This is a genomic window from Thermococcus henrietii, from assembly GCF_900198835.1.
Lineage (GTDB): Archaea > Methanobacteriota_B > Thermococci > Thermococcales > Thermococcaceae > Thermococcus > Thermococcus henrietii.
On record NZ_LT900021.1, the window covers coordinates 605155 to 659456 of the forward strand.

Here is a 54302-nt window from a genome sequence, read left to right on the forward strand (position 1 = left end):
TCCCTCCTCGTGTAAGCGGGCTTGTCAACGTCCCTATCAATCTTCGCTGGTCTAAGTCCCATAATCTCACCTCCAAATGAGCGTAACCGGTCTGAACTTAAGCCGTTTGAGCCCCTTATAAAAGTTTTGGACTTTCACCCATCTTTCACCCTCGTTCCCTCGATTATCAGTCCGAGCGAAAAGGGCAGGAAGGTCAGGAGCGCGATGTTCAGGGTCAGTCCAAAGTGGACCTCCCCGAGCGAGTAAGCCAAGCCGAAGAGCATTCCGCCGATGAAGGTCGAGAGGTTTTGAACCGCGTTCACACCGCCTATCGCGAGCGAGGAGCGGTGGTAGGAAGCTAAAACCTTCCGCGAAATCGGCCTGAAGCTCTGGAACGCGAAGAGGGCCAGAAAAATCCCAAGGAAAACTGTCGGCGCGGTCTTTATCGAAGCTAAAATCGGCGAGATTCCCGCGAGAAGGGCGGTGAGCTTCACCATCTTGGCTTCGCTCCTTACATCGGCGAGCCACGAGACGAAGTAGCTGAGCAACGCCGAGAGGAACCCGGTCCAGCCGAGCAGAACGGCGGTTCTCTCCTTGCTCAGTCCCAAAGCCTCCGAGACGTAGACGTAGGTTATCTCGCCCGAGGTGAAGGCCACTATAACCGCCATCAGCGAGGCAATCGTTAGAACCCTCTTCGGGTTCAGGCTCGGTCTCTCGCCGTCCGGCGTTTTCTTCTTCCTCGGCGTTATCAGGTCGAAGAGGAGGTAATAGCTGAGGAGCATTATAAGGCCGGTCAGGACGAAGAACGCTGAGGAAATCCACATCTGACCGGCCAAACCGAGCCCAACCGTGTAGGCGTAGACGTAGTTGCCAAGGAGAGACGCTGTACTCCCGAAGAAGAAGTAAACCGCGGTAACGCGCGCCCTTATCTCCTTCGGCGTCGTTACAGCTAAAACGAACTGGGCCATCGGCCAGCTTATCCCGTTAAGGAAGCCGTTGAGGAGCTTTATTCCAACGACCTGAAGCCAGCTCAACGTGAGTGGGTAGAGCTGGACGGCTACCGCGTTCCCCATCATCGCTATCGCTCCGAGGTAGACGAGTTTCTTGCCCCGCTCAAGGACGAGACCGCCGAGGACGGACGAGAAGGCCCTCGCAAGCACAAAGGACATCGAGACGAGGGAAACCGCGAACATGCTCGCCCTTAGAATGTCTCGCGTGTAGAAGGCTATGGCGGGGGTTGCGAGGCGAAATGCAATCGTTCCCGTGAAGGCCGAGGCGATGAGGAGCAGAATCCCGGCGAGTCTTCTGCGCTCCATCAGACCACCTTCTGAACGTTACGCACTTGACTTAAAAGGATTTGGCCCCCGAAAGTTTTTCGAAAGCCGAACCGATGGGTGCGTTTAGTTTCAGATTTTTCCGCCAATGGCCGAGCGAAGACTTTTTACCGTCTTCCATCAACACGCTTCGAGGTGATTGGAATGGAGCTCCGTTTCGACATGGAGTATGAGGACGCTTACAGGGAAGTCTACGAGATGGTGAAGCCGAAGTACAAGCTCTTTACCGCCGGACCGGTCGCCTGCTTCCCCGAGGTTCTCGCGATAATGAGCGTGCAGATGTTCAGCCACCGCTCGGCCGAGGCGAAGGCCGTTCACGTTGACACCCTCGAGAGGCTCAAGAAGTTCCTTGAGGCCGACAAGGGCGAGATAATTCTCTTCCCGAGCTCGGGAACCGGCTTCATGGAGTCGGCCGTCAGAAACACCGTCCCGCGCGGTGGGAAGGTCCTCGTCACAATCATCGGCGCCTTCGGAAAGCGCTTCGCGGACGTCGTCGAGGCCAACGGAAGGAAGGCGGTAATCCTCGAGAAGGAACCCGGCTACGCGATAAAGCCCGAGGAGCTGGACGACGCCCTCAGGAAGAACCCCGACGTCCACGCGGTCACAATAACCTACAACGAGACCTCGACCGGTGTTCTCAACCCGCTCCCCGAGCTGGCCAAAGTCGTCCACGAGCACGACAAGCTCCTCTTCGTTGACGCCGTCTCGGCAATGGGCGGAGCTGAAATAAAGTTCGACGAGTGGGGCATCGACCTCGTCTTCGCGAGCAGTCAGAAGGCCTTCGGCGTCCCGCCGGGACTCGCGGTTGCGGCTGTGAGCGAGCGCGTTTTTGAGATAGCCGAGAAGATGCCCGAGCGTGGCTGGTACTTCGACCTACCGCTCTACAAGAAGTTCAACGAGAAGAAGAAGGGAACGCCGTCAACCCCACCGCTCCCGCAGATATTCGGCCTCAACGTCGTTCTCAGGATAATCGAGAAGATGGGCGGAAAGAAGGAATGGCTCGACATGTACAGGAAGAGGAGCGAGATGATACGCGAGGGCGTCAAGGAGATGGGTCTCGGTATTTTGGCTGAGCCCGGCTACGAGAGCCCGACTATTACAGCGGTCGTCGTCCCCGAGGGAATGAAGGGAGTTGACGTTTACAACGCCATGCGCGAGAGGGGCTTTGAGCTCGCCAAGGGCTACGGAAGCGTGGCGGAGAAGACTTTCCGCATAGGCAACATGGGCTACATGACCTTCGATGACATCCGCGAGATGCTCGACAACCTCAGGGAGGTCATAGAAAAGCTTAAGGCCTGATTCTCCCTTCTTTTTAACCATGCGGAGGAGAACGGTTCTACTGGTTCTGTGGCTCGTCGGAAACGTCCTCGTCTTCTGGGCAGTTGCCTTAACCGCGAGCGGTTACTCCCTGGAAGGCTATCTCCCCTGGGAGAGCTCCAAGGTCTTCGCCTACTCCCCTGTTCTCCACTCCAAGCCCGGCGACGAGCCGACCGAGGTCCTCTACATGGTCGGGAGGAACGGTGAGCTGTACTACTACATCGTCTGGCGCGACGAGTACTTCAGCAACCCACTCCTCGACAGGCTCTACCGCGTCATGAGGGGTCTAATCTACGGCACCACTGAGGACATAGAGGTCTTCGAGATAAACCCTGAAAACGGCTCCTTCTACTTCCAGACCTACGACCACTCGCCCGTTCACGGGGAAATATTTCCGGACGGCTCGTGCCTGTGGCTCGAACGCGGGCTGAGCGTCCCCAACTGCACCGTCAACTGGACTCACGTGAAGCTCTACGTGGTCACGTGGAACCACATGCTCTCACTCCTCCCCGAGAACGGCACGGTTCGGGTCTCGCCCGAGATGAGACACATGACTCCAGAGGACTACGTGGCCCTCGGTATGGTGAAGCGGACGAAGTACAGCATCGCGGGCATAACCTTCGGCTCGCTAACGGCTTCCCTCGTCGTTACGGTTCTCCTGAACCTAATACTCTTCGCCCTCTGGAAGAGAAAGCTTCTCCTGAGGGGAGGAAGAAGAAACGTGAGAAACCGCTGGTAGCTAAACTATCGGTTCGAGCTCCCCGTTCTTAATCCTGTAAATCCTGTTTATCTTCTTCATCCCGGTTCTCCAGTCCCTGCTCAGCTCGACGAGAACGTCGAAGCGGTCGAAGGTCTTCTCGTCTATACCGAGCCAGTGCATGACTTCGGCCTTCAGGTCGTCGCTCATTGCCAGCGAGGTGACGATGAAGGCGTAGTCGTCGATTAACCTGTCCAGAATCCTCGGGACGCTGACGGTGTGGAGGGTGTCTATCACGACGTAGTCCGGGCTGAGCCTTCTGAGTTTCTCGATGACCTCGTCGGTTCTCTCCTCCGTCGAGCGCTGGTCGAAGGCGGTATCAATGACCTCGATGTTCGGCTTGAAGGGCTTGAACTCGCCGTAGGCAGTAACAACTGCCACCGTCCAGTCGTCTGGGACGTAGTGGAGTAGCGCTTCCACGAGCTTCGTCTTTCCGCTCCTGCTCGTTCCAACGATTAGTATGTCCTTCTTTCCGAGGACATCTTCCTTCAGGAGCTCCATCTGCTCTGGCCTTGCCGAGCCGTAGCGTATCAAATCCTCGGGCTTGAAGATGTAGACGCCCATTCGGTTCACCGTAAGTATTTCTCGCCGGGGGTTATAACGGTATCTTTTGATAGGCTAAAGCTTCCCTATCTCCCTCAGCCTCTCGAAGTCTCCCAAATCCCATACAAGCCAGCCTTCTTTCTTCAGCTCCTCTTTCCCCTCAACGTTCTTAGCCACCAGCCCGTAGCTCTTTCTCCAGCCCTCAAGCCCCACTAACTCTGCTTTCCTCTCCAAGTCCTTCAAAATTCCCCTTGCTTCCCTCTCACTCAAATCCTTCCACTTAACCTCAACAAATAGGGCCTTCCTCTCCCTCTCGTTCAAAGCGACCAAATCAATCTCCTCTCCCTTCCGCCACCACCTGCCGATTTTCGTAAACTTAAACGGCAACTTTCCAGCCCTGTTCAGCTCCATGAGGAACTGTCTGGCAATGTCCTCAAAGACCCACCCGAGGTAGCGGTTGAAGTTCCTCTCAAAGTGCTCCAGCGCTTCGTTAGGTATTCCAATCTCTATCCCCTCCTTGAACGGGTAAACGAACGTGTAGTAAAAGGCGAAGTAGTTGTCCCGTATGAAATACCGCGAGTTCCTTGCCCGTTTCTTCGGCTTTTCCGTAACGGGAGCTTCCCTGCCAACGATGCCAAGGTTCATGAGTATGCTGAGGTAGCGCGTCAGCTTCGAGCCGTCGAGCCCCGTCATGTTTCTCAGCTCGTTGAACGAGCGGTGGCCGTAGCTTATCGCCTCCAGAATCGTGTTGTAGGTGCTCAGGTCCCGGAGCTCGTATCGGAGCAGGTATTCCGCTTCATCGTAGAGGAAGCCCCTCCCGAAGAACTCCTCCCGCGCGTTCTCCTCGGGCGAGAGTGACGGGTCGAGGCGAAGCAGGTACTCGGGGATTCCATCCACCATGCCGTAGACCTTGACAAGGTCTTCGAGGCTGTAGTTCGGAAAGAACTCGCCGATATGGCAGAACTTCAGGGGCTCGACCTTGAGTGAGAGAGTTCTCCTCCCGTAGATTGGACTGCCGTAGGAAACGAGCTCCTCCATCATCGAAACGCTCGAACCGCAGAGGACGATGCTCCCGCTTCCCCTGAAGTCAAGGTGCTCCTGAAGGACGCCGAGGATTCTGGGGTGGTTTTTGACCAGAATCTGGAATTCGTCAAAGATTACCACGACGTCCTCCGGCAGTCTCTCGAAGAACTCATCAAATGAGCGTACTGGATGCCTCAGCAGTAATTCATCGCCTGTGAGTGAGAAAAGCTTTGCGTTGAGAGTTCTCAGGGTCTCACTAACTTCTTCCTCCTTGCAGAGGTGGTAGAGGGTGTTAAATCCCTTGGAAGCCTCGACGAGGAGTCTCGTCTTTCCAACCCTTCTCCTGCCGTAGACGATAATCAGCGCGCCCTTTTTGAAGGCTTTCCGTAGGGTCGTTAACTCCTCCTTCCTGTCAACGAACTTTTGTGTAATCATGATTATATAATCGCGATTATGCTACTTAAAAGTTTTCATTTTCCAATTATGGAAACTCTCCCAAGTCCCAGACGAGCCAGCCTTCTTTCGTCAGCTCCTCTTTTCCATTAACCTTCTTAGCAACCAGCCCATAGAACCTTTCCCAATCCTCAAGCCCCACAAACTCTGCCTTCCTCGCCAGGTCCTTCAAAACTCCCCTTGCTTCCCTCTCACTCAAATCCTTCCACTTCACCTCGACGAAAAGCGTCCGCTTTTCTCTCTCGTTCAAAGCAACTAAATCAATCTCCTCGCCCTTCCGCCACCAGCGGCCGATTTTTGTAAAGCGGAACGGCAGTTTTCCAGCCCTGTTCAGCTCGATGAGGAACTGCCTGGCAACATCCTCGAAGGTTCTCCCCACGTAGGTGTTGAAGGCGTCCCAGTCCATCTCAAAGGTTCCGAGCTCTATCTTCCCCCTGTTCGGCTTAACAAACCTGAACCAGAAGGCGAAGAAGTTGTCGTTGAGGTAGTAGCGCGCTTTTTTGCTCCTCTCCGGCTCGGTAACGGGAACCTCGCGCCTCACGAGTTCGAGGGAGATTAGGGTTCTCAGGTACTTCGGCATGTCCTTGGCCTCGATTCCCGCGAAGCTGGCAATCTCGCTGACCCTGTGCCTCCCGAGGGCAATCGCCTCAAGAATCAGGTAGTGGCGGTGGACGTCGCCGAGTTCCTCCCTCAAAATGAACTCTGGCTCCTCGTAGAGGATTGACGTCGTCGAAAAGGCCACCTTGAGGAGCTCCTCCTCGAAGTTTCTCCCCTCAAAGAGCCTGAAGTACATGGGAACGCCGCCGGTAACAGAGTATATCTTCACGACGGTCTCAATCGGTGAGTTTTTGAAGTACTCGCGGACGTGGAAGAAGTTGAGGGGCTTAAGCTTGAGCTGTGCCGTTCTCCTGCCGTAGAGGGGGTTGCCGTACTCCATAAGTCCCTCCATCAGGCCGATTATCGACCCGCTCAGAATGAGGAAGAACCCCTCGTCAAGGATTTCGTCTATGACGTGCTGGAAAACCGCTGGGGCGTTCTTATTGGTAAGCAAAAGGTACGAAAACTCGTCTATAACGACGACGAGCCTTTCGGGAGCCTTGAGCTTCAGGAGTTCAAAGGCCTCCCTGAAGTCCCTGACTTCAACCTTTGGCAGGTCAAGAACCTCGGCGGCTTCCCTGTAAAACCTCCTCGCGTTCGACTCCAGCCCGTCCCTGTCGGCTAAGAAGTAAACTGCATTTTTCCCTTCAATGAACCTTTTCACGAGCTCGGTCTTCCCAACGCGCCTGCGCCCGTAGAGAATCAAGACCTCCTTTTTTCCTGAGCGGTAGAGTGAGTCAAGGAACTTCAGCTCATCTTTTCGGTTGACAAACATTATCTTCACCAGGATAATCTTGGGCAGGATAATAATTTAAGCCTTTCTCCGTCTTTGGTGGTTAGTGGACAAATCTGTCAATAAATTCAAGAAAACTCGTCTAATTTCCAAAATATCTCAAAAATTCATGTCAAAATTTGACTTCCGTCCCAAAATTTCTGCACAAAGGCAATAAACCCGAAGGCACTCTGACGAAAATTGGGTGATTGATATGAACGCTCTCCAAATCGTAAGCAGGAAAATTGACCCTATTGCCGAGGTTCAGACGAGAACTATAGCATACCTCACGGGTGAGCTGTCCAGAAAGGGCTTCCGCTGGTTGCTCCCGATAGTGCTCAGCTCGATAACCGACCCCCTCTGGCCTGACCCAGCGGCGGAAGAGGCACTAAGGCCACCTGAGGTCGAGGTTTACGGTTCACGGCTCAGGCTGACGCACAGCATGATACTCCACAAGCAGATGGCCGTTGCGATGGGGATAGATAAGCTCTTCGTCCTCTCGCCCAACATAAGGCTCGAAGGTAAAGAGGCGGACGACGGAAGGCACGCCTACGAGTTCACCCAGCTCGACATGGAGATTGCCCATGCGAGCATGGACGACGTTATGGGGCTGATAGAAGAGCTCATCGTCGGTCTGTTCCGCGAGTTGAGACCAGTCGTCTGGGAGTCCTTCGAGAGGGAGCTTCCAAAGCCCAAGAGGCCCTTCAAGCGCTTTACCATTGAAGAAATCCGTGAGGAGTTTGGAAGCGAGGAGGAAGCCAGCAGAGCCCTTGAGGAGCCCTTCTGGATAACTGGAATCCCGAGGGAGTTCTACGACAGGGAGGTTGACGGAACCTGGAGGAACTACGACCTCTATCTCCCGGAAGGCTACGGCGAGGTCTCGAGCGGTGGGGAGAGGGAGTGGGAGTACGAGAAGATACTGGCCAAGATACGCTCGGCCGGTCTGAGCGAAGAGGCCTTCAGGCCCTACCTTGAGGTGGCAAAAGCCGGTCTGCTGAGGCCAAGCGCCGGGGCAGGGATAGGAATCGAGAGGTTAATCCGCTACATCGTCGGGGCGGAGCACATAGCAGAGGTCCAGCCCTTCCCGAGGATTCCGGGCGTTCCGGCTGTTATTTGATGCCCCGACTTCATCTCTTCTCAATTTCTGCGGTACTCAGGTACTTGGCCGCCTCCCGATACAGCTCATTAACGAACTCGTAGGTTACGTTGGCTCGATTCAGCTCGTTTTTCTTTAGGACGCCGAGTTCCTCAGTGAGCTGTTCCAGAACCTCGGAGAGGGCTGGCTCGGACAGTCTGCTAACGGCCTTCAGTTCACTCCACCTCTTCGGGCCCTCTGAGAGGGACTTTAGGAGCTTTATAGTCTTGTAAGGCTCAGTTCTCGTTGAAACGTAATTCATTAGCTCCTTCTTTGCCTTTAGGACCGCTTCATCTCTTACAAGGCGCTTTGCACGCTCGTGAGGTTCTCCCCTGCATCTCTTGTAGCCGTAGAGGGTGAGCCAGCCGGGAAGCGTGCCGAGTGTCATTATCGCGTCGGCAATCTCAGAGTGCCCGTATTCTATCCCGCATTTCTCAAAGCCCTTTAACAGGTACTCCTCCGCAGTTTTAACGGGCCATGGGCTAAGAACCAGCTGCTCTGGGGGTCTGCCGAACATCGCCTCTTTCTTCCCTGCTGTAAACAGGGCCTTAAGAACCCCTGAGTATGAACCCGTAAAGATTATCCTCAAATCGGGCCTTTCGTTGTAGATTTCCCACAAACTCCTTAGGAGAATGTCTTTTCTGTTCCTCACTTCCTGTATCTCATCGAGGATAATAACGGTGTCTGGGGGCAGTGAGTTCACAGCCGACACGAAGTTCCTAACGGCACTCCTTCCCCGCTCAAAGTCCACGTTGAATTGAATTCCGGTCTTCAGTATGCCTCCAGGGTCAGAAATATAAACGCCCAAACTAATACTTTTCAGCCTCCTTTGGGATTTCATGGCCTTAAACGCGGTTTCTATGCTATCCACCACCTTGCGAGAAAATTCTCCAAAGCTACCGCAACTTGCAACGTTTATGTAAATGCCCATTGAGTTTTTATCTTGTACATACCTCCTGACCGCAGACTTGGCGAGGCTCGTTTTACCCACCATTCTCGGGCCAAGAACCGCGACCCACACACCATCGTGGAGATAGGAGAGAAGTTTTTCAAGCTCTTTGTTCCTACCGAACAGGTTATCGTCCCTTGGTTTGGGCGTGAAAAATATCTCTCTACCTCTTCCCACACAACCCACCTAAGTACTTAGGTGGGTTCTGCACTTAAAAGGGTTTCGAACATGACAATCCTTTAAATCCTGTTCATTGAATCTTAGACGGCGATGCCCATGATGCGGAACCTCTTTCCGGCCCTTGAGAAGTTCAAAGCCTACCTCAACACCGCGAGCACCGGATTGATGCCCTCGACGGCCCTTCTTGAAGCGACAAAGCTCCTGAGCGACGTGATAGAGTTCAACGGGGAGGTGAACTCCGTTGACTACATGGACGAGCTTGTCTTAAAGCCCCTCCAGAGGGAAGCTGGAAGACTAATGAAGGTCAGGCCCGAGAACGTCGGCCTCTCGATTCAGACCACAGAGGGGCTGAGGAGAATCCTGCTGGCCCTCGAGCCGAAGAGGGGGCAGAACTTGGTTTCCCTCGACACTGAGTTCCCCACGATTCCAGCGCTTCTCAAGAGCTATGCCAAGCGCTTCGGCCTCAAGCTCCGCGTTGTTGAGAACAGGAACGGCATCCACAGCCTTGAAGATATTGAGAAGGCCATAGACGACAACACCTTCGCGGTCGTCCTCAGCTCGGTGAACTGGGTCATCGGCGAGCGGATTGATTTGAGCGAACTCTCAAAAATCGCCCACGAGCACGGCGCGTGGCTGATAGTTGATGCAGTCCAGCACCTCGGCTCGCTGAGGCTCTTTCCTGAGAAGGAAGGCGTGGATGCCCTCTCCGCCGGCTCGGAGAAGTGGCTCATCAGCCCTGACACCGGAGCTGGGCTAATCTACGCCTCAGACGAACTCCTTGAGGAGGCCAAGCCGATAGCGGGGTTGCTCAACAACGAACCGCCAACAGGGGACTGGGGCAGCTGGTGGGGACTGCCGGAGAAGGACCCCTGGGGTGAGCTGAGGTCCGCGAAAGGAATCAGAACGCTCGACTTCGGCGGAGGACCTCCGTACCTAATCGCCTCGGCACTTCTCGCGTCGCTCCGGCTGATTAACGGGCTGGGCATCGAGAGGATAGAGCGCCACAACACCAAGCTCGCAAAGATTGTCGCCGATGAGGTTAGGGCCCTTGGCCTCGACGTCTTCTCGACGGACTCGCCGATAGTGACGATAAAGACCGGGCTGGACTACAGCGCGGAGGAGGCGCTCTACCAGAGGCTCGTTGCCGAGGGAATCTCAATCAGCCACCGCGGCGTTCTCGGCCACTACGGGATAAGGGTTTCCCCTCATCTCTACAACGAGAGGGAAGACGTTGAGCTGTTCCTCGAGATGCTCTCTCGGGCCATTGAGATGCGATGAAACTCCGGCCCCTTAGGCGTTTTAACGTTTCCTTTTGTTCATCCTTTCATTTCTGGAGCCAGTTTACGCCGGTCTGGGGATTGCACTTTCCTGTCAAAAGCATTAACGTTTGTTTTTCAATTTAAACACGTACCAGCCATGAGAGTTTCAGGGTCCATTGAAGCTCCCTTTGGAGTGCAGAAAAGTATTTTACCTTCTTCATTACAGAATTCATAGGGGGTTGTGATGAGGGTCACCGTATCGGAACTGATGAACCTTATTGCACCCGGTGAAACCGTGTTGGTTGAGTACACGACCTCTTACGTACCTGAGTTTGCCTTAAAGTTGCTGGCGGATTATACTAAGGGGGAGGGAATGCCCTTTGTGATAGACGACAACTTTGACAGCCTTTACACGATTCTTGAGCACTGCAACATACTCGGTCTCGACGTTGACCTCGACCACGCGGTTGTTTTTAAAACCGGGGGAAGGAGGTTGGTTGGAGGAACCGTTAGGAAGGTTGATTTCCATCCGGACCCGAGGGTTCTACTGAGGAACTACGAGAAGGTCTTCACGAACGAGTTCGGAACTCTTGAAAAGCCTGCAGTAAACCTGACACTCGGAGTTGAGAATCTCCTCTATTTTGTTAGGGACGTTCGAGACTTCTACCGCTTCCTTCTCGGCCTTCAGCGCTACGTGGGTGATAGGCGGAGGAAAGCCATTTACCTCGTTCACAGGGGGCTCGTTGGAGCACTGCCCCCTTACATAATGCCGGAGATGAGGCGCCTTGCCACGAGCGTTTGGGTGTTGCAGAGCTATTCCACCGGCGTGCTCGTCTCGATAGTTAAGAGCCCCTCCTTTGAACTCATTGGCAGGGAGTTCACGATTGACGTTGGGGGTGTCTTCGGTGGAGGGACCTAACCTGGGGAAGGTAACGCTTGAGAGCCTCATCGTTACGATGGATAAGGTCCGGTTCGGGGACATAACACTGATTGAGAACTACTCATCGATTGGCGCCGAGTTGTCCCTGTATTTCGTCGTGAAGTACGCCCTTGGAAAAGGCCTACCAGTTCTCGTTGAGGACGTGTTTGACGCATTTCCAGGGTATATGAAGCACTTGGAGTTCATGGGTATCGACTTTCCAATCGATGTCGTTGGCGTTGTGAAAATAGGGGGTGCGGAAGAGTACGGACATGTTGTCGAGAAGGTGCAGTTTGAGGCCGACCCGGCGCTCTACCTTGGCAAGAAGGAGAGGGCCATCGCAAGGGCCATGGGTGATGACAGGTACGTTCATGTGGTCGTCGGTTTTGAACGTCTATTTGGGTTCTTAAAGGACGTCAAAGACGTTCATGTTGTGGCAAATCACCTGCGCGAGCTCCTCGGCAACGAGTCGAGAATGGTATTCCATATAATAGACGGAAACGTTATCGAGAGCTTCCCAACGAACCCATTGCCCCTCCTTGAGACCGTGGCCACCTCGGTCGTAGCTATCCACGACCACGGTGACATGCTCCGCCTTCGTTTCAGGAAGTCCGTATTCACTTTCCTCGAAGGGAGGAATGAGGTCCTTCTACAACCCGCCGACATAGCGACATGGTTATAAAGTCAGGAAAAAAGCTCTAGCGGCGAGTAGCCTTCCATCACCCTCTCCATTTTCAGCTTCATTCCGAGGGCGTTGGTGACCGTTCCACTCTTCTCGGCCCACCTGCCTGCAGGAATAACGAGGGTCTCGCCGGGTAACTCAACGGGTTCGTTCGAAACGACCACGTAGCGTTCTGCCTTCGGTATTCCGGTCACTCCTGCCCTTACCAGCCCCTCCGCGTTCGCTCCCTTCCTGAGTACCAGCGTCGGGACGTTCAAGGCTTCGCCGTCCTCAGTTACGGCCAGTTCGTAGTTCTCCTCAACGATTTCCTTGCCCTTCAGCAGTATCTTGAGGAGCGGGAACTTCTCCGGGTCTGCCCTGAGCAGGACGCGTTTGGCTTTCTTGACGTCGTCGAGGGTCGCCGTCGATGGGCTTCCGCTCACGGTCGAGCCTATCGGAACGCCCTTACGCTCGGCGAAGGCCTTGAGGGCTTCTATCTCCTCGTTGGTCAGGTCGGGCGTTAGAACAAGGGCGTAGTTTCCGCTCTCGATGAACTTCTTCGCCTCTTCCCAGCTTACCGGCTTTCCGTTGAGGAGCGGTCCGCTGAGGGTCTTTTCCCAGGGCCTCTCGAAGCGACAGACGTCGCAGAGGTATCCGTTCCACGAGTCCTCGACGCTCGAAGCCCTCACGAGAAGCCTGGCGTAGGTTTCGATGGCCATCTCGCAGGCGAGGGAACAGCCGTTGCAGACGGTTTTGATTTTCTCGGTCTTCCACGGGCCGGGCTTTGTGAGCGGTGGCCTCTCCACTATCGCGCCGACGGGACAGACGTTGGCCAGCTCTCCAAGGAACTTCCCCTCAACGTCGGCTATGGTGTCGCCGAGCGGTGGCCCAATCCTCGTGTCGTAGCCCCTGAATAGGTAGTCTATCACGCCCTCTCCGGCAATCTCGTGGGTGAAGCGGACGCACAGACCGCAGAGGACGCACTTGTTGGGGTCGAGCGTAATCTTCGGGTGGCTCTCGTCAATCTCAAAGCGCTTTTCGCCCCTTCCGAGTTCGGGCTTCACGCTATACAGCGTCGCGTACTCCCTCAGCTTGCAGTCGAAAACCGCCAGACAGCCACAGCTCATGCACCGTGAAGCTTCGCTCCTTGCCTCACTTTCGCTCAGCGTCTTCTCGACCTCCTCAAAGTCCTTCGCCCTCTCCTTCGGGTCGAGGAGCTTCGGCCTGACCCTCGGCCTCCTCGGCGTCTCGCGGTAGTCCTCCTCCGTAACGTCCCTCCAGTGGTTGTATGGTCTTAGGTCGAGCAGGAGTTCGTACAGCTCTCTATCCTCGGTCAGCTCCCTGATGTGCTTCTCGGGGTTTGCGAGGACTTCTCTGGCCTTCTCAAGCCTGCCCCTGAGGTAGAGGTCTATCATCAGTGCGCCCCTTCTCCCGGTTGCTATGCTCTCTATTACCGTTGACGGCCCGAGAACGAGGTCTCCGCCCGCGAAGACGCCGGGCACGTTAGTCTGAAGTGTAATCTCGTCAACAACCGCCCTTCCGCGCCTCGCCTCTATTCCAAGACCCTTCAGGAACTCCTCGTCGCAGTACTGACCTATCGCCAGAATCACGTTGTCGGCCTTAACCCTGAACTCGGAACCCTCAATGGGCACAGGTTTCCTCCTTCCGCTTGAATCCGGCTCGCCGAGGCGCATCCTGACGAGCTCCACCTCCTCGACCCTGCCGTCGCCGATAATCCTCACCGGGTTGGCCAGGAAGAGGAACTCAACGCCTTCCTCGATTGCTTCTTCCACTTCGCGCTCATTGGCGGGCATCTCGGCCTTCGAACGGCGGTAGACGACGGTGACCTTCGCGCCGAGCCTCAGGGCGGTCCTTGCGACGTCCATCGCTGTGTTTCCACCGCCGACAACTATAACGCGCTCGCCAAGCTTCACTTCCTCGCCCGTGTTCACCTTCCTCAGGAACTCTATTCCATGCATAACTCCCTCAAGGTCCTCCCCCGGAATCCCCATCTTCCTGCTCTTCCACGCTCCAACTGCCAGGAAAACGGCATCGTACTTCTTGCGCAGTTCCTCCAGAGTAATGTCCCTGCCGAGGGCCGTGTTGGTTCTCACCTCGATGCCCGTGTTTATCACGGTCGCTATGTCCTTGTCTAAGACGTCCCTCGGAAGCCTGTATCCCGGAATGCCGTAGCGGGTCATTCCGCCGAGTTCGGGCATCGCCTCGAAGATGGTAACCTCGTGGCCCTTCAGCCTCAGGTAGTAGGCGCACGCCAGTCCTGCAGGCCCTCCTCCGACGACGGCAACGCGCTTCCCGGTTGACGGCGGTATCTCGGGCATCCACGGGCCGTTTTCGAGGTCGTAATCGGCAGCGAAGCGCTTCGCGAGCCTTATGCCGACCGGCTCATCGACGAGGTTCCTCCGGCAGGCCTCCTCACAGAAGGCCGGGCAGACCCTTCCGAGCACTGCTGGAAGGATGTACTTCTCCTTCATCAGCTTGACGGCCTCGTGGTACTTACCCATCGCTATCAGCGCGAGGTAGCCCTGTATGTCGGCGTGGGCGGGACAGGCGTCCTGGCACGGACCGATGCAATCTCCATAATGGCTCGAAAGGAGAAGCTCAAGGGCTGTTCTGCGCATCTCGATGACCCTATCGCTCAGGGTCTCGACTTTGAGGCCCTCCCTGGGCTTCAGCGTACAGGCGGTGGTTACTCCCCTCTCGGTCTCGACGAGGCAGAGCCTGCACGAGCCGTAGGGTTCGAGCTCTTCGGTATAGCAGAAGCCGGGAACGTGGCCAATCTCGCGCAGGAACTCTATGAGGGGCTTATCCGCCGGAGCGTCAACTTCCTTTCCGTTAACGATGAGCCTGACCATCTCACTCACCCCCGGTAACGATTTCTATAGCGTTGAACCGGCACACCTCGTAGCAGGTTCCGCACTTAATGCACTTCTCCTGGTCTATCTTGTGGGACTTGAGCTTCTCGCCGGTTATCGCGTTGGCCGGGCAGAAGATTGCGCAGGCGGTGCAGCCCGTGCACTTCTCTGGGATTATGACGTACCTTATGAGGGGCTTGCAGACTTTGGCCGGGCACTTCCCCTCGATGTGCGCTAAATATTCGTCCCTGAAGTAGCGGAGCGTCGTTAGGACGGGGTTCGGTGCCGTCTGCCCGAGACCGCAGAGGGAACCGGCCTTCACCTGGTGGGCGAGCTTCTCGAGCCTCTCAAGGTCCTCCTCGGTGGCCTTGCCCTCGGTGAACCGCTCGAGGATTTCGAACATTCTCTTCGTCCCAACCCTGCAGAAGGTGCACTTACCGCAGGACTCCTTCACCGTGAAGTCGAGGAAGAACTTGGCGACGTCCACCATGCAGGTGTCCTCGTCCATGACGACCATTCCACCGCTCCCCATTATCGCGCCGGTCGCGTTCACGCTCTCGTAGTCAACGGGCGTGTCGAAGAGGCTCTCCGGAATGCAACCTCCCGAGGGCCCACCGAGCTGAACTGCTTTAATCCTCTTCCCGGTCTTCGTTCCACCGCCTATCTCGTAGAGTATCTCCCTCAGCGTCGTTCCCATCGGCACCTCGACGTTTCCGCCGTGCTTTATCTTGCCCGACAGCGCGAAGACTTTAGTGCCTTTGCTCTTCTCGGTTCCGAGCGAGGCAAAGGCCTTCCAGCCGTGCCTTATTATCCACGGCACGTTCGCCCACGTTTCGACGTTGTTTATGTTGGTCGGCTTTCCGAAGAGGCCCTTCTGGGCCGGATACGGTGGCCTCGGCCTCGGCATCCCGCGTTTGCCCTCTATCGAGGCTATCAAAGCGGTTTCCTCACCGCAGACGAACGCTCCTGCACCTTCCTTAATCTCGATGTCGAAGGAGAAACCGCTTCCAAGGATGTTCTCACCGAGGAAGCCCCTCTCCTTAGCTTGCTTCAGCGCTATCTTCAGCCTCCTTATGGCCAGCGGATACTCGGCACGGACGTAGATGAAGCCCTTCGTAGCTCCAATCGCGTAAGCCCCTATTATCATGCCCTCTATAACGCGGTGGGGGTCGCCCTCAAGAACGTTCCTGTCCATGAATGCTCCGGGGTCGCCCTCGTCAGCGTTGCAGATTACGTACTTCTCGTCGCCCTTAGCTTCCCTCGTGAACTTCCACTTCAGGCCGGTCGGGAAGCCTGCTCCACCCCTTCCGCGAAGCCCGGATTTCATAATGATATCTATGATTTCCTCCGGCTCCATCCTGAGGGCCTTCTTAAGGGCTTCATAACCACCGACGGCGATGTACTCGTCTATGTTCTCCGGGTCTATGTAGCCGGAATTTTCGAGCACTATCTTCACCTGCTTGGCGAAGTAGCCGTCAATGTCCCACGTCTTTCTCTCGCCGTTCTCCCACCAGTCGCGCTTGACTATCCACTCCTCGATGGGCTTTCCGTTTACCACGTGCTCCTCTATAATCCTCGGGACCTTCTTCGGGTCGACGTGGCCGTAGGTGATAATCTCGTCCTCGGTGATTATGTCAACGAGGGGTTCGCGGTAGCACATGCCGACGCAACCAACTATCTTGAGCTTCACGTCGAGGTTTCTCCTCTCAAGCTCGGCCTTTATTGCCTCGTAGGTTTCCCTCGCGCCGGCAGCAATCCCGCAGGAGTTCATGCCGACCGCTATGGCCTTTATCTCAGACATCGAGCTTTCCCTCCTTGAGTTTCCTTATGAGCTTCCTAACCCTGTCCGGCGTGAGCTTGCCGAACACCTTGTCGTTTATCATGACCACCGGTGCCAAACTGCAACAGCCGAGGCAGGCCACCCTTTCGAGGGTTATCAGCCCGTCCTCCGTCGTCTGGCCCTCCCCTATGCCTAGCTCCTCAGTTATCGCCTGGGCAATGGTTACCGCCCCGTTCACGTGGCAGGCCGTTCCGTGGCAGATTTTGACGACGTACTTTCCGAGGGGCTCGAACCTGAACTGCGCGTAGAAGGTCGCGACGCCGTAGACCCTGCTCAAGGGAATTCCGAGGTAGTCGGCGATTCTCTCAAGGACTTCCCTTGGAAGGTAGCCGAAGCGCTCTTGGGTTCTCTGCAGAAGGGGGATTAGCGAGCTCGGCTCGGGGGGATACGAGGTCAGGTAATCGACTTCCGCCTCCATGAGCACCACCACTTATGGGCGATAGTTGGTTTGCTGTGCTTATAAATGTGCATTGAAGTACAAGTTTGTAACAAAAGGTTCCCAACCTTCGGTTTGAAAAATCCTTAAGGGAATCTTTACAAACTTAAAATTATAGCCCGATAGGGGCGTGGTCGAGTTGAGATATGTAAAGCTACCCTCCGGGAACTTTGAGGACTTCTTCAATTCACTGAAGGGGATAGGCCAAATCTACGGGCCGGTTAAAGAGGGGAAGACCCACCACTTCCGAAGGGTCGAGGAAGCCGGTCAGATGGACCTGAAATACACCAGAACGATGCTCCCGCCCAAGAAGTTCTTCGTCAGGCCGAGGGAGAGGCTCTTCAGCCTCGAGGACGGCTGGTGGCGGAAGGAAGGGGACGGAAAGCCCTTCGTGCTCTTCGGCGTCCACTCATGCGACGTTCACGCCCTCAAAATCCTCGACAGGGTTTACCTCTCCGAGCCGGTTGACCCCTACTACGCAGAAAGAAGGAAGAGCGCTTTCATCGTCGGCATAAGCTGTCTCCCCGACGAGCTGTGCTTCTGCAAGAGCCTCGGAACGCACTTCGCGATGGACGGTTTTGACTTATTCCTCCACGAGCTTCCCGATGGATGGCTCGTCAGGATAGGGAGCGTGAGGGGACACGAGGTGGTCTGGGAGAACGCGAGGCTCTTCGACGAGGTGAGCGACGAGGACATAGCCAACTTCAAGGCCTTCGAGGAAAAGCGTGCGGAAGCCTTCAAGAGGGAGCTTCGCTCGGAGGGTCTGGCAGACACGCTCGATTTGGCCTACAACAGCCCGGTCTGGAAGGAGTACGCCGAGAAGTGCCTCGCCTGCGGGAACTGCAACCTCGTCTGTCCGACGTGCCGTTGCTATGAAGTCTGCGACCGCTGGGTCGATGCCTACAGGGCCGTTCGCGAGAGGCGCTACGATTCCTGCTTCATGGAGAGCCACGGCCTCGTCGCGGGCGGTCACAACTTCAGGCCCACACGCTTGGACCGCTTCAGGCACCGCTACTACTGCAAGAGCTACTTCGACCCCTCGGCGGGTTTCAATTGCGTCGGCTGTGGCCGGTGCGACGAGTTCTGTCCGGCCGGTATAGAGCACGTTAAGGTTCTCGACGAGATAAGGGGGTCGCTGGAATGAATCCCTACGAGAGCCATCCGGCGAGAATCCTTGAGGTTAAGGACCTGACCCCGAGAGAGAAGCTCTTTACACTCCGCTTCCTCGACGAGAAGCTCAACGAGGAGTTCACCTTCAGGCCGGGACAGTTCGTCATAGTGGACGTTCCCGGCTTCGGCGAGTTCCCGATAAGCCTCTGCTCGTCCCCGACGAGGGGTCCAATCCAGCTCTGCATAAGGAAGGCCGGCAGGATGACGAAGTTCATACACGGAATGAAGGAAGGCTCGGTCGTTGGAATCCGCGGGCCGTACGGCAACGGCTTCCCGATGGAGGACATGGAGGGCTCGAACCTAATCCTCGTGGCCGGCGGTCTTGGAATGGCGCCCCTGCGCTCAGTTCTCTGGTACGCCCTCGACACCGGTAAGTACGAGCACGTCTGGCTCTTCTACGGCACGAAGGCCTATGAGGAGGTGCTCTTCCGCGACGAGGTTCTCCACCTCCTCAAGCACGGGAGTGCGATGAACTGCACCGTCAAGCTCGCCTACGAAATCGAGAGTCCCTCGTGCATCTACCTTGAGCAGGGCTTCTCCGACAGGGTCTGCAGGGGAGTGGTTACCGACCTCTTCAGGGGCGAGAACTTCGACGTCGAGAACTCCTACGCCCTAATCTGCGGCCCGCCGGTCATGTACCGCTTCGTCATAAGGGAGCTCCTCAACAGGAAGCTCTCACCGGGGAGAATCTACATGACCCTCGAGAGGCGCATGCGCTGTGGAGTCGGCAAGTGCGGCCACTGCGTCGTCGGAACGAGCGTCTCGATGAAGTACATCTGCCAGGACGGCCCGGTTTTCACCTACTGGGACGCCCTCTCGACGAGGGGGTTGATATGATGAAGCTCGGCGTGTTTGAGCTTACCGACTGCGGTGGTTGCGCCCTCAACTTCCTGTTCCTCTACGAGATGCTCTTAGACGTTCTTGAGTTCTACGAGATAGAGGAGTTCCACATGGCGACAAGTCTTGAAGGGAGGCACTTCGACGTCGGCCTCGTCACGGGAACGGTCTCAAGCCACCGCGACCTTGAAGTCCTCAGGGAAGCGAGGAACCGCTCCGACTACCTCATAGCCCTCGGAACCTGCGCCACCCACGGCTGCCTTCAGGCGAGCGTCGAGCTTCCGCTTAAGGAGAAGCTGAAGGCCGTTTACGGCGACGAGGGGAATCCGATGAGGGCGCTCGACCCCAAGCCCGTCGTCGAGTACGTTACCGTCGACCTCGCCATACCCGGCTGTCCCTACGACAAGAACGAGCTCTTCCAGGCGCTTATTGACATAGCGAAGGGCATCGAGCCTGTAAGACCTGATTATCCAGTCTGCCTCGAGTGCAAGCTGAACGAGTACGAGTGCGTTCTTGTCAAGAAGGGCCTCCCCTGCCTCGGCCCGATAACGCTCGGAGGCTGTAACGCTGCCTGCCCGCGCTCCGGACTCGGCTGTATCGGCTGTCGCGGGCCCCTGCCAGGTGAGGTGAACCCGGCTGGGGAGTTCGAGGTCCTCAAGGGTCTCGGCTACGACGAGGAGTACATCATGAGGAAGTTCAAGACCTTCGCGAGGTGGGGGCAATGATAATCGAGACGAGGGAGTTCACCCGCGTCGAGGGGAACGGGAAGGCCGAGATAGTCATCGAGGGGAACGAGGTCAAGGACGTCAGGGTCAAAATCGTCGAGGGGCCGAGGTTCTTTGAGCTTCTCACCCTCGGAAGGGACTTCTGGGATGTTCCCGACCTTGAAGCGAGGATATGCGCCATCTGCTACCTCTCTCACAGCGTCGCTTCCGTTCTGGCTATAGAGAGAGCCCTCGGCGTCGAGGTTCCGGAGAAGACGAGGCTCCTAAGGGAGCTCGGTCTCATAGGGGAACTCATCGAGAGCCACGCCCTGCATCTGTATCTCCTCGTCGCTCCCGACATCTTCGGCTATCCCGACGCGATAAGGCTCGCGACGAAGCACGGCGAGCTCGTCAAGGAGGGCATAGCTCTCAAGGCCTTCGGGAACAGGATTAGGGACCTCATCGGCGGGAGGGAAATCCACGGCATAAACGTTAAACCCGGCGGCTTCGGAAGGTGGCCGGGGCGGGAAGAGCTTGAGGCGATAGAGCGGGAGGCGAAGGCCCTCCTAACGGTGGCGAAGCGCGCGGTGAGGCTCTTCTCGGGGATCGGGGAGTACGGCGGAAGGGCCGAATTCTTCGTCGCCACCGACGGCTACCTCACCGGCGACTCGCTCATCTCGAACGTCGAGCGGAACTTCCAGTACTTCGAGCGCATCGAGGAGCGCCCCCTCGTCTACAGCTTCGCGAAGCAGAGCCTCTACAGCGGAAAGCCCTTCCTCGTCGGCTCTCTGGCGAGGCTCCTGCTCAAGGCTGAGTCGCTGACCCCTACAGCCAAGAGACTCTTCGAGGAGAACCGGGAGAGGCTTGAAGCCGGATGGGTGAGCTACAACAACCTCGCCCAGGCGATAGAGCTGGTTTACGCCCTCGAAAGGGCGGGGGAAATAGCGAAAACCCTTCTCGACAAAGGCTTTGAGCCCGAGAACGTTCCGGTCGAGGCCGGGGACGGCGAGGGGATAGGCTACGTGGAGGCCCCGAGGGGAGTCCTCGTGCACCACTACAGAATAGCCGGCGGAAAAATCGAGTACTCCAACATAATAACGCCCACGGCCTTCAACCACGCGGTGATGGAGGGCGCCCTCCTGTGGGAAGCGAGAGACCTCTACGGGAACGCGCCGGAGGATGAGCTCCTCAGAAGGCTTGAGGAAACCGTCCGGGCCTTCGACCCCTGCATCTCCTGCTCGGTGCACTTCGTCAGGGGATAAGCTTTTCTCCCCTCTTTCCCACTCTCTCCGGTGGGAGCATGGGGCCCTTCGACTTTCTGAAAAGACGGAAGGGTGAATCTGGAGAGTTCATAGCGTCGAGGAAACCGGTCGCGAAGTTCAGGGTGGGGCAGGTTCTCAACGTCCTCGGCAGGGAGACGCTGGTTGGAACCGTTGAGGGGATAATCTACCCCGGCTACAAGGTCAAGGGAAAAAACATCGCCCTAATCCGGGAAATCCAGAGGGAGCGAAAGAGGGTTGACTTCGCGGTTGACGGCGACAGGGTTGCACTGATTCTTGAGGGCAGGACAAACGCTAAAAAAGGCGACGTCCTCGAAATCTACCAGTCGTGAGGTGGGAGCAATGATAATCCTCGACAATCATTTCCACGTTGACCCCTTCAAGGGCCTCTTCCTCGAGGCGGTGAAGCAGTTCCACAGAGCGGGCGGGACGCACCTGATGGTCGTCTACAAGACGGCCCACGACTACGGCTTCCCGGGCCTCAAGGCGGAGGACTTCATAAAGGCCATGGACTTCCACATCGAGCTCGTCGAGAGGATAAACCGCGAGACGCCGGTTAAAGCCTTTGCCGTCGTCGGAGTCCACCCTGCGGAGTTCGTCTATCTGGTCGAGAAAAAGGGCCTTGAATACGCGAGAAACGAGGTCATGAAGGCCCTGGAGTACGCGCAAAAGCTGTGCCTTGAGGGCAAGGCCGTTGCGATAGGCGAGATAGGAAGGCCCCACTACGAGGTGAGCGAGGAAGTCTGGAACGCCAGCATAGAGCTGATGAAGTACGGCATGAGCCTCGCTAAAGAGGCGGACTGCGCGGTTCAGCTCCACACCGAGAGCTTCGACGAGGCCAAGTTCAGGGAGCTCGGCGAGTACGTGAAGGAAGTCGGCATAAAGCCCTACAAAGTAGTCAAGCACTTCTCGCCACCTCTGGTGAAAGTTGCTGAAGAGGTCGGCGTCTTTCCGAGCATAATAGCGAGTAGGAAGAACATAGAGGAGGCAATAAAGCAGGGCAACCGCTTCATGATGGAGACGGACTACATAGACGATAAGAGGAGACCCGGGGCAGTTCTCGGCCCGAAGACCGTTCCGAGGAGAACGAAGGCATTCCTCCAGAACGGCCTGTTTACGGAGGAGGACGTCTACAAAATCCACATCGAGAACCCGGAGAAGGTCTACGGGGTGGAGATGGGGGAGTAGAGCACCTTTCCCCCGCTCCTATCCCTTTCCATTCTGGGTTCTTTCTCCGGCCATCTCAAGTATCTCCTCAAGGATACGTTCAGAGATTCTAAAGCCGTGCTTTTTGAGTTCCTCAATGTACGGAAGAACTTCCTCGATGAGTCCCTTTCTTTTGGCGAGGAGAATCAACCCCAGGGTTCCAGTTACCCGCAACCCAAAGCCTCTAGCGACTTTTCTCGCGTCCTTGTCATCGAGAACGACCAAATCAATCCCATTTTCAAGGGCGAACGCTATCGTCTCCGCCTCTCCATGGTCAATCAGCTCAAGCAGGAACTTGACGACTCTCTGGTTTTCAACTGAAACCCTTTTCAGAAAACCCGCGTTTTCGATGTCAATTGCCTCCTCGTGCCCGGTTCCCTCAACGACCGTCTCATGATAGACGGCGTCAGTGACGTAAATCTCGTCAAAAAGTTCGTTTAATATGTTGAGTAACCCCAGCTTGGCGAGAAAGATGAGGGGAGACGAGTTGATTGCCGCTCTCATGACAGCTCCTCCAGAACCCTGAGGTCGTTCTCAAGCTCTTCCTCATCGTAGGGAATTCCCAGACCTTCTTTTGAGAGGAGTTCGATGAACTCCCACTTGCTCAGCCCCGCCAGCCTTCTCGCCTGCCCGAAGGACAGTATACCCTTCTCATACAGCCTGAGCGCAAGCTCTATCCTGACCCTCTCCTCAACCTCGTCATCGGGTATCTTCACCATTCCCGGAAGCTCAACGACTATTTTCTTTCCCATTCTCCCACCATTCCAGGTAAAACTCATGGCCCTATTTAACCCCTTCGTCAGACCTCCGCCCTCTTCACCACCCTCACAACCCCGGGCTCTCCGATTTCTCCCTCGACCTCGAAGGTTCTGCCCAAAAACCGCTCCACGACCCAGACGTTGGTGACGAGGTGGTTCGTGATTTCTGCAACGCCTATCTCTCCGCCCGCGAAGGCCAGGAACGGTATCAGCTGGTCACCGAGGAACTTATCAACTGCCTTCCTCGGCGTCAGTTGCTCAATCAGCTCTTCGGCGGCCTCCCTGCCGACCACCTCAGCCGGCTTTCCGCGCTTTCCGAGGGCGTCTCCAGCTAACCTAAGCGAGTCCGTCTCGGCCCAAACCACTATTCCACTTCCCGGCCCGAGGGAGCGCGAGATCTCCCTCTCAATCTCGACAGGGACGCTATAGAGGCTTCTCAGCTTCTCCTCCGCCGATTTTGCCTGTCTCTCCGCGACGTGGGCGGGTAGATTCGTCGCGTGGCTTATCCCCGCGAAGCGCTCTATCTTACGCCACTCGAGGGCAACGAGGGGCTTTCTCTCCTCCCACCGCTCGACCCTTCCGAGGACGAGCCCTCCACCCTTCGGGTAGTGGCCCCTCCTCTTGAGCTCAATCTCCGCTTTCAGGCCCATCTTTTCGAGCGCGAAGAGCGTAACGTTCCTCAGGTAGTCCACCGGCGGGCTCCAGGGCACGTCTGTTCCGCCGGTTACCTCGAAGCTTCCCCCCACGAAGGCCATCGCTGGCAATAACTCCTGGAGGACGAGCGCTATGCTCCCGGCCGTCTTTATTGGGACTTTGATGTGCTTAGGCTCTGCCCTCCCTGGGACGAACTCAAGAACCGTAGAGCCGACTTTTGCTCCTCTAACCCTCGCGTTGCTCAGCTCCTTCAAAGCGAGAATACCGTGCAGGTGCTGGGGCCTTAATCCGGGGTTTGGCCTGTTGGCCCTTATCCTGTGAATCCTCACAGGTTTTCCGGTGATTACCGACAGGGCAACGGCCGTTCTGAGTATCTGCCCTCCTCCCTCGCCGTATGAGCCATCTATCTCGACCCACTCCATTCTCCCACCATGGGGGAATTTCCCGCGAAGCCTAAAAACCTGACGAAAGGCTTTTAGGCGGGCCGAATAAGGTGGCATGGTGAGAGCATGGACGAGCTTGAGTTCTGCGTGAAGAGCCTTAGTTACCCCCTCGGAACCCTCCTCGAAACGCTGAAGAGGAAACCCGGTGAGAGGGTTGAGATTGACGGGGTGTATCTAACCCTCCCCGAGCTCCCCTTCGCGGTTAAGTGCTACCTGACCGCCAGGGCGCTCTTCGAGAGCCTCGACCTCGTTGACAGGAAGAGGCTCGGCGACGACATGGCGTACGTGGAGGAGTTCATCGCGAGGGTTTTATCTTCCCCGCTCGGGGAGAAAATCCGGCCGTACCTTGAGAAAACCAGCGAGATTTCCATAAGGGGCAGGCTCAACGTGAATTGGCTTGAGTTCGAGAGGCGGAGCGAGAGGCTGAGGCCCCTCCTGGAACAGATTCTGGCGGGAGAAGAGCCCCAGGAAGTTTCCAACCTCTCGGTCGACGAGTGCCTCCTCCTCAGCTACCTCGCCGGCGAGCGGAAGAAGCGCGAGAGGGTCAACGCCGTCCTTGGGAAGCTCAACCCTGCCTTCAGGGAAGCTGTTAAGGCCTACTTCAGGGCCCTGAAGAGTTGAGCTCGACCGCGATTTTCAGCGCTTCTTCCCTCTCAAACCCTTTCCTCACGAGCGCCTCGACGAGCTTCGCGAGTTTTTCAACGTTGCGCAGGTTCAGCCTGTTCTCGGGGAGGGAAATCAAACTTACCGGAACGTTGAAGCCGAGCCTCGCCGAGAGTTCGACCGCAAACTCCTCCCTGCTCAGCGGGGGAATCCTCACGAAGGCCGAAAAATCGAGGTTTCGATACCTGCCCGCGTCCTTCGTCTCGACGATTATCGGCCCGTTCCGCTCCCCGTTCAGGAGCTCCGCAACTGTCTCAACGCCCGGCTCCCGGAGGATTAGCGCGTTCGCTGGAACGAGCTCCGACAAATCAACCCCCCTCAGGTTTTCGACGAGCGTATCGACGCCGAGCGAGAGAACTTCCCGCCAGTCAAGGGTTTTTTCCTCTTTTTCCCGCCTTTCCGAGGTGACCCTTTCGTAGAGGACCTCGCTGACGAGGGTTATCTGGTAGACCTCCTCGATGTCCTCGAGGGTCAGGATTCCGTTGGAGAGTAACTTAAGGCCGAGCCTCGCGAGGGAAGAGCTGAGCTCCTCCTCGCTCCTCGTCGTTATGGCCTTCTTTCCGGAAACGTCCTCTAAGCCACGGCTCACGAGCCTGTAATCGGTGGGGAAGAGTCCCTTGGCGTTGAAGAACTCCTCCAGCGTTTCCTTAGCTTTTTCCTCGCTGACGGCGTAGACCTTCACGAACTCGACGTTTCCAGCCCTATCAACGCCGATGAAGACCACCGCGTCCCTCCTCTCGGCCGGCGTCAATATGTCCATCGGCTCACCTCATACGCTCATGGCCCCCAACAGCTCACCGGTCTCGATGTTGAAAATCTCCACAACCCTCTTCCTCGTGTCGAGCAGGGCGACGCTCCTGACGCCGGTTAAATAGCCACAGACCTCGCCGGGATTGACGAGTATCGTCCTGCCCACTTCCCTAATCTCGTAGCGGTGGGTGTGGCCCACTATAACCACGTCGTAGAGCTTGCTGTAGGCCAAAGCCTTAACGAGAACCTCGTTCGTCCCGTGAGTGACCGCTATCTTCATTCCGTCCGCCTTGACCTCGATGAGCTCGTCCTCTATCCCTAACGCCTTCCTCAATCCACTCCTCTCGCCGTCGTTGTTGCCGAAGACGCCCCTCAGCGGGGCCTTGAGCTTTCCGAGCTCCCGTGCGACGAAAGGGGCGATGTAATCACCCGCGTGGATTACGAGGTCAACGTTCCTCTCGTTGAGGAACTCGACTGCCTTCCTTATGGCCGGGAGGTTATCGTGGGTATCGCTCATTATTCCAATCAGCATTACGGCTCACCTTAAGGGGACTGCTCGTCCAAGTTTAAAGGGTTATCGAGGCCAAAAGCGTTCCCCTGCTCATCTGTGCTCATGAATGCATTCGAGTGGAAATCGAACTGGCATAACTCCGCGCAACACCGTTCTAAGCTGTTCCGACAAGGTTTATTAGCCGAAGACCTTAGGTCGTTCAAGGTGGTGGTATGTTCACCGGCAGGGCGCTCATCGCTGTGAAGGTGTTAAAGCCCTTCTCGGACTGGAATCAGGGCGACATAGTCCTAATCGAGGACTGGAAGGCGAGGGAACTCTGGGAAGCGGGAGTGGTTGAGATAGTGGACGAAACCGACAAGGTAATCGGTGAGATAGACAAGGCAATAGCCGGGGAGCGCGAGAGCGAGCCGTTAACGGCACTCCCGGCCGGGCTCTACGAGAGGGCCGAGTTCTACCTGTATTACCTTGAAAACTACGTCCGCCTCAACCCGAGCGAGAGCGTCGAGACCATAAACGTCAAGCTCACCAAGCTTGCCAACCTCAAGAAAAAACTCCGCGACTTGAAGATGATACGCTTCAACAAAATCCTCAAAGCGGTCATGCTGAGGCCCAACAGCCTCGAACTCCTCTCGCGCCTCTCGCCGGAGGAGAGACGGCTCTACCTCCAGATGTCCAAGATAAGGAACGAGTGGCTCGGTGATGCCTGATGGACAGGGAGGAGATGATTTCGCGCTTCGCAAAGTTCCTCCGCGAGTACGTTGACGACGACGGCAACGAGGTCTACATCAACCGCCTTAAGGACCTCCTTACGGTAACACCGAAGCGCTCCTTGGCTATAGACTGGGCGCATCTCAACTCCTTCGACCCCGAATTAGCGGAAGAGCTCCTCAACAACCCGGAAGAGGCGATAGCGAGCTGTGAGGACGCGATTCAGATTATCCTCCGCGAGCCTCCGCTCCTCGTTGAGAGGGATTTGAAGGTTCACGCGCGCTTTTACAACCTGCCCCACACGATACTCGTCAAGGAACTGGGGAGCGAGCACATAAACAGGCTTATTCAGGTCGAGGGAATCATCACGCGCGTCAGCGAGGTCAAACCCTTCGTCCAGAGAGCCGTTTTCGTCTGCAAGGACTGCGGAAACGAGATGATTCGCCTCCAGAGGCCCTATGAGAACCTCGTCAAGCCGGCCAAGTGCGACGCCTGTGGTTCAAGAAACGTCGAGCTCGACGTGGAAAAAAGTAGGTTCATCAACTTCCAGAGCTTCCGCCTTCAGGACAGGCCCGAGAGCCTCAAAGGTGGCCAGATGCCCCGCTTCGTTGATGCCATACTTCTCGATGACCTCGTCGACACCGCCCTGCCCGGTGACCGTGTTCTCGTGACCGGAATCCTGCGCGTTATCCTCGAGCAGAGGGACAAGAGGCCGATTTTCAAGAAGGTTCTGGAGGTCAACCACATCGAACAGCTCAGCAAGGAGATTGAGGAGCTTGAGATTTCGCCGGAAGACGAGCAGAAGATTCGCGAGCTGGCGAAGAGAAAGGACATCGTTGACGCGATAGTGGACTCGATAGCTCCGGCCATCTGGGGCCACAGGATAGTCAAGAAGGGAATCGCTTTGGCCCTCTTCGGCGGTGTGCAGAGGGTTTTGCCCGATGGAACGAAGTTAAGGGGAGAAAGCCACGTTCTGCTGGTTGGTGACCCGGGTGTGGCAAAGTGCGTTGATTACCACACGAAGGTTCTCTTAGCCGATGGAAGCCTGAAGGAGATTGGTGAGATAGTTGATGAGGCCATCGAAAAGGCAAAAGCCGAAGGGAAGCTCGGAAGGGTTGACGATGGCTTCTACGCGCCGATTGACCTCGAACTCTACGCCCTCGACGCGAAAACGCTGAAGGTCAGGAGAGTTAAGGCGAACATCGCCTGGAAGAGAACTGCTCCGGAAAAGATGTTCAGAATAAAGACAGCGAGCGGAAGGGAGATTCGCGTTACCCCAACCCACCCGTTCTTCACCTTCGAAAACGGCCAGTTCAGGACGAGGAAGGCAGAAGAGCTGAGGGTTGGGGACTTTATTGCCGTGCCGAGAGTCCTTCCAGTTGAAGGAACGCCCCTTGAGCTTTCAAAAGCCCCCATTGAAAAGCCGAAGACTGCAAAGGCAAGGCTGAGCCTTCCAGAAATTGCCAACGAAAAATTCTGGTATTTAATCGGATTGCTGGCAGGAGAAGGGTATGCCCAAAACCGGGGCGGTAGTGCAACTGTGTATTTCACTAACAACGATGAGCAACTGGTGCGGTTTGTTTACGAGTATCTCAAAGATCTGGGTCTCAACCCCACCATTCGCGAGAGCCATAAAGGCAAGAGCGCGCGGGAGGTCTACGTGAGTAGCGTTGAGTTCTACCGCCTGCTTGAGTGGTTGAGTCTCGCGACAAACTCAAGGGACAAGAAAGTTCCACCACAGCTTTTCGAAGCGCGCTTGGAGGATATCCGGGGCTTTCTGAGGGGATACTTCGATGCAGAAGCCACAGTAGATAGAGGGAGGGCTAAAATAACTGTTGTTTCGGCGTCAAAAGAGCTCCTCAACGGCGTTCAGCACCTCCTCCTTCGCTTTGGGGTAAAGTCACAGCTCCACGAAACAATGGCCCGCGCGACCAACGGCAAAATGAATGCCCCAAGAACGTACTATCGGCTTTTCATCACCGGAGAGGATGCCATTAAGTTCAGGGAAACGATTGGGTTTGGCCTACGTTCTAAAATGGATATCCTTGAGCGTGTAACCTCCAACGGAAAGACGAACACCAACGTTGACGTCGTTCCGGGCATTGGTTCACTACTGAGGAACCTCCGCACCAAGGCTGGATTGACTCAAGCTCAGATGGGCATACCACGCTCAACTTATCTTCACTATGAGAGGGAAGACCGTCTTCCAAGCAGGGAGAAGCTCAAGGTTATTGTTGATGTTCTCAAAGCTAAATTGCCTGAATCCCCCGAGGTTGGCCTTCTGGCGACTCTGGCTGACTCTGACATCTTCTGGGACAGGGTTGTCGAAATTGAAGAGTACAAACCCGAGCACGAGTGGGTCTACGACCTCCAGATTCCAGAGCACCACAACTTCATAGCCAACGATATCTTCGTCCACAACAGCCAGCTCCTCCGCTACGTGGCTAATTTGGCGCCGAGGGCTATTTATACGAGCGGTAAGAGCAGTTCGGCCGCAGGCCTCACGGCCGCCGCAGTCAGGGACGAGTTCACGGGCTCGTGGGTTCTGGAAGCTGGTGTCCTTGTGTTAGCGGACGGCGGGTTCGCCTGCCTGCACCCTGATTCACGGATTCTTGTAGATGGAAAATACCAGAGAATCGAAGACCTCTTCGAGCTTGAGAAGTCCTACAAGGCGCTCTCCGATGGCCAAATCGTGGACATTCAGGAGAAGGAGATGGAAGTTACAGCCCTCGACCTCGGAAGCATGAGGACGAAGACCTCTAAAGCCACGATAATCCGCAGGAAGCCCTGGAAGGGAGAGCTGTTAAAGCTCAAGTTCCGCTCGGGCAACGAGGTAACCCTAACTCCTGACCACCTCCTCATAGACGGCCAGACCCTTGAGTGGAAGGAGGCGGAAAGGTTTAAGGTTGGCGATATGGTGGTTGCCCCGCTGAAGCTTCCACCAGTGGGGAGAAGGGCGTATCTGCTCGATATTTTGCCCTCGGACTGGAAGGTCAAGCTAACCCCTGAAGAAAAGAACGAACTGAAGCGAGAAATCCTCAGGAGATTCAAGAGCCTCGCGGAGTTCAACAGGGAGTACGGCGTTTTAAAGGACTTCCTCTCTGGAAAGGGTTCTATCCGCGTCGGGAAGTTCAGGGAGATACTGCGTGAGCTGGGACTCTACGAGAAGTGGCGGGAGAGGCCTCTAACCTACGGCCCAAACTACCGCAGGGAGCGCCTCAAGGTGGCCTACATAACACCGGAGCTTGCGTACTTCCTCGGATTCCTCTACGGCGATGGGTGGATAAAGAGGAACGGCTCTAAGGTTCACGTTCGCATCGTGCAGTCAAAGGTTCACAAAGACCAGATTAGGGCAATCAGAAGGGCATTTGAGAGCTTCTACGATGGACCGTTGAGAGAGTACGAGAGAACCACGAGGAGCGAGCTTGCTGGCAATGAAATAGAGAGCGACGCGATAACGTTCCATGTTAGCTCGCCACTGCTCGCGTACCTGTACGAGTATCTCACCGAAGACAACCTGAAAAACGCATTCTCTCTGGACGATGAGGCGCTGAGAGCGTTTATCGCGGGCGCTCTCGATTCGGACGGCTGTGTCTCAGTCAAGAAGAGCAAGAGGGGAAGCGTGGTTCACATAGAGTTCCTGCTCTCAAACGATTTGGAAAGGGACAAAGCCTTTGCACTGCTCCTCAGGAGGTTTGACGTGTACGCCCGTGTGATTCCAGGGAAAGGCGTGAACAGGGTTAGGGTAACTGGAAGGGAGGACGTCATAAACCTCCTCAACGCGGTTAAGGATTACAGCGTTAAGGTCAAGGAGATACCCATCAAAAAGCATCTCGTCTCGGCGAGGAGCGACAAAGTGCCGGCAGAACACGTTAGGAGAATCGCAAAAGCTATTATCAAGAGCGTTCCTGCCAAAGTACTGCAGGAGAGAGGGCTCTGGAGTACCGTTTATTCTTACGCCAAGGGCAAGTATCAGCCCAGCAGGATTCAGCTCAGAAAACTCATTGAGAGGCTTAGCGATGTCCTGAGTCCAGAAATCAAGATTAAGCTCGAAGTTCTTGCCACAAGGGATTATCTCCTTGACGAAATAGTCTCCATCGAGCGCATCCCATACGAGGGCTACGTTTACGACCTCTACGTGCCCGGCGAGCACAACTTCCTGGCTGAGGGAATCATAGTTCACAACTGCATAGATGAGTTCGACAAGATGAGCGACAGGGACAGGAGCGCGATTCACGAAGCGCTGGAACAGCAGAGCTACCACCACGACTTTGAAATACTCCTCGCTGACGGCAGGAAGGTGAAGATAGGTGAGCTGGTGGATTCCCTCATCGAGGCCAACCGCGATAAGGTGATACTCGGCAGGGACACCGAGATACTGCCCGTTGATGACATAGAGCTCCTCGCGTACGACCTCGAGCGGAAGGAAATCGTGAAGGTTAAAGCGGATCGCGTGAGCAGGCACAAAGCACCTGACAGGTTCATACGGCTGAGGTTCTCGAACGGCAGGGAGATAACGGTAACCCCAGAGCACCCAATTATGGTGTGGGAGGACGACGAAATAAGGGAGAAGCCCGCTGAGAAAGTCAAGCCGAGGGACATCGTTCTTGGGGTTGCTCGCTATCCAATTGAACTTCCTCCCGTTGAGGGAGAAAAGTTTAGAGAACTCACAGACGCAGAGGCCAAAGCGGACTATCTCTACTCTCAGGGAAGGGTTGTGAGGGTGAAGCGCACTCGTGGAGGGTACGTTGTGGAAGAGATAGAGAAGGCTTTTCCCCGCTCACTAGTTAGACATTTAACCAAGGCTGGCAGAACCCTTGGCGTTGTTCAGCTCCCCGCGGAAAGGCGGAGGTTTGTCCTTCCGCTAATCAGGGAGAGCTTCATTAGGCCCTACCTGGAGAGGGTTCTGTCGAGGATTGAGGAGTTAAGAACTCTCTCCGAAAATGACCCATCAAAGGCCGTGGATTTGCTATCTCGCTCAAAAATATACTCTTACACGGGGGTTACGGCTGATAAATTGAAGAAACGCGCCGAACTTGGTGACCGCTGGGCAATTTCAGCTATAAAAACGTTAGCCGAGGGCACAATCAGGAAAGCCGAAAACGAACTTGAGAGTTTCCTCAGCTACTGGAACGGCAACATCAACTTCCTCAGGGTCACGAAGGTTGAAGAAATCCCCAACGACCGCTGGGAGTGGGTCTACGACGTAACCGTTGAGCCGTACCACCTCTTCGTCTCCCATGGTCTGGTTCTTCACAACACGATAAGCATCTCCAAGGCTGGCATTACAGCTACCCTCAACGCGAGGACGACCGTTATAGCCGCTGCCAACCCGAAGTTCGGTCGCTTTAACAGGCACAAGTCCCTCCCTGAACAGCTCGACCTCCCGCCGACCCTGCTGAGCCGTTTCGACTTAATCTTCCTCCTGCTCGACGAACCGGACGAGAAGGTCGACGCGAGCATCGCCGAGCACATCCTCAAGGTTCGCAGGGGGGAGGCAGAGGTTGTTACGCCAAAGATACCCTACGACCTCCTCAAGAAGTACATAGCCTACGCGAGGAAGAACGTCCACCCGGTTCTGAGCAGGGAAGCCATGGAGGAAATCAAGCGCTACTACGTCAAGATGAGGAAGGGCCTGAAGAGGGGCGACGAGGAAGGCGTCCAGCCGATTCCGATAACCGCGAGACAGCTTGAGGCCCTCATACGTCTCAGCGAGGCCCACGCGAGAATGAGGCTGAGCGAGACGGTGACGCGCGAAGATGCGAGAGCTGCCATAGAGCTCATCGAGGCGATGATGAGGACGATAGCCGTCGATGAAGAGGGCAACATAGACGTCTCAATCCTTGAGATAGGCAAGAGTTCCAAGAAGCTCAACAAGATAGAGAAGCTGGTCGATATAATCAAGAACCTCGAAGGGGAAGGCGATTATGGAGCGCCGGCAGAGAAGGTAATCGAGGCCGCAAAGCAGGCCGGGGTCGGCAGTAAGCGCGAGGTCGAGAAGCTCATCGAGGAGCTCAAGGCAGACGGCAGAATCTACGAGCCGAGGGCGGGCTTTTACAGGGTGCTCTAACAAAGGTTATAAAGCGAAGGGGAAACCTATGAGGGGGTGAGAAGATGAGCGAGAGCATTGACTTTTACGACTTCGAGAAGCTCCTCGATAAGGCTTACGAGGAGTTGCCCGAGAACGTGAAGTCCCACAAGTCCCGTTTCGAGGTCCCGCCGGCGGTCGTCACAATAGCCGGTAACAGGACGATAATCGAGAACTTCGTTGACATAGCGGAAGCGATGAACCGCGACCCGAACCATCTCCTGAAGTTCATCCTGCGCGAGGTTGCTACGGCAGGAACGCTCGAGGGCAGGCGCGTAATCCTGCAGGGACGCTTCACGCCGTACCTGATAGCCAACAAGATGAAGAAGTACCTCAAGGAGTACGTCATCTGTCCGGTCTGTGGAAGCCCCGATACCAAGATTATCAAGCGCGGACGCTTCCACTTCCTCAAGTGTGAAGCCTGTGGTGCCGAAACGCCAATCCAGCACCTCTGAGGTCTTCCTTCTTTTTTCCCAGCCATTGGACAAATTATCCACTCTTGGATGAATTTCGCTCCTCAAAAACCCTTTTAAACTTTACAAACTACAACCCCCAAGAAATCAAGGGGGTTACTCTCATGGGCATGGAGGAGAAGCTCAACGAGCTTTACGAGAGGAGGGAAAAGATTCTCGCCATGGGCGGGGAGAAGGCCGTCGAGAAACAGCACGCCAAGGGCAAACTCACCGCCCGCGAGAGGATTGAGAAGCTCCTCGACCCCGGAAGCTTCGTGGAAATCGGAATGTTCGTCAAGCACAGGGGAACTGAGTTCGGCCTCGACAAGAAGGAGCTTCCGGCGGACGGCGTCATCACCGGCTACGGAACCATCGACGGCAGGCTGGTCTTCGTCTACGCGCAGGATTTCACCGTTATGGGCGGTTCGCTCGGTGAGATGCACGCGATGAAGATAAAGCGTGTCATGGAGCTGGCCCTAGAAGCCGGCGCTCCGGTTATAGGCCTCAACGACTCCGGAGGAGCGAGGATTCAGGAGGGTGTCGATGCCCTCAAGGGCTACGGTGAGATTTTCAAGATGAACACGATTCTCAGCGGTGTCGTTCCTCAGATTACCGCGATAATGGGACCATGCGCCGGCGGAGCCGTTTACAGCCCGGCTATCGGTGACTTCATCCTCATGGTGGACAACCCCGCGAGCTTCATGTTCATCACCGGGCCTCAGGTCGTCAAGGCCGTTACCGGCGTTGAGGTCACACCGGTTCAGCTCGGTGGAGCGATGGTTCACGCGCAGAGGGCCGGTCAGGCCCACCTCATAGGCAAGAGCGACGAGGAGGTTCTGGCTTTAATAAGGCGTCTCGTGAGCTATCTACCGTCCAACAACATGGAGAAGCCACCCCGCGTCAAGACGAGCGATTTGCCCTTCAGGAAGAGCGAGAGGCTCTACGAGATTGTCCCGGACGACCCGAACAAGCCCTACGACGTCAGGGAGGTCATCTACGAGATAGTCGACCGCGATGAGAACGGCAACCCGGACTTCCTTGAAATCCTCCCCTACTTCGCCCCGAACGCCGTGGTTGGCTTCGGAAGGATGAACGGCCAGACCGTCGGTATAGTCGCCAACAACCCCAAGTACTTCGCCGGCGTCCTTGACATAGACAGCTCAGACAAGATAGCGAGGTTTGTGAGAACCTGCGACGCCTTCAACATTCCGATAGTCACGCTCGTGGACGTCCCCGGTTACCTGCCCGGTGTTGACCAGGAGAGCAGGGGAATAATCAGGCACGGCGCGAAGGTTCTCTACGCCTACGCCGAGGCGACGGTTCCTATGGTTACGGTGATTCTAAGAAAGGCCTACGGCGGAGCCTACCTCGCGATGGGAAGCAAGCACCTCGGAGCGGACTTCGTCTTCGCCTGGCCGACTGCCGAGATAGCGGTCATGGGTCCGGAGGGAGCGGCGAACATTATATTCAGGAAAGAAATCGCAGCGGCCGAGAACCCGGAGGAAGTTAGAGGGCAGAAGATAGCCGAGTACCGCGAGAAGTTCGCCAACCCGTACGTCGCGGCCGCGAGGGGTTACATCGACGACGTCATCGACCCAGCCGAGACGAGGGGCAAGGTGATTATGGCGCTTGAGGCCCTTGAGAGCAAGCGCGTCAAGCTCCCGCCGAAGAAGCACGGCAACATACCGCTGTGAGGTGAAAGCATGAGTCAGCTCACGGAAGGTGGATGGATTACCATCATAGGAATCACCGTTGTCTTTGCCATACTCACTATACTGGCCATTATCCTCTACGCCATAGGCGCCTTCGAGCGCGGTATGACCGGAAGGGCCAAGAAGGCCGAGGAAAAGGCCGTTGTGGAGACGGAGGAGGAGGTCGAGACCCCGGAAGAGGAAATTCCCCCGAGGGATTTGGCAATCATCACAGCCTCAATCCTCGCCTACCTCGCGAAGAAGGCCGAGGTTGCCAGGCCGTTGCCCTTTAAGAGGAAGGTTTCCGACGCGTGGCGCCTCTACGGTTTACAGAGCGGTATGAATGAGGTTGAGAACTTCAACTACGAGATGAGGAAGTGGTGAAGATGAAGGTTAAGGTCATCATCGATGGAAGGGAGTACGAGGTTGAGGTTGAAGAGCTCGCCGGCGGGAAGTTCAAGGTCAGCTTCGAGGGCAAGAGCTACGAGGTCAAGGCCGAAGGCCTTGGAATAGCGCTCCCGAGCGTCCCTGAAACTACCAGTGCTCCGGTTCCTGCTCCGGCCCCTGCTTCCCATTCAGTTCCTGCCCCTGCCCCTGCTCCTTCGTCGGCTCCCGCGAGTGCTTCGCCCAACACAGTCACTGCCCCAATGCCCGGGAAAATCCTGAGGGTCCTCGTGAGCGAGGGTCAGCAAGTCAAAACCGGCCAGGGTTTGGTTGTTCTTGAGGCTATGAAGATGGAGAATGAGATTCCCGCTCCGAAAGACGGTATTGTGAAGAAACTCTACGTGAAGGAAGGCGACACCGTCAACACCGGCGACCCACTGGTTGAGCTCGGGTGATGGAGCATGACGAGCTTCGTGGACTTCCTGAGCACAATGGGCCTGCTCCACCTCACGGTAGGGAACATCATCATGATTGCAGTGGGCCTGACGCTGGTCTACCTCGCGATACGCTACGAGATGGAACCGCTGTTGCTTTTGCCCATAGGTATCACGGCGGTTCTCGTTAACCTTCCCCTCAACGGAATCGCGAACTGTCCGACCGTTGGGCCCCTCTGCAGTCACCCTGGCCTGTTTGACATAATCTACCACTACCTCATCAAGACGGAGATAGTGCCGCTCCTCATATTCTTCGGTCTTGGGGCGATGACTGACTTCGGGCCGCTCATAGCCGACCCAAAGACCGCTCTCCTCGGCGCGGCGGCGCAGGTTGGCGTCTTCGTTGCCATGCTTACCGCTCTCGCGCTGGGATTCAACATCCATGAGGCCGCTTCAATAGGAATCATCGGCGGTGCGGACGGACCGACAACGATATACCTCACCACAAAGCTCGCGCCCCAGATACTCGCCGCGACCGCGGTAGCAGCCTACAGTTACATGAGCCTCGTTCCGTTGATTCAGCCGCCCATCATAAAGGCGCTAACAACGCCGGAGGAGAGGCGCATAAGGATGGAGCAGTTGAGACCCGTTTCAAAGCGCGAGAAAATCCTCTTCCCGATAGTCACAATGATAGTCATCGGCCTGCTCGTCCCCAGCGCGGCACCGCTGATAGGAATGCTCATGATGGGCAACCTCTTCCGCGAGAGCGGCGTCGTTCCAAGGCTTACAAAGGCGGCACAGGAGGAGCTCATGAACATCGTGACGATATTCCTCGGGCTCGGTGTCGGCTCAACCATGAGGGCCCAGAGCTTCCTCACGCCCCAGACTCTGGAGATACTGGGACTCGGCATCGTCGCCTTCGCCAGCGCAACCGCTGGAGGAGTGCTCTTCGGAAAGCTCATGAGCAAGCTCTCAGGCGGCAAGATAAACCCGATGATAGGCGCCGCGGGAGTTTCGGCGGTGCCTATGAGCGCGCGCGTCGTGCAGAGACTGGCCAGTGAGGAGGACCCGGGCAACTTCATCCTCATGCACGCCATGGGTCCGAACGTCGCCGGTGTTATTGGAACCGCCGTTGTCGCGGGTGTTTTCCTCGCGCTCCTCGGCTGACGTTCCGTCCATTTTCTTTTCTAAAACCTTAAATAGGGGGGCACCGTCTTAGGTTAAGCGGTGGTAGAACATGAGGGTAAAGACCCTGATGACAAAGGACCCAGTGGTAATTCAGTTGCCGGCGACAAGGGAGTACGCCCTCGAGCTCTTCAGGAAATACAACGTTCGCTCGTTTCCGGTCGTTAACAGGGAAGGCAAGCTCGTCGGGATAATCAGCATTAAGAACGTCCTCATAAACCCGGACGAGGACCAGCTGGCAATGCTCGTGAAGCGGGACGTTCCAATTGTCAAGGCCAACGACGACCTCAAGAAGGCAGTTAGGAGAATGCTCGAGACCGACTACCGGCGCGTCGTTGTCGTTGATGACGAGGAGAAGCCAATAGGAATCCTGACCGTTGGCGACATCGTTAGACGCTACCTGGCCAAGAACGAGAAGCTGAAGGACATAACGATTGAGCCATACTATCAGAAGTACGTCAGTGCGGTGTGGCGTGGGACTCCTCTCAAGGCGGCCTTGAAGGCTTTACTCCTGTGCAACGCGATGGCGATTCCGGTTATAGATGACGACGGAAACCTGATAGGAATGGTTGATGAGACCGACCTGCTCAAGGACAGTGAGGTAGTCAGGGTTATGAAGCAGACGGCCCTTTCGGCCTCAAGCGAGGAGGACTGGATTCTTGAGAGCAATCCGACGCTTCTCTTTGAGAAGGCCGAGCTCCAGCTTCCAAAGAAGCCCGTTGAGGATATAATGAACCCCAACGTCGTCGTGGCAACGCCTCACATGAGCGTCTACGAGGTCGCCCAGAAGATGGTTGAGTACCACATAGAACAGTTGCCAGTCATCAAAGGGGAAGGAGAGCTCGTCGGCATAGTTAGGGACATGGACATAATCAAGGTAATCCTCAACAAGTGATTTAAGCCCTTCCCCCTTTTCTATTCCGGTGATGGGATGGCGGTGAAGGTTCAGCTCTTTGGCTTCGGCAACGTTGGCAGAGCCGTTGCGCGGGTTCTGGTTCAGAAGGAGCGCTTCTTCCAGGAGAGATACGGTTTATCCTTCAGGGTCGTCAGCATCTCCGACACGAGCGGAACCGTGTGGCTTCCCGAGGGAATCGATTTGAGCGAGGCCCTTCTCGTCAAGGAGAACTTTGGAAAGCTCAGTAACTGGACGAACGACTACGAGGTCTACAACTTCTCGCCGGCCGAGGCGGTGAGGGAGATTGAGGCCGACGTGGTTATTGACGTGACCAACGATGGAAACGCCCACGAGTGGCACCTTGAGGCACTGAGGGACGGGAAGGCCGTCATTACGAGCAACAAGCCACCGCTGGCGTTCCACTACGCGGAGCTAATCAAAGAAGCTGAGCGGAGAGGCCTGCCGTACCTCTTCGAGGCGACGGTTATGGCGGGGACGCCAATCATCGGGCTCCTCCGCGAGAACCTGCTCGGCGACACGGTAAGGAGAATAAAGGCCGTCCTGAACGCGACGACGACGTTCATACTCTCCAGGATGGAGCAGGGAATTGACTTCGAGAAGGCAGTGAAGCAGGCGCAGGAGCTTGGTATAGCTGAGAGGGACCCGAGCGGAGACGTCCTCGGAATTGACGCCGGCTACAAGGCGACTATACTCCACTGCGTTGCCTTCGGGCCGATTACCTTCGACGAGATTGCCGTCAAGGGCATCGCGGAGGTTACGGTTGACGAGGTTAAGAGGGCCCTCGCAAAGGGAAAGAGGATTAGGCTCGTCGCGACAATCGAGGAGAAGAGCGTTAAGGTCGCCCCGGAAGATGTTTCAGGCCCGCTCGCGGTTTCAAGCAACGAGAACGTTGCCCTAATCGAGACCGACCTTCTGGGGGAGCTTCTCGTTAAGGGGGCCGGCGCCGGGCTGAAGGAGACGGCGAGCGGGGTCGTGAGCGACCTCGTGAAGGCATCGCTGAAACTCAGGGCAGGGTGATTTCCAGAGGCGTTCGTTTTTGACGTGGGTTTTCCACTCCATTCCCCTTTAGGGCAGTCTGTACTTCTTCCCTTCCACCTCAACAATCAGGACGGTTCCGAACCAAGCGGGATTGTGGTAGAACTTAACAGGGACTCCGCACACGGGGGTTTCAACGGGTTCTTCCACCCAAATCTCCCGAGAGGTGTACTTATCCTTCAGAATTATGACCTTCTTCAGGCCATCGTGGGCCGAAATCTCACAGACCCTTCCGTCCTTCTCTATCCTTAAAACCGGTGTTCCCCACACGGCTTGCCCTATAAGCGGTCCTATTACAAAGCTTCCTATGAGGGCATAGAAAGCAACGGAGGGAATTTCGAGGAAGAGAAGGAATACTAAGAGGACAAGCCCTACCACGACTCCAAGGACTGACGCCATGAGCTCCTTTCGCCGGGTCTTTTTAACGGTTACCATCGAAATCCCTACTAAAATTCAACCTTGGGAAGTTAAAAGCTTTGCCCAAACCTTTTTATTCCCTCCATCGAGGGTTCGCCAGGTGAAAGCATGGAGCACGTCATAGCGCTCCACCAGGTTTACGCCGAGCTGATATTCAGGGGCCTCAAAACGGTCGAGGTCAGGAAGAGGAAGGCCTTCGATGAGGGTGACCTGGTGTTCCTCTACATAGCGCGCGGTAATCCCTACGAGCTGAGGGACACGCTGAGGAGGCTCAACCTTCACGAGGAGCAGGCGCTGACTCAGAGGGGGACAATCGCTGGAGGCTTCGAGGTCGGCGAGGTGATAAAGGCCGACCTCGAGACCCTCTGGGAGATGGCGAAGGATACGAGCGGTTTAACCCTTGTCCACGGCGAGAACGGGAAGAACTGGCTGGCCAGCTACATCAAGGACTACGGCTACGTTTTCACAATCGAAAGGCCGTTTCTCTTCAAGGAACCGATGAGCAGGGAGGAGATGAAGGAGCGCTACGGAATCCACGTCGAGGGTATAATTCACCTCTCAAGGAAGACGAGGAAGCCCTGGGTAAGGGCCCTGATTGAGGATTTGCTCGCGAGGGACTACTTCTACCTCTGAGTGTTTTAGGCCCCCCTAACGCCCCTGCAAACGTTTTTAAGCCCTTTCTCCTTAGTCTCTGATTACCAAAGTGTGGGTGTGTTCTGCATGAAGTTTGGGATTAGGTACGCCTTGGCATTCCTTCTCGTGGGACTCGTTCTCGCGGGAAGCGGGTGTATGAGCTCTGGAACGGGCAGTTCGACTCCGTCCGCGACCGATACCTTCTCCGAGAAAAGTTCCGAGAAAACTCCGACCGAGACAACCAAAGACGTCAAGCTCAACGCCGACCTGCCCGTCACGCTCAAGTTCGACACGATGAGGGTCGTTGTATCGGACGTTGACGAGCCCCTCATCGAGGTCATAACGAGCGAAACCGGGAGCACCGACGCGGTCGTGGTCGTCCCGGAGGACTCATACGAGGTTCTCGAAACCGACGACGGCTACGTCGTTAAAATAGACTACTCAGACGGCTACTACGTCAACATTGACTACTCCTACAGCGACGATGAACCCCTCAAGACGTTCTATTACCTTGAAACCGACGATGACTATCTCGTCGTCAAATCGCGCGACTATTTTGGCGCGGTTGACGACACTGACCTGGGTGGCGACATCGAAAATGCAGTGGAGATGGCCAAGAGCGCGGGCAACCTTGGCGAGTACACCCTCATGGTGGCCGAGCCCAACGGTAAGCACATGACCTTCAATCCGGACAGCGATGACGTTGACATCCTCACGGGCAACATTTACATGGCCGATGAGGACGTCGCGAAGGTAGGCAAGCCCTACGTTTTCATTCAAATCGTTGACAACGGTGATTCGCTCGACGTGAGCGACGTCACCAAGGGCGTCGCCGGAGACATGGCCTTTGGAATGCCTTTTATACTTGAATACTCCAACTACGTGAACGGCGACGACGTCTTCAGCGTCATCGCGGTAAGCATGGACGACTATAAGAAACTCGCGAACGGGGAAGCTGAACTCAACTTCGACGGAAGAAACGTGGAGGTAAATGGAATCGAGGACAAGGTCTTCGTCCTCATTTCTCACTGAGCTCCTTCCCCTCTTTTTTGGTTTCTTCTGGGTTTTTACCGCCCTCCTTGGCCTCTTCTTGCCCCTCAAGCTCCTCCGGGTTAACTATCTGGTACGGTCCGAGGCTCAGCTTCTGGATTTCCTCCTCTGTTAAAAGCCTGCTCCTGACCTTCTCGCCTATGAGCGCACTGTTGCCGAGGGGGTCGGCTATCTTTACCGTCAGAGGTTTCTTCCCTTCCTTGACGTCCTCGATGTACTGGAGTATCTCGTCGGCCTTCTTTACCGCTTCTTCGTCGCCCTCCTGCTTCCTGAACTCCCTCGCCATTAGCAGGGTTTCACGAACCCTCTCAAGAACGCCCTCAACGTTCGTGATGAAGCCTTCAGATGCCGGCCCCGGTTCAATCTTGACGCCTATCTCCTCCAGCTCTATGGTTCCACTCTTGCTCCTGACGACGCGCGTGAAGAGGTCCTTCTCGTTCTCGACCTTAACCGTGTAGAGCTTCGGTGGTCTGTCCTCGAGTATCATGACGTCCGCGTTTCTATAACCACACTTCTCGCAGATTATCGTGCTCTCCATGACCTTGCCGAAGTAGGGAATCTCGTGAATGTGCTGAATGGCCTTGAGCGTTCCCTTTCCACCGCAGATGGGACAGTCACCGAGGCTTACGACCTGAACCTCACCGAGCTCGGGGTCAACCTTCACCCTTTCACTCCTCTTTTCCTCCTTACTCATGAGCATCACCGAGAAGAGAACCGAGGTGGTGTTTATAAAGACGAGGTTTGAAAAAGGAAAGCCTCACTTGACAATCTTTATGTCGTTCGGCAGGAGGATAAGCTTAACCTCGGTCTTGCATATCTTGGCCGCCTGCCCTCCGAGCGCTCCAACCATACCCTTGAGCTGCTCCGCGACCTTTTCTAGGACATCCGGTCTCTTTTCAAGCGGTGTCAGGTCAACTATAACGATGTTACCCTCGTGGAGCTCGTTGGAAATTCTCTCTAGGTCGGAGTAGCTGGTCACGGTTATCTTCTTCAAGTAGCGAACCTGGGGCTTAACGAGCTCCTTAGCAAGAACATCCTCCTCAATCGGTACGACATCGATGTCATGCCTGGGAGCGACTTCCTTCTTAACGCTCGCGGGAGGCTTCATTTTAGGCTTGCTTTCCTTCTTTTTGAGGCTGTCGAACAATCCCATGAGGGTTCCCCCCGGTTAATCGTAAAGCCGTTTAGTTTTATGCCTTTTCCTTTATAGCTCTTTCCCAAACTCCTTGGGGTTTTCCCCGCGGAGCTCGAAGAGCCCGAGAAGAGAGAGTGCAAAGGCAACTATCCCGGACACAATAACTAGGAGATTAGACGTCTTCCATCCCTTGTTGTTGGCTATGTACAGCCCCCAAACCAAGAGGGCTAGTCCCCACATGGCGGTGGTAAGGAGTAAATCTTTCTTTCTCTCTTCCCGTAGGAGAAGGTAAAGGGTCCTAACGGCGAAGCCCGCGAATATTATTGCGGCGATGATGTTCATCACGTCCATATTTATCACCGAAAAGATGGAAAGGGTCAGGCCTTCTCAACGGCCTCGAGGACGATTTTTCTAAGTTCCTCGGCCTTCTTGAAGGCCGTGTCGACGGCGTACATGACTTCCTCGAGCTTGAAGCTTCCTCCCTCGCCCTTTTGGGCGGCCGAGATGTGGCCGTTCTCGTCGGTGGTTATAGTAATCCTGCCGTCCATGACGCGCTCCTCGTCGAGGTTCGGGTCTACTACCATCGTGCTACCGATTTTCGCGAAGGTGACTGGTATCGGGACGCTCTTAACAGGCAGGGGCTCGTACTCGTCGAGTATCTTTACCTCCCCGCTCTCCTCATCGTACTCAATCTTCGGAATCTTGGTGCTCATGAGGGCCGCTATTGCACCTATTCCGCTCGCGTCGAGCAGGTTGCCGTCGTGGTCGAGGACGTGGACGTCGATGAAGATAACCCTGACGAGCTTGCCGGGAACGATGACGAGCTTCTCGAGCTCAACGGCCCCGCTCTCCCTTATCCCCCTGTCCACAACACGGGCGAGCTCGATGGCGTTCTCGTCCGGCGGACCGGGCTCGAAGGTCGGCGAGGCAAGGGGAACGAGCTCGACGTTGGTTGTCATGACGCCCTTCTCCGGCAAATCCGGGAACGGCTCGCCGAGGTCAACCTTTATTCCGACGAGGACCTGCGTGTTTCCAAGCCTGACCCAGGCCGAACCCTCTGCCTTCTCTATGACGTTGACCTTGACCTCGAGGTCGCGGTAGTCCTCGAAGCCCCTTCCGTCAATCCTCTTGCCCTCCCTGAGGAGGTTTATGATGTGGTCGCGCATTATGCTAGCCATGACTTCCATCTCACTCATTGCCCGCCACCTCCTGCGCTATGCGGAGGTATTTTTCTTTGAGCGCTTCCCTCTGCTTCTGGTAAACCGCCTTGGCTCCCTTTATCGCGAGTTTTACGGCCTCTATGAACTCCTCCCTCGTTAGGTAGCCGTCCATCTGAAGGAGCGTTATGTCGTTCTTGAGGGGCATTATGGCAACGGGAACGTCCGCCTCACCGTAGTTGTCCTCGTCCTTGTTGAGGTCGAGAACGATTTCGCCGTCAATCTTTCCGGCGGCGCACGCTGCCACGAGGTCCCTCATCGGTATTCCGGCGTCCGCGAGGGCGAGTGAAGCGGCCGTTATTCCGGCAACCCTCGTTCCTGCATCTGCCTGTAGGACCTCTATGAAGACGTCTATCGCCGTTCTCGGGAACATTTCAAGGATTAGGGCCGGTTCAAGCGCGCCCCTTATGACCTTGCTTATCTCGACGCTCCTCCTGTCCGGTCCGGGCTTTTTCCTTTCCTCGACGCTGAATGGTGCCATGTTGTAGCGGACGCGCAGAATTGCCCTGTCCGGCCTCTGGAGGTGCTTGGGGTGAATCTCCCTCGGGCCGTAGACAGCGGCCATTATCTTGTTCTTGCCCCACTCGACGTAGGCCGAGCCGTCGGCGTTTTTGAGGACGCCAACCTCCATTTTAATGGGCCTAAGCTCGTACTTCTTCCTGCCGTCAACCCTTCTACCGTTCTCGTCGATGAGCTTTAAACCCTCAGGCCTGCCCATCATCATTCTCACCTTCCTTCTCCTCAAGCTGGGGGATTTCCTCAATAACTCCCTGCTCCTTGAGTTCCCTGAGCCTCGAAAGCAGGTACTCCTTGACCCTGTCTGTCAGTCCCTGCGTGTGGCTCTCGCGGTCGACCTTGAGTATGGCCTCTATCGCGAGCTTCTCGAGCTCATCGTTCTTTCCGCTCACCCAGACCCAGCCGTTCTGGCCCACTATGATTCTCGTTCTGGTGAGCTTCTTAATCATGTTAATCATCGAACCGCCCTTGCCTATGAGCCTCGGCACCTTGGAAGGCGTTATCGTGACGAGCTGTCCGCCCCTGAGCGGGCCGCCCTTGAAGGGCATACCCTTCGTTGTGAGGTCAATCTGGTTTATCTCGTTGAAGGCCTTCACCTTGGCGTAGATTATGTCGCCTATGTCGTAAATCTTCCGCAGGTCGGTCTTGAGCAGGTCTATGCGCTCCTCAACCGCGTCCTGAACGCGTAAATTGGCCTGGTACGGTGCCCCTATGTCAACGGTCCAGTTGGAGAACTTGACGTCCACTATCTTTCCGAGGACGTTGTCCCCAACCTCTGGGATGTAGGGCCCTTCGAGCGGAATGACCCTTATGAGGTCCCCCCTTATCTCGACAAGTCCTATCACCGTTGAGTAAATCCTGTTGCCTTCCCTGAAGGTTCCCCTTCCGTTCTTAAACGGCCCCTGGGCGAGCAACGTCCCAGGGACGACCAGTTCCCTTGGTTTTACAAAAATCCGCCTCATAGTCCCTTCCTCTCTACAAGTTTAGTAAGAGCGGTGCCCTTCGTCAGGGCGTTAAGCTTCTCATAAAACTCCTCCTCGATTCCTCCGGGAATCTCGATGAGGAACATCCACGAGCCGTCACTGGCCCACTCCTCGCGTTTTATCGTTCCGAACTTTCTAACCTCGCCGTAGGCCTTCCCAACGTAGTCGCTCGGTATCTTCACCGCTATGACCTTGACCTCGAGCTTTATCGGGAGCAACGGTCTAATCGCCTTGATAACCTTCGGAACCTGTGCCTCCGCGTCCTTGAAGAGGTCAACGTGAACCCCTGCCTCTTCCATTGCCTTCAGGATTCTGTCTACCGGGTGCGGATAGCCGGTCCTCGGGTCAACCGCGTGCCTGTGGATTATCGTCGCTATGTAGCGCTTCTTCTCCTCGAGCATCTGCCTCCTCTGCTCCGCGGTGAGCTGAACCTCGCCCTTCTGGAGGATTATTTTAGCGACTTCGTAGGGGTCGCTGGTTCCGAAGATTTTCTCCATCTCGTGCTCGCTGGCCTTGTCGCCCTTGTGCGCGTCCTTGAAAACGTAGGGAGTGGCGAGGATTTCTTCTATGGGAACCTCCTTGCCCTCCTTGAAGTCCCTCGCGAGGTAGGGGTCAACGAGTATCTCGAAGGTCTCGCCGTGCGTCTTCAGACGGGCGATTACCGCTTTGTCAACGCTAATCGGCATCGCCCGCCACCTCAGTAGTTCTGGTCGAGTTCCGAATAGTCCTCGGCCTTCTCCTCAACCTCTTCCTCTTTAATCTCCTCAAGGACCTCGTTGAGGTACTTCTCAAGCTCCTCCCTCGGGAGCTTCTTCCAGCGCTTGTCCTCGGTGGTAATGTATGCAACCTCTATCGAGTCCGCGGTTGGCTCTTCAAGGGTCTTTGAGAGTGCCAGTATGGCGAGTTTTATTGCCCCGTCCCTGTCGAGGTTCTCGTCGTAGTGCTCCTCGAAGATGGCCATCGCCACGTTCCTTCCGCTTCCTATAGCGACGGCCTTCCACTCGAAGTAGGCACCGCTCGGGTCGGTCTCGTAGAGTTCCGGTTTTTCGTTAACGCCCGCCATGAGCAAAGCGGCACCGAAGGGCCTCACACCGCCGTACTGGGTGTGGGCCTGTTTGAGGTCGCAGATTTTCTTCACCAGAACGGTGAGCGGAACGGGTTCGCCGTAGGTGAGGCGGTAAATCTGGGCCTCCAGCCTGGCCCTGTCAACGAGAACCCTTGCGTCAGCGATGATACCGCTCGGAGCGGCCGCTATGTGGTCGTCAATCTGGAAAATCTTCTCGTAGCTCCTCGGCTCAATGAGCCTGCTCGTGATTCTCTTCTCAACGGCCAAAACGACTCCGTCCTTCCACTTAACTCCTACAGCCGTTGCGCCTCTTTTTACAGCTTCCCTCGCGTAGTTTACCTGAAACAGCCTTCCGTCCGGGCTGAAAACGGTTATCGCCCGGTCGTAGCCAGCCTGCGGTGGTACAAACGCCATTCTACATCACCCCTGTTTCTCACTCCTTTTCGATAGTTGCCGGGTTTTCTATTAAGCTTTTCTATCCTCCCCGGAAGGCTATAATCGCCATCTTTCTCGCGGTTCTCTTCGCCATCTCGAGCGGTATAAAGGCCAGCGCGAAGACGAGGGCTCCGACGTAGATGGACGCCGTCCCGATGGGCTTGAATATCAGCAACGCAAAGCCGAGCAGGAGCAACAGTAGCCCGGCAGAGAGGAATTTTTTGTGGAGTTTCTGGAGCGATTCAAGCGACTCCTCCATGCCACCACCGGGAGCTTTTTTAGGTGGGAGGATTTTAAGCCTTTGGTGTTGCCGATGGAGTGCCCCTTCTGCAGACCGCCGAGGGAACAACTCCTCTACGAGGATAGCCTAATAAGAATCCTGTTCGACGCTTATCCTGCCAGCAGGGGACACCTCCTCGTCGTTCCGAGGAGGCACGTCGAGCGCTGGGAAGATTTGACGGGAGAAGAGAAGCTCGCCCTGATACGGGGCATGGAGTTGGCGATGGAAGTCCTGAGGGAGACGTTGAAGCCAGACGCCTTCAACGTCGGCATGAACCTCGGAAAGGAAGCCGGGCAAACGGTCCCGCACCTGCACCTCCACGTAATCCCGCGCTGGGAGGGGGACAGCAGAAACCCGAGGGGAGGCGTCAGAAAGGCCGTCCTCGATTTGGAGGACGAGAACTTAAGTTTGAAGGAGCGGTGGGTGAAGAACCGTCTGAACGAGGAAGAGATGAAGGCCCTCCGCGAGGCCTTCAGTAAACGTGGCTCTCGCTCTCCCTGAGGAGTTCGAGGGTCTTCAGGAGTCTCTCAACTTCTTTCCTCGGGTAATGCTCCTCGACGTCGCTCTCCGGGTCGAGCCTCTCCAGCTCGGCCTTGAGCTTTTCCAGGTCCTTCAAATCCTCCTGAATCTCAATCGCCCGCTGGGCGAACTCGTAGCTCGTCATCGGGCTCTCAAAAACCCTCTGCTGGTTGACGACGAGGGCAATCCTAAGGTGGCCTATCGTTTCCTCCAAAAGCTCGAGAAGTTCCTTGACCTTCATGGTCTATCCTCGACCCGAGGGTATTTAAGGGGTTCGGAGAAACACTTAACGGTGCCGAAAATGGACGGTGCAACGTTTATGGAGCGCTACGGCTACGGAATCCTGCTGGCCGTGGCGGTGATAGTCATCGTCGTGGTTCTCGCATCGGTCTTCGCGCTGATTACCGGAGTGGTGGCGGAGTTCGGAACGGCCTTCGCGGTCATCGTTCTGGTTGGTGTCCTGCTCTACGTCCTGATGAGTCGCAGAAAGGCCGTTGACGTGAACGCCGAGGAGAGGCGCAAGATTTACGAACGGGGCGAAAAACCCCTCTGAGCTTTGAAATTTTTTCGGTTATCTTCCTCGAGGATTGAAGGCAGAGTTTTAACCTCCCGGCCCAACCCACTACGGTGGTGACATGGAGGCGGTTAAGGCTTACCCTTCTGATTCGGCCGATGTAAAAGGCGAAAGGCGAGAGAAGAAGCTTCTCATGGGAAACGAGGCGATAGCCTACGGCGCCCTCGAAAGCGGTGTCGTTTTCGCCACAGGCTACCCCGGGACGCCATCAACCGAAGTCATCGAGACGATAGCGAGGCTCAAGCCTGAAGTCTTCGCCGAGTGGGCGCCCAACGAGAAGGTCGCGCTGGAGGAGGCCGCGGGGGTGGCCTACACGGGCTTGAGGGCTCTCGTGACAATGAAGTGCGTCGGTTTGAACGTGGCAGCGGACCCGCTTATGAGCCTCGCCTATTCAGGCGTCGAAGGCGGTCTCGTAATCCTCGTGGCGGACGACCCGGGACCACATACAAGCCAGACGGAGCAGGACGACCGCTACTACGGCAAGCTCTCGCTTCTGCCGGTCCTTGAGCCTGCCGACCCGCAGGAGGCCCACGACCTGATTAAGTACGCCTACGAGCTGAGCGAGAAGTACAAGGTCCCGGTCATCTTCAGGACAACAACCAGGGTTAACCACACGACCGCCGATGTGGAGGTCGGGGAGTTCATCGAACTCGACAGGAAGCCCGTCTTCAAGAAGGACATCGAGCGCTATGTTAGAGCCAGCATGGAAGGCAACAGGAAGAGGCACAGGTGGCTCAACGAGACCCTGGCGAAGATAGAGGAAGAGTTCAACTCGATGCCCTTCAACTGGGTCGAGGGGAGCGGTAGAATTGGAATAATCGTCGAGGGCGCGCCCTACAACTACGTGAAGGAGGTTCTTCCGAAAATTGGGGAGGACCTCAAGGTCCTCAAGCTCTCAACGCCCCACCCGCTCCCGAGGAAGCTCGTCGTTGATTTCCTCAAAACCGTTGATTTCGCGATTGTAATCGAGGACGGCGCGCCGTTCCTCGAGGAGGAGGTCAAGATAGTCGCTTACGAGGCTGGCTTGAATGTTCCAATCTACGGCAAGAGAACCGGGCATCTGCCCCTTGAGGGCGAGCTCACACCGAGCCTCGTCAGAAACGCCCTCCTCAGGCTAATTGGTGAAAGCGAAGAAACCTACGAGAAGCCGGAGGAGGTAAAGCTCGCCGAAAGCCTCGCCCCGAAGAGACCGCCGGTAATGTGCCCCGGCTGTCCGCACAGGGGAAGCTACAGGGCCGCTTTAGATGCCCTCCGCGACCTCAAGCTCGGCCGCTACTCGGTCCCCATTCACGGCGACATAGGCTGTTACGCCCTATCGCTCCTCCCGCCGCTCGAGGCCATCTGGACCGAGTACGTCATGGGCGCGAGCATAAGCCTTGCCAACGGCCAGAGCGTGGCAATGAACAAGAAGATAATCGCGACAATCGGTGACTCGACGTTCTTCCACAACGGAATTCAGCCGCTGGTAGATGCCGTCTACAAGAACCTGAACGTTCTGGTGATGATACTCGACAACAGGACGACGGCGATGACCGGCCACCAGCCGCACCCGGGAACCGGCGGTAGCGAAACCGGCAGGAAGTTCAACGAGATTGACATCGAGGCTTTGGTTAAGGCGCTTGGCGTCAAGTACGTCAAAACCGTTGACCCCTACGACCTCAAGGCCACGAGGGAGGCCATAAAGGAGGCCATGCAGGTGGAAGGGCCAGCCGTCATAATAGCGAAGCGCGAGTGCGTCATTCCCGTCATAAGGCGCGGTGAGATAGGCGAGATACCGCTCGTCGTCGAGGACAAGTGCACCGGCTGCAAGGCGTGCATACTCCTGACCGGCTGTCCGGCGCTCGTCTACGACCCGGAGACCAACAAGGTGCGCATAGACAGCCTGCTCTGTACGGGCTGTGGCGTCTGCAACCAGACGTGCCCGTTCGACGCCATAAAGTTCCCGAGCGAGCTGGAGAAGGGGGCTTAGCCCCCTTACTCTCTCCAAACCTCCAGAACCATGAAGCGCCTGACGAGCGGATTCGGGTAGAGTTCCCAGCCGATTCCCTCTGTCTCCGCTTCAATTTCCCCGAAGAGACCGCCCTCGCGCGGGTCGAGGCTCTCACCGTAGATTTTTCCGGGCCTTATTTCGACTTTCATGTAGCGCGGGAGGCCGACGATGGCTTTCCCCTCCTTCCTCGCGTACTCGATGGCCCACTTTGCCGTGTACAGGCCGGCGTAGATTTCCGCTACTCTGACCGGGACGCTCGACTTGCCGATGGCGATTATCTCTATCCCCGTCTCCTCCCAGAACTTCTTGGCTAAGGGCTGGAGGTCCTTCGCGAGGTCTTTCCATACCTCCTTTCCGCGGTCGGTTATCGTTAAGGCGTCAATGGTCGGCTCGTCGAGCTTTCTCACCTCTATCCCGCCGATTGTCGAGTCAAGGTGAATGACGTCCGGTTTGACCTCCCTTGCAAGCTCAACCGCGAGGAACGCCTCGTCCCTGATGGCCTGCCTTCCGCTCATGTCGTAGTCGAAGGGGTTGGCGTACTTCACCCTGCTGAGCGTCGCGGTTCTGTAGGGCTTCTCAACCAGCACTGCAGCAGTTGCAATGAGTCCTATCGGCTCGTAGTCCTCGGTTAGTAGGGCCCCACCCGTGTCGGCTGAAACAATCCTCATGGCAACCACCGTTAACGACCAATTACCGATATACCCTCAGGTCCAAATACCTATGGTGAGACCGATGGATAGGACAGTTTATGAAGCTTTGGGGAAGTACGTTGACAGCTTATCAAACTCCCTGTACCTGGGCACGAGCCGGGGGACGGTTTACCTCGAGGACGAGCCTGTAACCCCGGAGGATGTAAGGCTCTCGCTCTTCTTCTCGGGAAAATCAATAGAGATAAGCTCCCTGTGGGGCAGGGAAAATCATGGGGCGCTCTATTTAAGGGGCTCTCCCAAGGTTCGCTTCCGCTCCGGAAGGATTGAGCTGCTCTTTCTCACGAGAAAGGGTCATGTCCTCGTCCGGCTCAGGGCAGGCAGGGGCTTTGCCAAGGTCCTCGCGAACACTGCCTCCCAGTGTAGCGGGGGCATTGGCTCGCTCTGGGTCAGAGGCTGAGTCTCGTCACCGCTCGGAACTCGGCAAACTCATCATCCCCTTCAGTTCTTTCAGCTCTTCCCTTAAAGCTCTTGCCGTTTCTTCGCTTCCCGTGAGGGAGGAATACTTTCTCAGGGCCTCCTCGAGCTCTGGCCATTTTCCGAGGAAACCGCTGAGCCTCTCGGCCGGAACGAGCATGCCAGTTTCCCTGTAAACCACCAGCGCGCCGAGCGTTTTCAGAGCGTCGAGAAGGGCCTCGAAGGCCTCGCCGTACCTGCCCTCGTCCATCAGTCTCTCGCCTTTCTCAAGGCATGAGCTGAACCTCTCAACCAGCGCCTCCTCCATACGACCACCGGCGGGTTTTTATAGTCGGGGCTAATAAACCCTTGGGATGAAGGCCGAGGAACTCGTCTGGGGCGCGGTCGTAGCAATAATCCTCTACGTAACCTGGAGGGTAGTCAATCCACTCGTAACTCCCATATTCTTTGGCTTTGTCTTGGCCTACGCCTCATATCCACTTCAGCGCAGGCTCTCTGTAAAGCTCGGAAAGAAGCGCTCCGCCCTCGTGATAAGCCTTTCAATGCTCGTCTTCGGTGGGGCACTGACGCTGGAACTCCTCCTCGTCTCGGTTCAGGTCCTCATGTCATTCTACGAGGGCATCGTGAACGTCTTCAACTGGCTCCTGACCCTTCCTCTTCCTCTGGATGTCCTCAACTTCCTCCAGCACTTTCAGGACCAGGCCGTCCCCAAGATAGCCGATTACCTCTCACGGCAGGCGTTCTCCCTGCCTTCCTACCTCCTCCAGCTCTTCGTGTTCTTTTTCACCTACTACTACGCCCTCGCCTACGGGGAGGAAATCCGGGCCCAGATATACGCTCTCCTGCCGGATAAGAACCGCGAACTCGGCGAGGAAATCTTACGGAGCGTGAACAAAACCCTCTCTGCCCTCGTTAGAGCATGGCTCCTCCTCAACGTGGCCAAGGGAATCCTGATGACAATCGGCTTCATAGTCTTCCGCGTCTCAGACCTCTACACGGCCATAGTCGCCGGTTTCCTGACGTTCGCCTTTTCCTTCGTCCCCCTCTTCGAGGGCTGGATGATTTGGCTCGCGGCGGCGATATACTTTGCGGTCAAAGGCGCTTATCTACACGCCCTTGGAATAGCGCTCTACGGCTTCTTCCTCGTCTCCCCGATGCCCGACTACACGATAAGGCCCATGCTTGTGGCGAGAGACGCGAAGCTCGACGAGACCCTCGTGTTCATCGGAATGATTGGCGGAACCTGGGCGATGGGGCTGAAGGGTCTCATAATAGGGCCAATCGTTTTAAACCTGCTCCTCGTCCTCCTGAAAGAGTGGAAAAGGTTCACAGAATCTTCACGCCGACTCTCTCAAGCTCCTCAAGAGCTTTCTTCTCGTCCTCCGGGTTGATGCCCTTGACCGCGTCGCTCAGAAGGTAGACCTCGAAGCCGTGCTTCACGGCGTCCAAAGCCGTCGCCCTGACGCAGTACTCCGTCGCAACACCGCAGACGTAAACCCTCTTAACGCCCTTCTCCCTGAGTATTTCTGCCAAGTTCGTCCCCTCGAAGCCGGAGTAGGCTTCCTTGTCTGGCTCGGTGGCCTTGGAGATTATCACCGCGTCCTCTGGCAACTCGACGACGAACTCCGCCCCCTCAGTTCCCTGAACGCAGTGCTTCGGCCACGGCCCTCCCTGTTCCTTGAAGCTGATGTGGTTTTCCGGGTGCCAGTCGCGCGTCGCCACTATCAGCGCTCCCTTTTCCTTGAACTTTCTGATGTACTCGTTGACCTTCGGAATTATCTTGTCGCCGTCGGGAACCGGCAACGCTCCACCGGGCATGAAATCCCTCTGCATGTCCACAACGATGAGAGCCTCCTCGGGCATGGGCGTCACCACTTACAGAATCGAGGTGGAGGTTAATAAGAGTTAATCAGACGTCAATCCTGTCCCTGAATTTTGACATGTCAACGCCCTTCTCAAGGCCGAAGAGGTAAGCCAGAATCCGCTCGTCCAGGTCGCCGTAGCGCTCGCGCAGTGCCTTTATCCCCTCCATTACCTCAAGCTCCGTCCAGCCAAGGGCCCTCGCTATGTGGACGACCATCTCCCCGAGCAGGTTTTCCGGCTTCTCTGCCTCCTTAAGGGCCTCAATCCTCGCGTGGAGCTTTCCCTCGCGCTCCTCCAGGAGACCCTCCTTAATCCACTCCTCAATCACCGCCTTTGCCTCACTTACCGAGAAGCGTCTGAGCCGGAAGCTCAGGATTCCGACCAGCTCGCTCCTCGTGAACTCGGTTGAGCCATTGACCTGGACTGCTTCCTTGAGCGGGTGCATAGGCATCAAGCTTTTTAGGGCTCTCGGATAGATAAACTTTTGGTGTGGGAAATGGAGCAGAGGACGCACAGGCTTACCTCTGAGAGGCTCGTCGGAAGGCCGCTGAAAATCGAGCCCGGGAAAGCTGAGGTCGAGCTTTTAACTACTGAGGAGATGGCGGTTGACGAGTACGGCCTCGTTCACGGCGGCTTTACCTTTGGACTGGCAGACTACGCGGCTATGCTCGCAGTGAACGAGCCCACCGTTGTCCTCGGAAAGGCCGAGGTGAAGTTCTTGAAACCTGTTAAGGCCGGTGAGAGGCTGATGGCCAAGGCAGAGGTAATCGAAGACCTTGGACGTAAAAAGCTGGTCAAAGCAGAGGTCTCCAACGAGAAGAACGAGAGGGTCTTTGAGGGAACGTTCCACTGCTACGTCCTTGAAAGGCACGTGCTTGAATAGCCGTCCAGCTTCCTGAGGTAGTACTCCACGACCTCCCTCTGGATTACGGGGATGAAGGGTATCTTCACGAGGATGCCCTTGATTCCGCCTTCCTCGTAGACGAGGAGAGACTCCCGGGAGTCCCTGACGAAGAGGCCCTTCACGACGTAGCGCTCCCCTGTGGAGAAGAGGGCCCTCGCAACCGCCTCCATGAAGTCCCTTGGCTCGCCTTCAAGGACCTTTGAGAGGGGGAGATAGTAGACTTCGCCAAGCTCCTCAAGTCTGCTCTCACGGAAGGCCTTCCTCGTGAGTATGAGGATTTTTGGAGTTATTCCTTTCTCCTTCGCCCTCTCAAAGGCCCTCCTGAACTTCAAGACGAGGGCAGGTTCCATAAACGTCGCCACGAACTCTTCTTCGGTTTCTCCAGCGAGCTCCTCGGCGCGGCTCCTAACGCTCCACTCACCCTGGAGGTACCACACGGGGAGCCACTCCTCCTGCCTCTCCTTCTGGTGGCTCTTGAGCATTATTATCGCCTCCTCCGCCGAGCGAATGTAGTCGTCCCTGAGCGACGCTATCACCTTCTCGGGCTCAACCGCCCTGAAGTACGCCGGACTGCCCTCGCTGACCTCAACGAAGCCCCTCTCGTGGAGCCTCTTCAGGACGTCGTAGACCCTGGGCCTCGGGACGCCGCTCTCTTTGGCTATCTCGCTCGCCTTCGCGGGCCCGGTGATGACGAGGGCCG

Annotated in this window: 60 protein-coding genes (2 of these 60 only partly in view); 30 read left to right on the plus strand and 30 right to left on the minus strand. The window is 56.1% G+C overall.

Annotation, left to right across the window (positions count from 1 at the left end; all coding sequences use genetic code 11):
* Positions 1 to 62, minus strand: partial view of a 50S ribosomal protein L16 gene (locus CS910_RS03375; RefSeq protein ID WP_099209734.1) — the 5' portion only. The gene continues 487 nt to the left of window position 1, outside the view; the window shows 62 of its 549 coding nt (coding positions 1-62); the start codon lies at positions 60 to 62; the stop codon falls past the left edge of the window.
* A gap of 72 nt (positions 63 to 134) precedes the next feature.
* Positions 135 to 1295, minus strand: coding sequence for an MFS transporter (locus CS910_RS03380; protein ID WP_099209735.1), 1161 nt, complete (start codon positions 1293 to 1295; stop codon positions 135 to 137).
* 162 nt (positions 1296 to 1457) lie between these two features.
* Between CS910_RS03380 and CS910_RS03385 the strand changes: the two genes are divergently transcribed.
* Both CS910_RS03385 and CS910_RS03390 read left to right on the plus strand, forming a co-directional pair.
* Complete coding sequence (locus CS910_RS03385; protein ID WP_099209736.1) at positions 1458 to 2612, plus strand: pyridoxal-phosphate-dependent aminotransferase family protein; 1155 nt, start codon at positions 1458 to 1460, stop codon at positions 2610 to 2612.
* Between the two features lie 19 nt (positions 2613 to 2631).
* Complete coding sequence (locus tag CS910_RS03390) at positions 2632 to 3369, plus strand: hypothetical protein (protein ID WP_099209737.1); 738 nt, start codon at positions 2632 to 2634, stop codon at positions 3367 to 3369.
* Here CS910_RS03390 and CS910_RS03395 read toward each other — a convergent pair whose 3' ends face one another.
* The 3 genes from CS910_RS03395 to CS910_RS03405 are packed head-to-tail and all read right to left on the minus strand — an operon-like array spanning position 3370 to position 6778.
* On the minus strand, positions 3370 to 3951 hold the full coding sequence (locus CS910_RS03395; protein WP_099209738.1) for a P-loop NTPase family protein: 582 nt from the start codon (positions 3949 to 3951) through the stop codon (positions 3370 to 3372).
* 54 nt (positions 3952 to 4005) lie between these two features.
* Entirely contained in the window at positions 4006 to 5388 is a 1383-nt protein-coding gene (locus CS910_RS03400) for an ATP-binding protein (protein WP_099209739.1), read from the minus strand.
* A 46-nt stretch (positions 5389 to 5434) separates the two neighbouring features.
* A complete protein-coding gene (locus tag CS910_RS03405; protein WP_099209740.1) occupies positions 5435 to 6778 on the minus strand; it encodes an ATP-binding protein in 1344 nt (447 codons plus the stop codon).
* 211 nt (positions 6779 to 6989) lie between these two features.
* On the opposite strand from CS910_RS03405, the gene CS910_RS03410 reads away from it, so the two are divergent.
* Positions 6990 to 7892, plus strand: coding sequence for an asparagine synthetase A (locus tag CS910_RS03410; RefSeq protein ID WP_099209741.1), 903 nt, complete (start codon positions 6990 to 6992; stop codon positions 7890 to 7892).
* A 10-nt stretch (positions 7893 to 7902) separates the two neighbouring features.
* On the opposite strand, the gene CS910_RS03415 is transcribed toward CS910_RS03410, so the two are convergent.
* Positions 7903 to 9045, minus strand: a complete 1143-nt coding sequence (locus tag CS910_RS03415; RefSeq protein ID WP_099209742.1) for an AAA family ATPase — start codon at positions 9043 to 9045, stop codon at positions 7903 to 7905.
* 90 nt (positions 9046 to 9135) lie between these two features.
* Between CS910_RS03415 and CS910_RS03420 the strand changes: the two genes are divergently transcribed.
* The 3 genes from CS910_RS03420 to CS910_RS03430 all read left to right on the plus strand — a co-directional run bounded on the left by CS910_RS03420 (position 9136) and on the right by CS910_RS03430 (position 11899).
* Entirely contained in the window at positions 9136 to 10317 is a 1182-nt protein-coding gene (locus CS910_RS03420; RefSeq protein WP_099209743.1) for an aminotransferase class V-fold PLP-dependent enzyme, read from the plus strand.
* Between the two features lie 225 nt (positions 10318 to 10542).
* Positions 10543 to 11217, plus strand: a complete 675-nt coding sequence (locus CS910_RS03425) for a DUF257 family protein (protein WP_099209744.1) — start codon at positions 10543 to 10545, stop codon at positions 11215 to 11217.
* Positions 11204 to 11899, plus strand: a complete 696-nt coding sequence (locus tag CS910_RS03430; protein ID WP_099209745.1) for a DUF257 family protein — start codon at positions 11204 to 11206, stop codon at positions 11897 to 11899. Before CS910_RS03425 ends, CS910_RS03430 begins: the two co-directional genes overlap by 14 nt.
* Positions 11900 to 11901: 2 nt before the next feature.
* Here CS910_RS03430 and CS910_RS03435 read toward each other — a convergent pair whose 3' ends face one another.
* From CS910_RS03435 to nuoE, 3 genes are read right to left on the minus strand one after another with little or no spacing between them, the layout of a single operon-like run.
* Positions 11902 to 14751 carry an NAD(P)-binding protein gene (locus CS910_RS03435; RefSeq protein ID WP_099209746.1) on the minus strand — a complete coding sequence of 950 codons (2850 nt, stop codon included), beginning with the start codon at positions 14749 to 14751 and terminating at the stop codon, positions 11902 to 11904.
* Between the two features lies 1 nt (position 14752).
* Entirely contained in the window at positions 14753 to 16552 is a 1800-nt protein-coding gene (gene nuoF / locus CS910_RS03440) for an NADH-quinone oxidoreductase subunit NuoF (RefSeq protein WP_099209747.1), read from the minus strand.
* The gene (gene nuoE / locus CS910_RS03445; RefSeq protein ID WP_099209748.1) at positions 16545 to 17009 is read right to left on the minus strand and encodes an NADH-quinone oxidoreductase subunit NuoE; all 465 of its coding nucleotides are present in this window, start codon (positions 17007 to 17009) and stop codon (positions 16545 to 16547) included. Before nuoE ends, nuoF begins: the two co-directional genes overlap by 8 nt.
* 157 nt (positions 17010 to 17166) lie before the next feature.
* On the opposite strand from nuoE, the gene CS910_RS03450 reads away from it, so the two are divergent.
* Genes CS910_RS03450 through CS910_RS03475 form a run of 6 tightly spaced genes read left to right on the plus strand, consistent with a single transcriptional unit; the run spans position 17167 to position 22206 of the window.
* A complete protein-coding gene (locus CS910_RS03450; RefSeq protein ID WP_099209749.1) occupies positions 17167 to 18171 on the plus strand; it encodes a 4Fe-4S dicluster domain-containing protein in 1005 nt (334 codons plus the stop codon).
* Positions 18168 to 19034, plus strand: coding sequence for an NAD(P)-dependent hydrogenase/sulfhydrogenase 2 subunit gamma (shyC, locus tag CS910_RS03455; RefSeq protein WP_099209750.1), 867 nt, complete (start codon positions 18168 to 18170; stop codon positions 19032 to 19034). The genes CS910_RS03450 and shyC overlap by 4 nt, the downstream gene beginning before the upstream one ends.
* Positions 19034 to 19759, plus strand: coding sequence for an NAD(P)-dependent hydrogenase/sulfhydrogenase 2 subunit delta (shyD, locus tag CS910_RS03460; protein WP_099212406.1), 726 nt, complete (start codon positions 19034 to 19036; stop codon positions 19757 to 19759). The genes shyC and shyD overlap by 1 nt, the downstream gene beginning before the upstream one ends.
* The gene (shyA, locus tag CS910_RS03465; RefSeq protein WP_099209751.1) at positions 19756 to 21000 is read left to right on the plus strand and encodes an NAD(P)-dependent hydrogenase/sulfhydrogenase 2 subunit alpha; all 1245 of its coding nucleotides are present in this window, start codon (positions 19756 to 19758) and stop codon (positions 20998 to 21000) included. Before shyD ends, shyA begins: the two co-directional genes overlap by 4 nt.
* A 38-nt stretch (positions 21001 to 21038) precedes the next feature.
* Positions 21039 to 21350 (plus strand): tRNA-binding protein Pbp11, encoded by a 312-nt coding sequence (gene pbp11, locus CS910_RS03470; protein WP_099209752.1) that lies wholly within the window; start codon positions 21039 to 21041, stop codon positions 21348 to 21350.
* A 10-nt stretch (positions 21351 to 21360) separates the two neighbouring features.
* Positions 21361 to 22206: a TatD family hydrolase gene (locus tag CS910_RS03475; protein WP_099209753.1), complete on the plus strand. Its 846-nt coding sequence runs from the start codon at positions 21361 to 21363 to the stop codon at positions 22204 to 22206.
* A gap of 18 nt (positions 22207 to 22224) precedes the next feature.
* Here the strand turns inward: CS910_RS03475 and CS910_RS03480 are convergent, their stop codons facing one another.
* Genes CS910_RS03480 through rtcA form a run of 3 tightly spaced genes read right to left on the minus strand, consistent with a single transcriptional unit; the run spans position 22225 to position 24058 of the window.
* Positions 22225 to 22728 (minus strand): DUF3368 domain-containing protein, encoded by a 504-nt coding sequence (locus tag CS910_RS03480; RefSeq protein ID WP_173866219.1) that lies wholly within the window; start codon positions 22726 to 22728, stop codon positions 22225 to 22227.
* Positions 22725 to 22976, minus strand: a complete 252-nt coding sequence (locus CS910_RS03485) for a UPF0175 family protein (protein ID WP_099209754.1) — start codon at positions 22974 to 22976, stop codon at positions 22725 to 22727. The genes CS910_RS03480 and CS910_RS03485 overlap by 4 nt, the downstream gene beginning before the upstream one ends.
* A gap of 47 nt (positions 22977 to 23023) precedes the next feature.
* Positions 23024 to 24058, minus strand: a complete 1035-nt coding sequence (gene rtcA / locus CS910_RS03490; RefSeq protein ID WP_099209755.1) for an RNA 3'-terminal phosphate cyclase — start codon at positions 24056 to 24058, stop codon at positions 23024 to 23026.
* Positions 24059 to 24145: 87 nt separating this feature from the next.
* Between rtcA and CS910_RS03495 the strand changes: the two genes are divergently transcribed.
* Entirely contained in the window at positions 24146 to 24700 is a 555-nt protein-coding gene (locus CS910_RS03495) for a hypothetical protein (RefSeq protein ID WP_099209756.1), read from the plus strand.
* Here the strand turns inward: CS910_RS03495 and CS910_RS03500 are convergent.
* Both CS910_RS03500 and CS910_RS03505 read right to left on the minus strand, forming a co-directional pair.
* Positions 24681 to 25502, minus strand: a complete 822-nt coding sequence (locus tag CS910_RS03500) for a hypothetical protein (RefSeq protein WP_099209757.1) — start codon at positions 25500 to 25502, stop codon at positions 24681 to 24683. The genes CS910_RS03495 and CS910_RS03500 overlap by 20 nt on opposite strands.
* A gap of 9 nt (positions 25503 to 25511) precedes the next feature.
* The gene (locus CS910_RS03505) at positions 25512 to 26024 is read right to left on the minus strand and encodes a metallophosphoesterase (protein WP_099209758.1); all 513 of its coding nucleotides are present in this window, start codon (positions 26022 to 26024) and stop codon (positions 25512 to 25514) included.
* Positions 26025 to 26215: 191 nt separating this feature from the next.
* Between CS910_RS03505 and CS910_RS03510 the strand changes: the two genes are divergently transcribed.
* The 9 genes from CS910_RS03510 to CS910_RS03550 all read left to right on the plus strand — a co-directional run bounded on the left by CS910_RS03510 (position 26216) and on the right by CS910_RS03550 (position 38878).
* Positions 26216 to 26710, plus strand: a complete 495-nt coding sequence (locus CS910_RS03510; RefSeq protein ID WP_099209759.1) for a hypothetical protein — start codon at positions 26216 to 26218, stop codon at positions 26708 to 26710.
* Complete coding sequence (locus CS910_RS03515) at positions 26710 to 32781, plus strand: LAGLIDADG family homing endonuclease (protein WP_223211921.1); 6072 nt, start codon at positions 26710 to 26712, stop codon at positions 32779 to 32781. The genes CS910_RS03510 and CS910_RS03515 overlap by 1 nt, the downstream gene beginning before the upstream one ends.
* 44 nt (positions 32782 to 32825) lie before the next feature.
* On the plus strand, positions 32826 to 33254 hold the full coding sequence (locus tag CS910_RS03520) for a translation initiation factor IF-2 subunit beta (RefSeq protein ID WP_042692655.1): 429 nt from the start codon (positions 32826 to 32828) through the stop codon (positions 33252 to 33254).
* Between the two features lie 122 nt (positions 33255 to 33376).
* On the plus strand, positions 33377 to 34945 hold the full coding sequence (locus CS910_RS03525; protein ID WP_099209760.1) for a carboxyl transferase domain-containing protein: 1569 nt from the start codon (positions 33377 to 33379) through the stop codon (positions 34943 to 34945).
* A gap of 9 nt (positions 34946 to 34954) precedes the next feature.
* Positions 34955 to 35326 carry an OadG family protein gene (locus CS910_RS03530; protein WP_099209761.1) on the plus strand — a complete coding sequence of 124 codons (372 nt, stop codon included), beginning with the start codon at positions 34955 to 34957 and terminating at the stop codon, positions 35324 to 35326.
* Positions 35327 to 35328: 2 nt separating this feature from the next.
* A complete protein-coding gene (locus CS910_RS03535; RefSeq protein WP_099209762.1) occupies positions 35329 to 35781 on the plus strand; it encodes an acetyl-CoA carboxylase biotin carboxyl carrier protein subunit in 453 nt (150 codons plus the stop codon).
* 6 nt (positions 35782 to 35787) lie between these two features.
* Positions 35788 to 36927 carry a sodium ion-translocating decarboxylase subunit beta gene (locus CS910_RS03540; RefSeq protein ID WP_099209763.1) on the plus strand — a complete coding sequence of 380 codons (1140 nt, stop codon included), beginning with the start codon at positions 35788 to 35790 and terminating at the stop codon, positions 36925 to 36927.
* 70 nt (positions 36928 to 36997) lie between these two features.
* Positions 36998 to 37840 carry a CBS domain-containing protein gene (locus CS910_RS03545; RefSeq protein WP_099209764.1) on the plus strand — a complete coding sequence of 281 codons (843 nt, stop codon included), beginning with the start codon at positions 36998 to 37000 and terminating at the stop codon, positions 37838 to 37840.
* A gap of 36 nt (positions 37841 to 37876) precedes the next feature.
* The gene (locus CS910_RS03550; protein ID WP_099209765.1) at positions 37877 to 38878 is read left to right on the plus strand and encodes a homoserine dehydrogenase; all 1002 of its coding nucleotides are present in this window, start codon (positions 37877 to 37879) and stop codon (positions 38876 to 38878) included.
* Positions 38879 to 38926: 48 nt separating this feature from the next.
* Here the strand turns inward: CS910_RS03550 and CS910_RS03555 are convergent, their stop codons facing one another.
* Positions 38927 to 39295 (minus strand): hypothetical protein, encoded by a 369-nt coding sequence (locus tag CS910_RS03555; protein ID WP_158523798.1) that lies wholly within the window; start codon positions 39293 to 39295, stop codon positions 38927 to 38929.
* Between the two features lie 126 nt (positions 39296 to 39421).
* Here CS910_RS03555 and CS910_RS03560 point away from each other — a divergent pair, with 126 nt between their 5' ends.
* Together CS910_RS03560 and CS910_RS03565 are read left to right on the plus strand one after the other, a co-directional pair.
* Positions 39422 to 39946 (plus strand): ASCH domain-containing protein, encoded by a 525-nt coding sequence (locus tag CS910_RS03560; protein ID WP_099209767.1) that lies wholly within the window; start codon positions 39422 to 39424, stop codon positions 39944 to 39946.
* Positions 39947 to 40024: 78 nt separating this feature from the next.
* Complete coding sequence (locus CS910_RS03565; protein WP_145955348.1) at positions 40025 to 40978, plus strand: hypothetical protein; 954 nt, start codon at positions 40025 to 40027, stop codon at positions 40976 to 40978.
* On the opposite strand, the gene CS910_RS03570 is transcribed toward CS910_RS03565, so the two are convergent.
* The 9 genes from CS910_RS03570 to CS910_RS03610 form a co-directional block, all read right to left on the minus strand.
* A complete protein-coding gene (locus tag CS910_RS03570; protein WP_394346601.1) occupies positions 40965 to 41696 on the minus strand; it encodes a ZPR1 zinc finger domain-containing protein in 732 nt (243 codons plus the stop codon). The genes CS910_RS03565 and CS910_RS03570 overlap by 14 nt on opposite strands.
* 57 nt (positions 41697 to 41753) lie before the next feature.
* Positions 41754 to 42149, minus strand: a complete 396-nt coding sequence (locus CS910_RS03575; protein WP_099209770.1) for a cell division protein SepF — start codon at positions 42147 to 42149, stop codon at positions 41754 to 41756.
* 51 nt (positions 42150 to 42200) lie between these two features.
* Positions 42201 to 42482, minus strand: a complete 282-nt coding sequence (locus tag CS910_RS03580) for a hypothetical protein (protein WP_099209771.1) — start codon at positions 42480 to 42482, stop codon at positions 42201 to 42203.
* 26 nt (positions 42483 to 42508) lie between these two features.
* A complete protein-coding gene (gene rrp42 / locus CS910_RS03585; protein WP_173866221.1) occupies positions 42509 to 43327 on the minus strand; it encodes an exosome complex protein Rrp42 in 819 nt (272 codons plus the stop codon).
* Positions 43320 to 44069, minus strand: coding sequence for an exosome complex exonuclease Rrp41 (gene rrp41 / locus CS910_RS03590; protein ID WP_099209772.1), 750 nt, complete (start codon positions 44067 to 44069; stop codon positions 43320 to 43322). The genes rrp42 and rrp41 overlap by 8 nt, the downstream gene beginning before the upstream one ends.
* Positions 44053 to 44826, minus strand: coding sequence for an exosome complex RNA-binding protein Rrp4 (gene rrp4 / locus CS910_RS03595; protein WP_099209773.1), 774 nt, complete (start codon positions 44824 to 44826; stop codon positions 44053 to 44055). The genes rrp41 and rrp4 overlap by 17 nt, the downstream gene beginning before the upstream one ends.
* Positions 44823 to 45533 (minus strand): ribosome assembly factor SBDS, encoded by a 711-nt coding sequence (locus CS910_RS03600; protein ID WP_099209774.1) that lies wholly within the window; start codon positions 45531 to 45533, stop codon positions 44823 to 44825. Before CS910_RS03600 ends, rrp4 begins: the two co-directional genes overlap by 4 nt.
* An 11-nt stretch (positions 45534 to 45544) precedes the next feature.
* Complete coding sequence (psmA, locus tag CS910_RS03605) at positions 45545 to 46327, minus strand: archaeal proteasome endopeptidase complex subunit alpha (protein WP_099209775.1); 783 nt, start codon at positions 46325 to 46327, stop codon at positions 45545 to 45547.
* Positions 46328 to 46388: 61 nt separating this feature from the next.
* Positions 46389 to 46607 carry a hypothetical protein gene (locus tag CS910_RS03610; protein ID WP_099209776.1) on the minus strand — a complete coding sequence of 73 codons (219 nt, stop codon included), beginning with the start codon at positions 46605 to 46607 and terminating at the stop codon, positions 46389 to 46391.
* Positions 46608 to 46661: 54 nt separating this feature from the next.
* On the opposite strand from CS910_RS03610, the gene CS910_RS03615 reads away from it, so the two are divergent.
* The gene (locus tag CS910_RS03615; RefSeq protein ID WP_099209777.1) at positions 46662 to 47129 is read left to right on the plus strand and encodes an HIT family protein; all 468 of its coding nucleotides are present in this window, start codon (positions 46662 to 46664) and stop codon (positions 47127 to 47129) included.
* Here the strand turns inward: CS910_RS03615 and CS910_RS03620 are convergent.
* Positions 47101 to 47388: a hypothetical protein gene (locus CS910_RS03620; RefSeq protein WP_099209778.1), complete on the minus strand. Its 288-nt coding sequence runs from the start codon at positions 47386 to 47388 to the stop codon at positions 47101 to 47103. The genes CS910_RS03615 and CS910_RS03620 overlap by 29 nt on opposite strands.
* Before the next feature lie 51 nt (positions 47389 to 47439).
* On the opposite strand from CS910_RS03620, the gene CS910_RS03625 reads away from it, so the two are divergent.
* Together CS910_RS03625 and iorA are read left to right on the plus strand one after the other, a co-directional pair.
* Positions 47440 to 47700: a hypothetical protein gene (locus CS910_RS03625; RefSeq protein WP_145955349.1), complete on the plus strand. Its 261-nt coding sequence runs from the start codon at positions 47440 to 47442 to the stop codon at positions 47698 to 47700.
* A gap of 82 nt (positions 47701 to 47782) precedes the next feature.
* On the plus strand, positions 47783 to 49690 hold the full coding sequence (gene iorA, locus CS910_RS03630) for an indolepyruvate ferredoxin oxidoreductase subunit alpha (RefSeq protein ID WP_099209780.1): 1908 nt from the start codon (positions 47783 to 47785) through the stop codon (positions 49688 to 49690).
* Positions 49691 to 49695: 5 nt separating this feature from the next.
* On the opposite strand, the gene CS910_RS03635 is transcribed toward iorA, so the two are convergent.
* Positions 49696 to 50379 (minus strand): DUF4152 family protein, encoded by a 684-nt coding sequence (locus CS910_RS03635; RefSeq protein ID WP_099209781.1) that lies wholly within the window; start codon positions 50377 to 50379, stop codon positions 49696 to 49698.
* Positions 50380 to 50443: 64 nt separating this feature from the next.
* Here CS910_RS03635 and CS910_RS03640 point away from each other — a divergent pair, with 64 nt between their 5' ends.
* Complete coding sequence (locus CS910_RS03640; protein WP_099209782.1) at positions 50444 to 50818, plus strand: hypothetical protein; 375 nt, start codon at positions 50444 to 50446, stop codon at positions 50816 to 50818.
* A gap of 6 nt (positions 50819 to 50824) precedes the next feature.
* Here the strand turns inward: CS910_RS03640 and CS910_RS03645 are convergent, their stop codons facing one another.
* Positions 50825 to 51142: a hypothetical protein gene (locus tag CS910_RS03645; RefSeq protein ID WP_099209783.1), complete on the minus strand. Its 318-nt coding sequence runs from the start codon at positions 51140 to 51142 to the stop codon at positions 50825 to 50827.
* Between the two features lie 46 nt (positions 51143 to 51188).
* Here CS910_RS03645 and CS910_RS03650 point away from each other — a divergent pair, with 46 nt between their 5' ends.
* A complete protein-coding gene (locus CS910_RS03650; RefSeq protein ID WP_099209784.1) occupies positions 51189 to 52226 on the plus strand; it encodes an AI-2E family transporter in 1038 nt (345 codons plus the stop codon).
* Here the strand turns inward: CS910_RS03650 and CS910_RS03655 are convergent.
* Positions 52162 to 52698, minus strand: coding sequence for a nicotinamidase (locus CS910_RS03655; protein ID WP_099209785.1), 537 nt, complete (start codon positions 52696 to 52698; stop codon positions 52162 to 52164). The genes CS910_RS03650 and CS910_RS03655 overlap by 65 nt on opposite strands.
* 46 nt (positions 52699 to 52744) lie before the next feature.
* Positions 52745 to 53149, minus strand: a complete 405-nt coding sequence (locus tag CS910_RS03660; RefSeq protein WP_317450595.1) for a DUF2240 family protein — start codon at positions 53147 to 53149, stop codon at positions 52745 to 52747.
* A 45-nt stretch (positions 53150 to 53194) separates the two neighbouring features.
* Here CS910_RS03660 and CS910_RS03665 point away from each other — a divergent pair, with 45 nt between their 5' ends.
* A complete protein-coding gene (locus tag CS910_RS03665) occupies positions 53195 to 53581 on the plus strand; it encodes a hotdog fold thioesterase (RefSeq protein WP_099209787.1) in 387 nt (128 codons plus the stop codon).
* On the opposite strand, the gene CS910_RS03670 is transcribed toward CS910_RS03665, so the two are convergent.
* Positions 53551 to 54302, minus strand: the 3' portion of a protein-coding gene (locus CS910_RS03670; protein ID WP_099209788.1) for a TrmB family transcriptional regulator. It continues 64 nt past the right edge of the window; the window shows 752 of its 816 coding nt (coding positions 65-816); the start codon falls outside the window, past its right edge — the gene reads right to left on this strand; the stop codon is at positions 53551 to 53553. The two genes, CS910_RS03665 and CS910_RS03670, sit on opposite strands and share 31 nt — an antisense overlap.

Bases quoted from the DNA above. Each gene is read 5' to 3' on its own strand.
- CS910_RS03555 (WP_158523798.1), bottom strand. From the start codon at position 39,295: ATGGCGTCAGTCCTTGGAGTCGTGGTAGGGCTTGTCCTCTTAGTATTC.
- CS910_RS03420 (WP_099209743.1), top strand. From the start codon at position 9,136: ATGATGCGGAACCTCTTTCCGGCCCTTGAGAAGTTCAAAGCCTACCTC.
- CS910_RS03425 (WP_099209744.1), top strand. From the start codon at position 10,543: ATGAGGGTCACCGTATCGGAACTGATGAACCTTATTGCACCCGGTGAA.
- CS910_RS03640 (WP_099209782.1), top strand. From the start codon at position 50,444: ATGGATAGGACAGTTTATGAAGCTTTGGGGAAGTACGTTGACAGCTTA.
- CS910_RS03620 (WP_099209778.1), bottom strand. From the start codon at position 47,388: ATGAAGGTCAAGGAACTTCTCGAGCTTTTGGAGGAAACGATAGGCCAC.
- shyA (WP_099209751.1), top strand. From the start codon at position 19,756: ATGATAATCGAGACGAGGGAGTTCACCCGCGTCGAGGGGAACGGGAAG.
- CS910_RS03395 (WP_099209738.1), bottom strand. From the start codon at position 3,951: ATGGGCGTCTACATCTTCAAGCCCGAGGATTTGATACGCTACGGCTCG.
- nuoE (WP_099209748.1), bottom strand. From the start codon at position 17,009: ATGGAGGCGGAAGTCGATTACCTGACCTCGTATCCCCCCGAGCCGAGC.
- CS910_RS03530 (WP_099209761.1), top strand. From the start codon at position 34,955: ATGAGTCAGCTCACGGAAGGTGGATGGATTACCATCATAGGAATCACC.
- CS910_RS03515 (WP_223211921.1), top strand. From the start codon at position 26,710: ATGGACAGGGAGGAGATGATTTCGCGCTTCGCAAAGTTCCTCCGCGAG.
- shyC (WP_099209750.1), top strand. From the start codon at position 18,168: ATGAATCCCTACGAGAGCCATCCGGCGAGAATCCTTGAGGTTAAGGAC.
- CS910_RS03660 (WP_317450595.1), bottom strand. From the start codon at position 53,149: ATGCCTATGCACCCGCTCAAGGAAGCAGTCCAGGTCAATGGCTCAACC.
- CS910_RS03645 (WP_099209783.1), bottom strand. From the start codon at position 51,142: ATGGAGGAGGCGCTGGTTGAGAGGTTCAGCTCATGCCTTGAGAAAGGC.
- nuoF (WP_099209747.1), bottom strand. From the start codon at position 16,552: ATGTCTGAGATAAAGGCCATAGCGGTCGGCATGAACTCCTGCGGGATT.
- iorA (WP_099209780.1), top strand. From the start codon at position 47,783: ATGGAGGCGGTTAAGGCTTACCCTTCTGATTCGGCCGATGTAAAAGGC.
- CS910_RS03485 (WP_099209754.1), bottom strand. From the start codon at position 22,976: ATGGGAAAGAAAATAGTCGTTGAGCTTCCGGGAATGGTGAAGATACCC.
- rtcA (WP_099209755.1), bottom strand. From the start codon at position 24,058: ATGGAGTGGGTCGAGATAGATGGCTCATACGGCGAGGGAGGAGGGCAG.
- CS910_RS03480 (WP_173866219.1), bottom strand. From the start codon at position 22,728: ATGAGAGCGGCAATCAACTCGTCTCCCCTCATCTTTCTCGCCAAGCTG.
- CS910_RS03550 (WP_099209765.1), top strand. From the start codon at position 37,877: ATGGCGGTGAAGGTTCAGCTCTTTGGCTTCGGCAACGTTGGCAGAGCC.
- CS910_RS03560 (WP_099209767.1), top strand. From the start codon at position 39,422: ATGGAGCACGTCATAGCGCTCCACCAGGTTTACGCCGAGCTGATATTC.
- CS910_RS03635 (WP_099209781.1), bottom strand. From the start codon at position 50,379: ATGAGGATTGTTTCAGCCGACACGGGTGGGGCCCTACTAACCGAGGAC.
- CS910_RS03495 (WP_099209756.1), top strand. From the start codon at position 24,146: ATGGACGAGCTTGAGTTCTGCGTGAAGAGCCTTAGTTACCCCCTCGGA.
- psmA (WP_099209775.1), bottom strand. From the start codon at position 46,327: ATGGCGTTTGTACCACCGCAGGCTGGCTACGACCGGGCGATAACCGTT.
- CS910_RS03580 (WP_099209771.1), bottom strand. From the start codon at position 42,482: ATGGACGTGATGAACATCATCGCCGCAATAATATTCGCGGGCTTCGCC.
- CS910_RS03385 (WP_099209736.1), top strand. From the start codon at position 1,458: ATGGAGCTCCGTTTCGACATGGAGTATGAGGACGCTTACAGGGAAGTC.
- CS910_RS03500 (WP_099209757.1), bottom strand. From the start codon at position 25,502: ATGGACATATTGACGCCGGCCGAGAGGAGGGACGCGGTGGTCTTCATC.
- CS910_RS03545 (WP_099209764.1), top strand. From the start codon at position 36,998: ATGAGGGTAAAGACCCTGATGACAAAGGACCCAGTGGTAATTCAGTTG.
- CS910_RS03575 (WP_099209770.1), bottom strand. From the start codon at position 42,149: ATGGGATTGTTCGACAGCCTCAAAAAGAAGGAAAGCAAGCCTAAAATG.
- CS910_RS03520 (WP_042692655.1), top strand. From the start codon at position 32,826: ATGAGCGAGAGCATTGACTTTTACGACTTCGAGAAGCTCCTCGATAAG.
- shyD (WP_099212406.1), top strand. From the start codon at position 19,034: ATGAAGCTCGGCGTGTTTGAGCTTACCGACTGCGGTGGTTGCGCCCTC.
- CS910_RS03405 (WP_099209740.1), bottom strand. From the start codon at position 6,778: ATGTTTGTCAACCGAAAAGATGAGCTGAAGTTCCTTGACTCACTCTAC.
- CS910_RS03400 (WP_099209739.1), bottom strand. From the start codon at position 5,388: ATGATTACACAAAAGTTCGTTGACAGGAAGGAGGAGTTAACGACCCTA.
- CS910_RS03570 (WP_394346601.1), bottom strand. From the start codon at position 41,696: ATGCTCATGAGTAAGGAGGAAAAGAGGAGTGAAAGGGTGAAGGTTGAC.
- CS910_RS03380 (WP_099209735.1), bottom strand. From the start codon at position 1,295: ATGGAGCGCAGAAGACTCGCCGGGATTCTGCTCCTCATCGCCTCGGCC.
- CS910_RS03665 (WP_099209787.1), top strand. From the start codon at position 53,195: ATGGAGCAGAGGACGCACAGGCTTACCTCTGAGAGGCTCGTCGGAAGG.
- rrp4 (WP_099209773.1), bottom strand. From the start codon at position 44,826: ATGAGGCGGATTTTTGTAAAACCAAGGGAACTGGTCGTCCCTGGGACG.
- CS910_RS03475 (WP_099209753.1), top strand. From the start codon at position 21,361: ATGATAATCCTCGACAATCATTTCCACGTTGACCCCTTCAAGGGCCTC.
- CS910_RS03650 (WP_099209784.1), top strand. From the start codon at position 51,189: ATGAAGGCCGAGGAACTCGTCTGGGGCGCGGTCGTAGCAATAATCCTC.
- CS910_RS03390 (WP_099209737.1), top strand. From the start codon at position 2,632: ATGCGGAGGAGAACGGTTCTACTGGTTCTGTGGCTCGTCGGAAACGTC.
- CS910_RS03505 (WP_099209758.1), bottom strand. From the start codon at position 26,024: ATGCTGATTGGAATAATGAGCGATACCCACGATAACCTCCCGGCCATA.
- CS910_RS03655 (WP_099209785.1), bottom strand. From the start codon at position 52,698: ATGCCCGAGGAGGCTCTCATCGTTGTGGACATGCAGAGGGATTTCATG.
- CS910_RS03610 (WP_099209776.1), bottom strand. From the start codon at position 46,607: ATGGAGGAGTCGCTTGAATCGCTCCAGAAACTCCACAAAAAATTCCTC.
- rrp41 (WP_099209772.1), bottom strand. From the start codon at position 44,069: ATGATGGGCAGGCCTGAGGGTTTAAAGCTCATCGACGAGAACGGTAGA.
- CS910_RS03510 (WP_099209759.1), top strand. From the start codon at position 26,216: ATGTTCACCGGCAGGGCGCTCATCGCTGTGAAGGTGTTAAAGCCCTTC.
- CS910_RS03435 (WP_099209746.1), bottom strand. From the start codon at position 14,751: ATGGTCAGGCTCATCGTTAACGGAAAGGAAGTTGACGCTCCGGCGGAT.
- rrp42 (WP_173866221.1), bottom strand. From the start codon at position 43,327: ATGAGTGAGATGGAAGTCATGGCTAGCATAATGCGCGACCACATCATA.
- CS910_RS03540 (WP_099209763.1), top strand. From the start codon at position 35,788: ATGACGAGCTTCGTGGACTTCCTGAGCACAATGGGCCTGCTCCACCTC.
- CS910_RS03600 (WP_099209774.1), bottom strand. From the start codon at position 45,533: ATGCCGATTAGCGTTGACAAAGCGGTAATCGCCCGTCTGAAGACGCAC.
- CS910_RS03615 (WP_099209777.1), top strand. From the start codon at position 46,662: ATGGAGTGCCCCTTCTGCAGACCGCCGAGGGAACAACTCCTCTACGAG.
- CS910_RS03410 (WP_099209741.1), top strand. From the start codon at position 6,990: ATGAACGCTCTCCAAATCGTAAGCAGGAAAATTGACCCTATTGCCGAG.
- pbp11 (WP_099209752.1), top strand. From the start codon at position 21,039: ATGGGGCCCTTCGACTTTCTGAAAAGACGGAAGGGTGAATCTGGAGAG.
- CS910_RS03535 (WP_099209762.1), top strand. From the start codon at position 35,329: ATGAAGGTTAAGGTCATCATCGATGGAAGGGAGTACGAGGTTGAGGTT.
- CS910_RS03525 (WP_099209760.1), top strand. From the start codon at position 33,377: ATGGGCATGGAGGAGAAGCTCAACGAGCTTTACGAGAGGAGGGAAAAG.